Origin of the sequence: Stutzerimonas stutzeri (assembly GCF_024448715.1) — a bacterium.
Taxonomy (GTDB): domain Bacteria; phylum Pseudomonadota; class Gammaproteobacteria; order Pseudomonadales; family Pseudomonadaceae; genus Stutzerimonas; species Stutzerimonas stutzeri_AR.
Window position 1 is genome coordinate 115344 of record NZ_JAMOHZ010000008.1, and the last position, 56370, is coordinate 171713.

The 56370-nt window shown below is 60.0% G+C and carries 56 protein-coding genes (2 of these 56 running past the window's edge); 24 read left to right on the forward strand and 32 right to left on the reverse strand.

The window, feature by feature from the left end:
* From phnE to NAV33_RS17380, 6 genes are all read right to left on the reverse strand, one after another.
* Positions 1–375, reverse strand: partial view of a phosphonate ABC transporter, permease protein PhnE gene (phnE, locus tag NAV33_RS17355; RefSeq protein ID WP_255982346.1) — the start only. The gene continues 420 nt to the left of window position 1, outside the view; 375 of the gene's 795 nt are visible here — the first part of the coding sequence; the start codon lies at positions 373–375; its stop codon lies off the left edge, out of view.
* Between the two features lie 51 nt (positions 376–426).
* The gene (gene phnD / locus NAV33_RS17360) at positions 427–1434 is read right to left on the reverse strand and encodes a phosphonate ABC transporter substrate-binding protein (RefSeq protein WP_255982348.1); all 1008 of its coding nucleotides are present in this window, start codon (positions 1432–1434) and stop codon (positions 427–429) included.
* 63 nt (positions 1435–1497) lie between these two features.
* A complete protein-coding gene (phnC, locus tag NAV33_RS17365; RefSeq protein WP_255982350.1) occupies positions 1498–2343 on the reverse strand; it encodes a phosphonate ABC transporter ATP-binding protein in 846 nt (281 codons plus the stop codon).
* Positions 2344–2523: 180 nt separating this feature from the next.
* Positions 2524–2940: a DUF192 domain-containing protein gene (locus tag NAV33_RS17370; protein ID WP_255982352.1), complete on the reverse strand. Its 417-nt coding sequence runs from the start codon at positions 2938–2940 to the stop codon at positions 2524–2526.
* Between the two features lie 35 nt (positions 2941–2975).
* A complete protein-coding gene (locus NAV33_RS17375) occupies positions 2976–4247 on the reverse strand; it encodes a cation:proton antiporter (RefSeq protein ID WP_255982354.1) in 1272 nt (423 codons plus the stop codon).
* Positions 4248–4309: 62 nt separating this feature from the next.
* The gene (locus tag NAV33_RS17380) at positions 4310–5098 is read right to left on the reverse strand and encodes a DNA-formamidopyrimidine glycosylase family protein (RefSeq protein WP_255982355.1); all 789 of its coding nucleotides are present in this window, start codon (positions 5096–5098) and stop codon (positions 4310–4312) included.
* 263 nt (positions 5099–5361) lie between these two features.
* On the opposite strand from NAV33_RS17380, the gene NAV33_RS17385 reads away from it, so the two are divergent.
* Positions 5362–6543 (forward strand): PilT/PilU family type 4a pilus ATPase, encoded by a 1182-nt coding sequence (locus NAV33_RS17385; protein WP_255982357.1) that lies wholly within the window; start codon positions 5362–5364, stop codon positions 6541–6543.
* A 26-nt stretch (positions 6544–6569) separates the two neighbouring features.
* Here the strand turns inward: NAV33_RS17385 and NAV33_RS17390 are convergent, their stop codons facing one another.
* Entirely contained in the window at positions 6570–7457 is an 888-nt protein-coding gene (locus tag NAV33_RS17390) for an RluA family pseudouridine synthase (RefSeq protein WP_255982359.1), read from the reverse strand.
* 182 nt (positions 7458–7639) lie between these two features.
* On the opposite strand from NAV33_RS17390, the gene NAV33_RS17395 reads away from it, so the two are divergent.
* Together NAV33_RS17395 and NAV33_RS17400 are read left to right on the forward strand one after the other, a co-directional pair.
* On the forward strand, positions 7640–8434 hold the full coding sequence (locus NAV33_RS17395; protein ID WP_255982361.1) for a DUF899 domain-containing protein: 795 nt from the start codon (positions 7640–7642) through the stop codon (positions 8432–8434).
* A 239-nt stretch (positions 8435–8673) separates the two neighbouring features.
* Positions 8674–10473 (forward strand): thiamine pyrophosphate-requiring protein, encoded by a 1800-nt coding sequence (locus tag NAV33_RS17400; protein WP_255982363.1) that lies wholly within the window; start codon positions 8674–8676, stop codon positions 10471–10473.
* Positions 10474–10614: 141 nt separating this feature from the next.
* On the opposite strand, the gene NAV33_RS17405 is transcribed toward NAV33_RS17400, so the two are convergent.
* Both NAV33_RS17405 and NAV33_RS17410 read right to left on the reverse strand, forming a co-directional pair.
* Positions 10615–10881 carry a PepSY domain-containing protein gene (locus tag NAV33_RS17405; RefSeq protein ID WP_255982366.1) on the reverse strand — a complete coding sequence of 89 codons (267 nt, stop codon included), beginning with the start codon at positions 10879–10881 and terminating at the stop codon, positions 10615–10617.
* Between the two features lie 117 nt (positions 10882–10998).
* Complete coding sequence (locus NAV33_RS17410) at positions 10999–11358, reverse strand: copper-binding protein (protein ID WP_255982368.1); 360 nt, start codon at positions 11356–11358, stop codon at positions 10999–11001.
* Positions 11359–11521: 163 nt separating this feature from the next.
* On the opposite strand from NAV33_RS17410, the gene NAV33_RS17415 reads away from it, so the two are divergent.
* Genes NAV33_RS17415 through NAV33_RS17430 form a run of 4 tightly spaced genes read left to right on the forward strand, consistent with a single transcriptional unit; the run spans position 11522 to position 14146 of the window.
* Positions 11522–11830, forward strand: a complete 309-nt coding sequence (locus tag NAV33_RS17415) for a PepSY domain-containing protein (protein WP_255982370.1) — start codon at positions 11522–11524, stop codon at positions 11828–11830.
* Positions 11830–12135 carry a PepSY domain-containing protein gene (locus NAV33_RS17420; RefSeq protein ID WP_255982372.1) on the forward strand — a complete coding sequence of 102 codons (306 nt, stop codon included), beginning with the start codon at positions 11830–11832 and terminating at the stop codon, positions 12133–12135. The genes NAV33_RS17415 and NAV33_RS17420 overlap by 1 nt, the downstream gene beginning before the upstream one ends.
* A complete protein-coding gene (locus NAV33_RS17425) occupies positions 12135–12800 on the forward strand; it encodes a response regulator transcription factor (protein ID WP_255982374.1) in 666 nt (221 codons plus the stop codon). Before NAV33_RS17420 ends, NAV33_RS17425 begins: the two co-directional genes overlap by 1 nt.
* Positions 12797–14146, forward strand: a complete 1350-nt coding sequence (locus NAV33_RS17430) for a sensor histidine kinase (protein ID WP_255982376.1) — start codon at positions 12797–12799, stop codon at positions 14144–14146. The genes NAV33_RS17425 and NAV33_RS17430 overlap by 4 nt, the downstream gene beginning before the upstream one ends.
* Positions 14147–14164: 18 nt before the next feature.
* Here the strand turns inward: NAV33_RS17430 and NAV33_RS17435 are convergent, their stop codons facing one another.
* On the reverse strand, positions 14165–14380 hold the full coding sequence (locus NAV33_RS17435; RefSeq protein ID WP_255982378.1) for a hypothetical protein: 216 nt from the start codon (positions 14378–14380) through the stop codon (positions 14165–14167).
* Between the two features lie 334 nt (positions 14381–14714).
* Here NAV33_RS17435 and NAV33_RS17440 point away from each other — a divergent pair, with 334 nt between their 5' ends.
* From NAV33_RS17440 to NAV33_RS17450, 3 genes are all read left to right on the forward strand, one after another.
* On the forward strand, positions 14715–15584 hold the full coding sequence (locus tag NAV33_RS17440; RefSeq protein ID WP_255982380.1) for a WYL domain-containing protein: 870 nt from the start codon (positions 14715–14717) through the stop codon (positions 15582–15584).
* Between the two features lie 770 nt (positions 15585–16354).
* Positions 16355–17590 carry an exonuclease SbcCD subunit D C-terminal domain-containing protein gene (locus NAV33_RS17445; RefSeq protein WP_255982382.1) on the forward strand — a complete coding sequence of 412 codons (1236 nt, stop codon included), beginning with the start codon at positions 16355–16357 and terminating at the stop codon, positions 17588–17590.
* Complete coding sequence (locus tag NAV33_RS17450) at positions 17587–21240, forward strand: AAA family ATPase (RefSeq protein ID WP_255982384.1); 3654 nt, start codon at positions 17587–17589, stop codon at positions 21238–21240. The genes NAV33_RS17445 and NAV33_RS17450 overlap by 4 nt, the downstream gene beginning before the upstream one ends.
* A 51-nt stretch (positions 21241–21291) precedes the next feature.
* Here the strand turns inward: NAV33_RS17450 and NAV33_RS17455 are convergent, their stop codons facing one another.
* Positions 21292–21822 (reverse strand): cytochrome b, encoded by a 531-nt coding sequence (locus NAV33_RS17455; protein ID WP_255982386.1) that lies wholly within the window; start codon positions 21820–21822, stop codon positions 21292–21294.
* A 301-nt stretch (positions 21823–22123) separates the two neighbouring features.
* On the opposite strand from NAV33_RS17455, the gene NAV33_RS17460 reads away from it, so the two are divergent.
* A complete protein-coding gene (locus NAV33_RS17460) occupies positions 22124–22879 on the forward strand; it encodes a phytanoyl-CoA dioxygenase family protein (protein WP_255982388.1) in 756 nt (251 codons plus the stop codon).
* A gap of 85 nt (positions 22880–22964) precedes the next feature.
* Positions 22965–23414 (forward strand): cyanase, encoded by a 450-nt coding sequence (cynS, locus tag NAV33_RS17465; RefSeq protein ID WP_255982390.1) that lies wholly within the window; start codon positions 22965–22967, stop codon positions 23412–23414.
* Between the two features lie 5 nt (positions 23415–23419).
* Here cynS and NAV33_RS17470 read toward each other — a convergent pair whose 3' ends face one another.
* Positions 23420–23974: an ankyrin repeat domain-containing protein gene (locus tag NAV33_RS17470; RefSeq protein ID WP_255982392.1), complete on the reverse strand. Its 555-nt coding sequence runs from the start codon at positions 23972–23974 to the stop codon at positions 23420–23422.
* A 78-nt stretch (positions 23975–24052) separates the two neighbouring features.
* Positions 24053–25561, reverse strand: coding sequence for a catalase (locus NAV33_RS17475; RefSeq protein ID WP_423836672.1), 1509 nt, complete (start codon positions 25559–25561; stop codon positions 24053–24055).
* A 319-nt stretch (positions 25562–25880) separates the two neighbouring features.
* Here NAV33_RS17475 and NAV33_RS17480 point away from each other — a divergent pair, with 319 nt between their 5' ends.
* Both NAV33_RS17480 and NAV33_RS17485 read left to right on the forward strand, forming a co-directional pair.
* Positions 25881–26363, forward strand: coding sequence for an acyl-CoA thioesterase (locus tag NAV33_RS17480; protein ID WP_255982396.1), 483 nt, complete (start codon positions 25881–25883; stop codon positions 26361–26363).
* 195 nt (positions 26364–26558) lie between these two features.
* A complete protein-coding gene (locus tag NAV33_RS17485) occupies positions 26559–26900 on the forward strand; it encodes a zinc ribbon domain-containing protein YjdM (RefSeq protein WP_255982398.1) in 342 nt (113 codons plus the stop codon).
* A 256-nt stretch (positions 26901–27156) separates the two neighbouring features.
* Here NAV33_RS17485 and speA read toward each other — a convergent pair whose 3' ends face one another.
* From speA to thiO, 3 genes are all read right to left on the reverse strand, one after another.
* Positions 27157–29070 carry an arginine decarboxylase gene (speA, locus tag NAV33_RS17490; RefSeq protein WP_255982400.1) on the reverse strand — a complete coding sequence of 638 codons (1914 nt, stop codon included), beginning with the start codon at positions 29068–29070 and terminating at the stop codon, positions 27157–27159.
* Positions 29071–29190: 120 nt separating this feature from the next.
* The gene (locus NAV33_RS17495; RefSeq protein ID WP_255982402.1) at positions 29191–29562 is read right to left on the reverse strand and encodes a translation initiation factor Sui1; all 372 of its coding nucleotides are present in this window, start codon (positions 29560–29562) and stop codon (positions 29191–29193) included.
* A gap of 132 nt (positions 29563–29694) precedes the next feature.
* Positions 29695–30789 carry a glycine oxidase ThiO gene (thiO, locus tag NAV33_RS17500; protein ID WP_255982404.1) on the reverse strand — a complete coding sequence of 365 codons (1095 nt, stop codon included), beginning with the start codon at positions 30787–30789 and terminating at the stop codon, positions 29695–29697.
* 154 nt (positions 30790–30943) lie between these two features.
* Between thiO and NAV33_RS17505 the strand changes: the two genes are divergently transcribed.
* From NAV33_RS17505 to NAV33_RS17535, 7 genes are all read left to right on the forward strand, one after another.
* Entirely contained in the window at positions 30944–31462 is a 519-nt protein-coding gene (locus NAV33_RS17505; protein WP_255982406.1) for a GspH/FimT family pseudopilin, read from the forward strand.
* Positions 31463–31537: 75 nt separating this feature from the next.
* On the forward strand, positions 31538–32053 hold the full coding sequence (locus NAV33_RS17510; RefSeq protein ID WP_255982408.1) for a GspH/FimT family pseudopilin: 516 nt from the start codon (positions 31538–31540) through the stop codon (positions 32051–32053).
* Positions 32050–32517 (forward strand): type IV pilus modification protein PilV, encoded by a 468-nt coding sequence (pilV, locus tag NAV33_RS17515; RefSeq protein ID WP_255982410.1) that lies wholly within the window; start codon positions 32050–32052, stop codon positions 32515–32517. Before NAV33_RS17510 ends, pilV begins: the two co-directional genes overlap by 4 nt.
* Entirely contained in the window at positions 32514–33596 is a 1083-nt protein-coding gene (locus NAV33_RS17520) for a PilW family protein (RefSeq protein ID WP_255982413.1), read from the forward strand. The genes pilV and NAV33_RS17520 overlap by 4 nt, the downstream gene beginning before the upstream one ends.
* A complete protein-coding gene (locus NAV33_RS17525; protein WP_255982415.1) occupies positions 33593–34108 on the forward strand; it encodes a pilus assembly PilX family protein in 516 nt (171 codons plus the stop codon). Before NAV33_RS17520 ends, NAV33_RS17525 begins: the two co-directional genes overlap by 4 nt.
* Before the next feature lies 1 nt (position 34109).
* Complete coding sequence (locus tag NAV33_RS17530; RefSeq protein ID WP_255982417.1) at positions 34110–37859, forward strand: pilus assembly protein; 3750 nt, start codon at positions 34110–34112, stop codon at positions 37857–37859.
* A 38-nt stretch (positions 37860–37897) separates the two neighbouring features.
* A complete protein-coding gene (locus tag NAV33_RS17535) occupies positions 37898–38287 on the forward strand; it encodes a type IV pilin protein (protein WP_423836673.1) in 390 nt (129 codons plus the stop codon).
* A gap of 55 nt (positions 38288–38342) precedes the next feature.
* On the opposite strand, the gene ispH is transcribed toward NAV33_RS17535, so the two are convergent.
* From ispH to murJ, 6 genes are all read right to left on the reverse strand, one after another.
* Positions 38343–39287 (reverse strand): 4-hydroxy-3-methylbut-2-enyl diphosphate reductase, encoded by a 945-nt coding sequence (ispH, locus tag NAV33_RS17540; RefSeq protein ID WP_255982422.1) that lies wholly within the window; start codon positions 39285–39287, stop codon positions 38343–38345.
* A 167-nt stretch (positions 39288–39454) separates the two neighbouring features.
* A complete protein-coding gene (locus NAV33_RS17545) occupies positions 39455–39892 on the reverse strand; it encodes an FKBP-type peptidyl-prolyl cis-trans isomerase (protein WP_255982424.1) in 438 nt (145 codons plus the stop codon).
* Positions 39885–40388: a signal peptidase II gene (gene lspA, locus NAV33_RS17550; RefSeq protein ID WP_255982426.1), complete on the reverse strand. Its 504-nt coding sequence runs from the start codon at positions 40386–40388 to the stop codon at positions 39885–39887. Before lspA ends, NAV33_RS17545 begins: the two co-directional genes overlap by 8 nt.
* Positions 40389–40646: 258 nt before the next feature.
* Positions 40647–43478: an isoleucine--tRNA ligase gene (gene ileS, locus NAV33_RS17555; RefSeq protein WP_255982428.1), complete on the reverse strand. Its 2832-nt coding sequence runs from the start codon at positions 43476–43478 to the stop codon at positions 40647–40649.
* A gap of 1 nt (position 43479) precedes the next feature.
* Positions 43480–44430: a bifunctional riboflavin kinase/FAD synthetase gene (gene ribF, locus NAV33_RS17560; protein ID WP_255982430.1), complete on the reverse strand. Its 951-nt coding sequence runs from the start codon at positions 44428–44430 to the stop codon at positions 43480–43482.
* A gap of 84 nt (positions 44431–44514) precedes the next feature.
* Positions 44515–46062, reverse strand: coding sequence for a murein biosynthesis integral membrane protein MurJ (gene murJ / locus NAV33_RS17565; RefSeq protein WP_255982433.1), 1548 nt, complete (start codon positions 46060–46062; stop codon positions 44515–44517).
* A gap of 215 nt (positions 46063–46277) precedes the next feature.
* On the opposite strand from murJ, the gene rpsT reads away from it, so the two are divergent.
* Entirely contained in the window at positions 46278–46553 is a 276-nt protein-coding gene (rpsT, locus tag NAV33_RS17570) for a 30S ribosomal protein S20 (RefSeq protein WP_255982435.1), read from the forward strand.
* A 265-nt stretch (positions 46554–46818) separates the two neighbouring features.
* Here the strand turns inward: rpsT and NAV33_RS17575 are convergent, their stop codons facing one another.
* The 5 genes from NAV33_RS17575 to rplU form a co-directional block, all read right to left on the reverse strand.
* A complete protein-coding gene (locus NAV33_RS17575) occupies positions 46819–47280 on the reverse strand; it encodes a CreA family protein (RefSeq protein ID WP_255982437.1) in 462 nt (153 codons plus the stop codon).
* 8 nt (positions 47281–47288) lie between these two features.
* Positions 47289–48407, reverse strand: a complete 1119-nt coding sequence (gene proB / locus NAV33_RS17580) for a glutamate 5-kinase (RefSeq protein ID WP_255982439.1) — start codon at positions 48405–48407, stop codon at positions 47289–47291.
* A 109-nt stretch (positions 48408–48516) separates the two neighbouring features.
* A complete protein-coding gene (gene cgtA / locus NAV33_RS17585) occupies positions 48517–49734 on the reverse strand; it encodes an Obg family GTPase CgtA (RefSeq protein ID WP_255982441.1) in 1218 nt (405 codons plus the stop codon).
* Positions 49735–49899: 165 nt separating this feature from the next.
* The gene (rpmA, locus tag NAV33_RS17590; RefSeq protein ID WP_003281574.1) at positions 49900–50157 is read right to left on the reverse strand and encodes a 50S ribosomal protein L27; all 258 of its coding nucleotides are present in this window, start codon (positions 50155–50157) and stop codon (positions 49900–49902) included.
* Between the two features lie 35 nt (positions 50158–50192).
* The gene (rplU, locus tag NAV33_RS17595) at positions 50193–50504 is read right to left on the reverse strand and encodes a 50S ribosomal protein L21 (protein WP_255982444.1); all 312 of its coding nucleotides are present in this window, start codon (positions 50502–50504) and stop codon (positions 50193–50195) included.
* Between the two features lie 247 nt (positions 50505–50751).
* Here rplU and NAV33_RS17600 point away from each other — a divergent pair, with 247 nt between their 5' ends.
* Positions 50752–51720, forward strand: a complete 969-nt coding sequence (locus NAV33_RS17600; protein WP_255982446.1) for a polyprenyl synthetase family protein — start codon at positions 50752–50754, stop codon at positions 51718–51720.
* A 157-nt stretch (positions 51721–51877) separates the two neighbouring features.
* Positions 51878–52105 (forward strand): hypothetical protein, encoded by a 228-nt coding sequence (locus tag NAV33_RS17605; protein ID WP_255982448.1) that lies wholly within the window; start codon positions 51878–51880, stop codon positions 52103–52105.
* Between the two features lie 11 nt (positions 52106–52116).
* Here the strand turns inward: NAV33_RS17605 and NAV33_RS17610 are convergent, their stop codons facing one another.
* The 5 genes from NAV33_RS17610 to mscL all read right to left on the reverse strand — a co-directional run.
* A complete protein-coding gene (locus NAV33_RS17610; protein WP_255982450.1) occupies positions 52117–52734 on the reverse strand; it encodes an FKBP-type peptidyl-prolyl cis-trans isomerase in 618 nt (205 codons plus the stop codon).
* A gap of 136 nt (positions 52735–52870) precedes the next feature.
* A complete protein-coding gene (locus NAV33_RS17615) occupies positions 52871–53023 on the reverse strand; it encodes a hypothetical protein (protein WP_255982452.1) in 153 nt (50 codons plus the stop codon).
* 159 nt (positions 53024–53182) lie between these two features.
* Positions 53183–53518 carry a hypothetical protein gene (locus tag NAV33_RS17620; protein ID WP_255982454.1) on the reverse strand — a complete coding sequence of 112 codons (336 nt, stop codon included), beginning with the start codon at positions 53516–53518 and terminating at the stop codon, positions 53183–53185.
* Between the two features lie 175 nt (positions 53519–53693).
* A complete protein-coding gene (locus NAV33_RS17625; protein WP_255982456.1) occupies positions 53694–56144 on the reverse strand; it encodes a Lon protease family protein in 2451 nt (816 codons plus the stop codon).
* Between the two features lie 137 nt (positions 56145–56281).
* A protein-coding gene (gene mscL, locus NAV33_RS17630; RefSeq protein WP_272887406.1) for a large-conductance mechanosensitive channel protein MscL crosses the window boundary here: on the reverse strand, positions 56282–56370 show its end. The gene runs 322 nt beyond the window's last position; only the last 89 of its 411 coding nucleotides appear in the window; its start codon lies beyond the right edge, outside the window; the stop codon is at positions 56282–56284.

The window sequence follows — 56370 nt, forward strand, 5'->3', positions numbered from 1 at the left end:
CATTTCATTGATCGAACGGCAGGCGTCCATCACGCGCCGGACCGGCTGATAGACCCACCAGGGCACGATGTTTTCGGCGCAGAGGATGCCCAGCGGAATCGCGCAGACGATCGCCAGTACGGTGCCCCAGAGGGCGATCTGCACAGTGACGATCATTTCCGTTAGGTACAGCTCCCAGTTACTGAAGTCCGGCGGAAAGAAGTCGGCGGCGAAGGTCGCCATATTGCCGCCGTCGCGGATCAGCGCCAGCGGATTCATTTCGGCGCCTTGCCAGGACCAGCCCAGCACTGCCAGGAACAAGCCCCAGCCGATCAGCTTGAACCACGAATGTTTCTGCGATGCGGCAACGGGATTAGGTGCGATCAGAGAAGTCATGGATGCTCCGGCAAACAGAGGTCGGCCGCCGCTTACGCGGCGTCCAGCGGATCAGCCCGCCGTAGCGGCGGCGGTTTTCTGCTCGATCTCGGCCATGCGCTGCTCAAGCGCGGCGAGTTGGGCGTCCAGCTCCTCTAGCTGAGCCTGCTTGTCGCTTTCGTCAAGCTTGCTGTTGCTGGCGACTTCGCTGCGCTGCTTGAACAGCTCCAATTGGCGAATCGGCAGCAGCTGATCGTCATCGGAAGCGCGGAACTTGCCCCACTGCAGGTCTGCCAACACTTCCATTTCGCCTGGCTGGTCGCCGTAGGTCATGAAGAACTCGCGGATGCCGGCCTTGGTCGCTTCCGGCAGGTTCTTGCGCCAGACCATGGGATCGGCGGGAATCAGCGGCGAGGTCCAGATGACCTTGAGCTGAGCGGCCTTCTCCGGCGCGGTCAGCTCCAGGCGCTCCATGCCTTCGTTGTTGAAAGTGCCGACGTCGACCTGCTTGTTGGCCACCGACAGGGCATTTACTTCATGGCTGCCATTGAGCGAGCGCTTGAAGATCTTGTTGGCGTCCACCTTGTTCTTGGCGAAGACGTAATAGCCCGGCACCAGATAGCCCGAGGTGGAGTTCGGGTCGCCGTTGGCGAAGGTCAGGTTGGCGGCGTTTTTAAGCATCGCGTCGACGGAGTCGATGGGGCTGTCCTTGTGCGCAACCAGCAAGCTGTAATAGCCGTGAGCGCCACTGGCGGCGACGGTTTGAGCGAAGATCTCGCCGCCGGCCCGGTCCACTGCTTCCATGGCCGACTTGTTGCCGTACCAGGCCAGATCGACCTTGTCGAAGCGCATGCCCTGGATGATGCCGGCATAATCCGGTGCGAAGAACGCGTTGATCTTCATCCCGGTGCGCTCGCTCATGGCGGCGAGGAACGGGTCCCAGACCGACCGCAGATTTTGCGAAGACTCGGTGGAGATGATGCCGAAGTTCAGTTCCTTGTCATCGGCATGAGCGCCGCCCAGCAGCGAGCCGGTCAGCAAGGCGGAGGCGGCCAGGACACGGCCAATACGATTGAACATGGAAAAGCTCCTGTCAGAGATTGACGCTTGGGTTGGCGTGACGTGGATCAAGGGAAGTGGTGTTCAGGCCTTGGCCAGGCTCAGCGCGCGAACCGGCGCCGGCGGCGCTGCGGCGGGCGAGCGGGCCTGATCGGAAAACAGCAGGCTGGCGTCGAGATCGGCGCCGTAGAGATCGTTGAGAAAACGGCTATCGAGATCGGCACAGGCGCCGTCGTAGTGGATGCGTCCATCCTTGAGCGCCACCGCCCGGCTGCAGTAGCGCAGGGCGTAGTCGACCTGATGCAGGGTCACTACCACGGTCTTGCCGTCGCGTCGGTTGATGTCGGCAAGAATGTCCATGACCTTGCGAGCGGACTCGGGGTCCAGCGATGCGATTGGTTCGTCAGCAAGGATGACTTCGGCCTGCTGAGTCAGCGCACGGGCGATTGCGACGCGCTGCTGCTGGCCGCCGGACAATGTCGAAGCGCGCTGATCGGCACGGTGGGCCAGCCCCACCCGCTCCAGCGCCGCCAGCGCCTGCTGCTTCTGCTCGGCACTGAACATGCCCAGCGAACCGCGCCAGCGCGGCATGCGACCGAGAAAGCCCAGCAGAACGTTGTCCAGCACACTGAGGCGGCTGACCAAATTGAACTGCTGGAAGATGTAACCGATGTCTGCACGCAGCCGCCTCACGTTGCCGTTCAGGCGTCCCGCCGACTGCACTTCGCGACCGAGTACGTGAATGCTGCCGCCGCTGCGATCACAGCAGGCCAGCCCGGCAATGTGCCGCAACAGCGTCGACTTGCCGGAGCCCGAAGCGCCAATCAGCGCCACCATCTCGCCGGGCTGTATTGATAACGCCAGATCGTCCAGGGCACGCTTGCCTGCGAAGGTCTTGTTCAAACCGTCGACACGGATAACTGCACTCATGACCGCACCTCATCGAGAACGACGGCAGCCGTTGGCGGCCGTCTGATGAGGCATGACCTTAGGGTCGGCCAGTGTCGCTTCGGTGAACGTTCTATGACTGTTCGATGACTTGTCTAAACAGGCGAGACGGGCCCCTCCATGCGCCTGCCAGCGCGGGTCGTCTAGCTCGCCGGTCGAGGGTTAATCGACTATGGGGATGCCCTTCACTTGATCACCGACGCCTTGTCGATGCTGACGAAACCAGCCCTGGTTCATCTCCAGCGCATAGCGCGCCGGCTCGCGCGAGCAGCGGATCGCGGTGCTCAGCGGTTCCAGATCGATGACATCGACGATGCGCCCCTGCTCGTCCATGAAGGCTGCGGACAACGGTAGCGGCGTATTCTTCATCCACAGACAGTGGCGGCGAAAATCGTCGAAGCGAAACAGCATGCCGCGGTCTGCCGACAACTCGGTGCGCTCCATCAAACCGCGTTCGCGCTCGGCTGGAGAACGGGCGTATTCCGCCTGTAGCCGCGTGTCGCCCACGCGCAGATCAAGTAGAGGTTCGGCGCCGACAAACGAGGGCAGCAAAATCAACGACAGCAAGGCGGCGCGCATATGGATGACTCCAGACACATTCATCGATGAGCCGCTCAGTGCGGGTCCGTCGCAACAGGCTGTGTGCCATACATTGATCGCACCAGAGGCCCAACCGTCAGGCCCTGCAATAGAATCGAGACCAGCACGACGATGTAGGTCAGGCTCAGCAACAGATCCCGTTCTTCTCCCAGCGGCAAAGACAGCGCGAGCGCTACCGACACGCCACCACGCAGCCCGCCCCAGGACAGGATGCGAATGGTGCCGCGTGTGATCTGCCGGTCAGTGACGCCGTGCAGTTTGCGCAGCGTGACGATCATCGGTGCCACGGTAAGCACGCGTGACAGCAGCACCGCCCCGCCCAGCAGCATCGCCGCCACCGCGTGCAACCAGCCGAACGGCAGTATCAGCAGCTCGAGGCCGATGAGCGCGAACAGCAGCGCATTGAGAATTTCATCGATCAGCTCCCAAAAGCCGTCGACGTAACGCCGCGTGCTGTCGGTCATCGCCTTCTTGCGTCCCTGATTACCGATAATCAAACCGGCGACCGCCATCACGATCGGCGCCGAAACGTGCAGATGGGCTGCCAGTGCCGAACCACCGAACACTAGCGCCAGAGTTAGCATGACGGACGGTTGGTGTTCGTCCACCTGACGCAGCAGGTAGAACACGCCATAACCCAGCGCAACGCCCAGCAGGATGCCGCCGACCGCCTCCTTGGCGAACAGCAGCCCGAAGTCCGCCAGACTTGGCGTCTGGCCGAGGCTCAGCACCCCGAGCAGGATGCTGAACAGCACCACAGCGGTGCCGTCATTGAACAGCGATTCGCCGACAATCGTGGTCTGCAGCGGCTTGGGTGCGCCGCTGCTCTTGAGAATTCCCATTGCAGCGATCGGGTCGGTCGGCGAAATCAGCGCGCCGAACAGCAGGCAGTAGATGAAATCGATATGCCAGCCGAACAGACCGAAGATGTAAAACGCCAGCCAGGCCACCACGAAAGTAGAAATCAGCACGCCCCCGGTGGCCAATATTCCGATGGGCCATTTGTAGCTACGCAGATCGTCGAGGTTGACGTGCAGGGCGCCGGCAAACAGCAGTGCGGGCAGGAACCAGGTCATCAACACGTCAGAAAAGTCGATGCGACTGACGATTTGCTGCATTTCGGTTTCAAGCACCGGATAGCCCAATGCCGAGAAACCCAGCGCGATCAACGACAGGACCAGCGCCGTCAGCATTACCCCGATGGTCGGCGGCAACTTGATGAAGCGGTAATTGACATAAGTGAAAAAGGTCGTCAGCGCAATGAACGCCGCCGCGAGATCGAGCATTGGAAACTCCAGCCAGTTCGTTAGCGGGCCATCTTATCGGTTCGCCGGACAGGCATTGCAATTCAATCGTCTGCCTCATCCACGGCCGGCTGCTCGATCCGTTGCATATCGTCGATTACCCCGTAGCGTTTCTGGCAACGCTCGCAATAAAAACTCCGGCGTTTACTACGCCCCAGCGCTTTAACTTTTACGAACGGGATATTGCAGCGTGGACAGGTCGTTTTGGTATGTGCCAACCAGTGCTTCTTGAGCGTGCCTTCGCGCTTCCACTGAAGAAATTCGAAGCTGTAAGTCCGAACCTCTCGTGCCAACTCGCGCTGCTTGGACACCGGCAATTCACCGATCAGCGACAGCGGATGAATGCGCGTACGGAACAGCACTTCGTTCTTGATAATGTTGCCGGAGCCCGAGAACAGCGTCTGATCCAACAGCGCATCGCAGGCGAGCAGGCGTGGCCGGGCGCGGAGTTTCTTGAGCGTCGCGCGGCCATCCCAAGCATCACTCATGACGTCGGCGCTCCAGTCGTAGGCATCATCCAGCGGGCCTTCGATGGGCTGCACCGAGCAACCGTAGAAATTCAGCTCGCCGTTGGCGAAGCCAAGGCTCAGGCGCGGCGCTGATTCCTTACGCTCGTTGATCCGATAGCTGCCGAACAGCAGCAGATGGATGCGCAGGGAAACGTCGTCCAGTTCGATCAGAAAGTGCTTGCCCCAGCTGCGAAACGAACGCACCGACTGGCCTACCAGTCGAGTCTTATCGAGCTTGGAGTTGCCCTCGGCACGTTCGATGACCTGCCCGGTAAACGGCGCGACTTCTTCGCGAAGAATGACAATGGACGGACCTTCGGGCATGGCGATATCGCTTCGGCTAGGCGTTACCGATATCGACTGGCGCCGGGCGTGAAGGTGCGACGGAGACGACCAAGCGTGATGAAGACTGATCTACGCTCGTGAGCGCGAGCCGATCTCTGCCGCACCAACGGGCTATCCGTGACCGGAACCAGTTCACGCGCTCGGCGTTGTGCCGGCAGGCGCGGGCCCATACAGTGGATGCCAGCCGTGGCGCCGCGGCTTTGCCCGCGCCCCTGCCCACAAATCTCGTCTGGATGTAGCCGATGGATATCAAACCCTTATTGAAAACACTGGCCGCCCAGGATGGCTCCGACCTGTTTCTCTCCACTGGCGCGCCGCCCTGCGCCAAGTTCAACGGCGTGCTCAAGGCCTTGTCAGCCGAGCCACTGAAACCCGGCGACATCGCTACCATCGCCGACGCCATCATGGATGCGGAGCAGCGTGCCGAATTCGAACGCGAGCTGGAAATGAACCTGGCGATCTCGGTGCCGGGCGTGGGGCGCTTCCGCATCAATATCTTCAAGCAGCGCAACGAGGTTTCGATCGTCGCGCGCAATATCAAGCTGGACATCCCCGTTTTCGAGGACCTCAAGCTGCCCAAGGTGCTGCTCGACGTCATCATGGAAAAGCGCGGTCTGGTGTTGTTCGTCGGCGGTACTGGCTCGGGCAAGTCCACCTCGCTGGCGGCCCTGATCGATTACCGCAACCGCAACAGCGGTGGGCACATCATCACCATTGAGGACCCGGTGGAATATGTGCATCGGCATAAGAAATCGATCATCAACCAGCGCGAGGTCGGGGTGGATACCCGCAGCTTCCATGCCGCGCTGAAGAACACTCTGCGCCAGGCGCCGGACGTGATTCTGATCGGCGAGATTCGTGACCGCGAAACCATGGAGCACGCCCTGGCATTCGCCGATACCGGCCATCTGGCGATCTCCACCCTGCACGCCAACAACGCCAACCAGGCGCTGGATCGCATCATCAATTTTTTCCCCGAAGAGCGTCGTCCGCAGTTGCTCAACGACTTGGGCAACAACCTCAAGGCGTTCATCTCTCAGCGGCTGGTGAAAACCCGCGATGGCAAGCGTCGAGCCGCGGTGGAGGTGATGCTCGGCACGCCGACGATTCGCGATCTGATCAAGCGCAACGAGTTCAGCGAGCTCAAGGAGATCATGGAAAAGTCGAAGAACCTGGGTATGCAGACCTTCGACCAAGCGCTCATCGACTTGGTCAACGAAGGGGTACTGGACGAGGAAGAAGCGACCAAGAACGCCGACTCGGCGAACAATGTGCGGCTCAAACTAAAGCTGCACCGCGACGGCGGTGTGGCGGCGGCCCCGAGCAACGCGCCAGAGTCGCCGCAGGCGGTCGGCAACGCAAGCTGGGGTGATCTCAAGCTGGAAGAGCTCGACGATCCGCAGGATGAGAACGGCCATCCCTGAAGTCCATAAGGCTCAGGCCCGGCGGTTCACCAGCTCAGCTGCCGGGCGCTTTCGAAGTGCCGCTCGATGCCGGTCAGCGGATCGCTGAAGCTCAACGCCCGGGCCAGCAACTTTAACGGCTGCGAATAATCATCCTGATCACGCCGCCCGCGCTCGATCAGCTCCGGGTAGAAGGGATCGTTACAGATACCGGCCCCCAGCGTGGCCATCTGCAGGCGCAACTGATGCTTGCGCCCGGTGACCGGAGACAACGCGTAGCGCCAAAGCTCGCCACGGCGTTCGAGCACCTCGATACGCGTCTCGCTGTTGGGCTCGCCGGTGCCCTTTTTCATCAAAAAGAACGGCTCGCCATCGACCATGTGCAGCCGCTCCTGACGCGGGAAATCCAGATCGGGGAGCGCCGGGCAGATCGCCTCGTAACGCTTGTCGATCCTGCGCTCGCGAAACAGCGCCTGGTAACGGCCACGGCTTTCGGGGTTGGTGGAAAACAGCACCAGCCCGGCGGTCAGTCGGTCGATACGGTGAATCGGCACCAGATCAGGGTTGCCCAAACGCTTGCTCAGGCGCGCCAGCAGCGTTTCGTTGACGTATTCGCCCGCCGGCATCACCGGCAGGAAGTGCGGTTTGTCGGCCACCAGCAGATGCTCGTCGAGGTGCAGCAGCTGCTCTTCGAAAGGAATCGGTTTTTCATTCGGCACTTCGCGGAAATAGTGAATTTTCAGCGCGACTTGATAGGGATGGGTCGACGCCAACGGCTGACCATCGGCACCGAGCACGCGACCACGCTCAAAGCGATCGAGCCAGGTGGCGCGGTCGATTGAGGCGAAATGCGCGCACAGGCAATCGAGCACAGTGGCCCAGTCGCCCTGGGGCAGGTGAAGGGTGCTGCGGGCATTCGGAACGGAAGCAGACATGGCGGCAATGCGGGATGGAACGGCCGCTGATGATACCTGACTGCCGAACCCACGCCTCCCGGCGAGTGCGGACAAATAAATCGTCTTGATCTGTCGATTCCGCGCGCCGCCGCTCGACCAGGTAACAAGGGCATCGAACTCATCGATGCCCAATTAGCTCATCCCGCAAACGGAGGCTCACGATGAACAACCATCCGATCGTTTCCCGCCAGCAATGGATTGCCGCCCACACCGAACATCTGCTCAAGGAAAAACAAGTCACGCACGAGCGCGAAGCCCTCGCTGCCGCGCGCCGCGAGTTGCCCTGGACGCTCGTGGAGAAGGACTACCGGTTCCATGACGCACAGGGTCCGGTGCGTTTGGACGATCTATTCGACGGACGCAGTCAACTGATCATCAAGCACTTCATGTTCGGCCCCGACTGGCAGGAGGGCTGTGTCGGCTGCTCCTTCGAGATGGATCATCTGCAGGGCACCCTGGTGCATCTGGCCAACCATGACGTCAGCGTCGTCGCCGTGTCGCGGGCGCCTTTCGCGGCACTCGATGCCTTTCGCCAACGCATGGGCTGGCAGATTCGATGGGTGTCTTCGGCCGGCAGCGATTTCAATCGCGACTTCCACGTTTCGTTCGATCCCGAAGACATCGTCGACGGCAAGGTTTTCTACAACTTCACGTGGGAACCGTTCGTCTGTGAGGAGCTGTCGGGTTTCAGTGTGTTCTGTCGCGACGAGGATGGGCGCATCTTCCATACCTTTTCGGCTTACGGGCGCGGTGCGGAGGAGTTGCTGGGTAGCTATGTGCTACTCGACATGACGCCCAATGGCCGCAATGAAAACGGCCCGCGGCACAACCTCACCGACTGGGTGCGCCACCATGATCGCTATGGCAGCGGCGACACGGTCGATGCCACCGGGCGCGCCAGACCAGGCGATTCCACTGCCTCTGCCGGCTGTTGCCATCAGGCAGATCCTCGGTGAGCCAGCTGGAGCATCGTAGGGCGGGCCGTGAGCCCACCAGAACGGGACGCCGGAGCGATACCGGTGGGCTGAAGCCCACCCTACGGCGATGCATGACAAGCTGAAGCATCGTGGGCCGGCCCACGCTACAACGTTGGAGCGAACCCTGCCGAGATCGCCCGGTCCAGACAAGAACAACCAGCGCCGAGGCCCCGCCCCGGTTACCTGACCACTTCGAGTCCAGACCAAGCGAGATTTCCATGGCTATGACAGTTGGCGATTATGTAGTTGAGCGCCTGTATCAATGGGGTGTGCGACGTATCTACGGTTATCCCGGTGACGGCATTAACGGCGTGTTCGGCGCCCTCAACCGGGCCAACGGCAAGATCCGCTTTATCCAGGCTCGACATGAGGAGATGGCTGCGTTCATGGCCTCGGCCGATGCCAAGTTCAATGGTGGCCTCGGCGTTTGCATCGCCACGTCCGGCCCCGGTGCGGCGCATCTTCTGACCGGCCTGTACGACGCGCGCATGGACCACATGCCAGTGCTCGCGATCGCCGGTCAGCAGGCGCGTACCGCCATGGGCGCGCACTATCAGCAGGAAGTCGATCTGGCGTCGATGTTCAAGGACGTCGCAGGCGCGTTCGTGCAGCAGGCCAGCGCACCGGCTCAGGTCCGGCATCTGATCGATCGGGCGATTCGCACCGCGGTGGGCCAGCGCACGGTCACTGCGATCATACTGCCCAACGACCTGCAGGAGATGGAGTACAGCGAGCCGCCACGGGCCCACGGCGCAGTGCATTCCGGTATCGGCTATACGCGGCCCAAGGTGGTGCCCTATGAGGTTGATCTCATACATGCCGCTGAAGTGCTCAACGCAGGCGAAAAGGTAGCGATCCTGGTTGGCGCCGGTGCGCTGAATGCCACCGATGAAGTCATTGCGGTAGCGGAAAAGCTCGGGGCCGGCGTCGCCAAGGCCTTGCTCGGTAAAGCCGCAGTGCCAGACGACCTGCCCTGGGTCACGGGCTCCATCGGCCTGCTCGGCACCGAGCCAAGCTACAAGCTGATGACCGAATGCGACACCTTGCTGATGATCGGTTCCGGCTTCCCCTACTCCGAATTCCTGCCCGAGGAAGGCCAGGCGCGCGGCGTGCAGATCGACCTCAAGGCCGACATGCTGAGCATTCGCTATCCGATGGAGGTGAACCTGCACGGCGACTCGGCGGAAACCCTGCGTGCGCTGTTGCCGCTGCTGCAGCAGAAGGCCGAGCGCACATGGCGAGGCGAGATCGAGAAATGGCGTGCTGACTGGGACGAAACCCTGGAGAAACGAGCCTTGGTCTCCGCCGACCCGATCAACCCGCAGCGCGTCGCCTTCGAACTATCGCCGCGATTGCCCGACTTCGCCATCATCACCAGCGATTCGGGTTCCTGCGCCAACTGGTTCGCCCGCGACGTGAAAATTCGCCGCGGCATGATGTGTTCGCTGTCTGGTGGGCTGGCTTCGATGGGCGCAGCCGTGCCTTATGCGATTGCCGCCAAGTTCGCCAATCCGGACCGCGCAGTGGTGGCGCTGGTGGGTGACGGCGCGATGCAGATGAACAACATGGCCGAGCTGATCACCGTCGCCAAGTATTGGAAGACATGGCAGAACTCGCAGTGGATTTGCTGCGTGTTCAACAACGAGGACCTCAACCAGGTCACCTGGGAACAACGCGTGATGGAGGGCGACCCGAAGTTCGAAGCCTCGCAGAACATCCCCAACGTGCCCTACCACCGCTTCGCCGAATCGATTGGTCTCAAGGGTATCTACGTCGACCGCGAGGACCAGGTCGCCGCCGCCTGGGATGAAGCCTTCGCTGCCGACAGGCCGGTGCTGATCGAATTCAAGACCGACCCGAACGTGCCGCCGCTACCACCGCATCTCAAGTTTGAGCAGGCGAAAAAATACGCGACGGCATTGCTGCATGGAGACCCTGACCAGCGAGGCATTCTCGTTCAGTCGGCTAAGCAGGTGCTCAGCAAGGTGCTGCCAGAGCGCGGCAAGAAGAAGGAATAATTTGCGGTAGAGCGCTAGGCCCAAAGCCGAGCGCTTCGGCTCATTGATCGGTGCGATTTGCTACAGCGAGCCGCAGGCGGGAACAGTACCAAGCTGTCCCGCCATGGCGCACCCATGATTCCGAGCGGTAGGTAACAGCTCTCAGTCCTGCTCGTCGCGGGTCATTTTCCCGGTCTTGCCGTCCATCTTAAATTCCCAGACCTTGCCGTCGGCCTTTACGCCTTCGCCTTCCCACGAATCATTGTCCGCGTCGATGGAGTGAAGCTCTGTATAACCAGCGGCCTTGGCTTTTTCTACGGCCTGCTCAAGAGTGATCCAGTCGGCGCCTGGCTTGTCTGCCAGTGCAACACCACTGGCACTTCCGAGAACGGCGACGGCAAGAGCGGCGGTCAATTTCTTGTGGTACATGGGCGCGATCCTTTTGGTGATTTCTCGATGCGGGCCGCAACGCAGACCCTGTTGAATACGAGGCCAGTGGCCAAGCAGGGTTCCTTTCGACGGGTCTGGCATAGCGTCGAGACTGTGTCAGTGCTTGTCGATGGAGACGATTGCCGCCTCGTCGCCTTCACTCTGAAAACCGATCTGCACCGCATCACCTACGGCCAACCCTTCAAGCTGTTCTCGCCGAGCCTGGAATTCCATGGTCGATGCCGGCCATTTCAATGCGGGCACCGGACCATGGGCTATGGTCACCACGCCTCGTTCGCGATCCAGGGCCTCGATGGTGCCGGTGGCCCGCATGACCGGCTCCGAAACCATTTCAGTGGCGGGCCCCGCGTCGATATCCGGCGATTCCGCCGGCGAAGCAGGCTTAAGCAGATCCTGCGCCAATGCAGGCTGATTGAGCAGAAATACGCTTAACGCGACGCTGTAGAAGAGATTCATGACAGCCTCCCGAAACAGGTGGACGTACGCCGTATTGGACAATGCAGCCGCCGCTATTGCTGGGCGCCGAGCACTTTTTTGCTGCGGCGGGCGCCGTTCAGGTTCGCGTAAGCCGGGGCTCGTAACCTGTGAATCGTCGAAACCCACACAGGAAAACGAAACCATGAAAACACTGACTACGCTGATCACCGCCGCCACCCTCGCCCTGGGCGCTAACCTGGCCATGGCCCGCGACCTGGGTCCGGACGAAGCACTGAAACTGCGCGACGCCGGCACCATTCAATCGTTCGAGAAGCTCAACGAAGCGGCACTGGCCAAACACCCGGGCGCCAAGGTCGAGGAAACCGAGTTGGAAGAGGAATACGGCCGCCACATCTATCAGCTTGAATTGCGCGACGACAAAGGTGTGCAATGGGACATGGAACTCGACGCCAAGACCGGCGAAGTGCTCAAGGACCATCAGGACGACTAATGCCACGCGCCACTCTTCTCACCGTTCCACTGGCCCTGCTGCTCGCTGCCACCCCGGCGGCGAGCCGTGACCTGGATCAGGACGAAGCCCTGCGGCTGCGCCGCGAGGGACTGATCCAGCCGCTGGAAAGCCTTCTGCAGCGCGCCATGCAGCGTCATCCCGGGGCGCGGCTGCTGGAGGCGGAGCTGGAAGAAGATGATGGCCTCTACATTTATGAGATCGAATTGCTGACCGCCGGCGGCATTGCTCGTGAACTCGAACTCGATGCCAGCGATGGTCGTTTGCTCAAGGATGAAGAAGACTGATGCGCTTGCTCCTGGTCGAAGACAACGTGCCGCTGGCCGATGAACTGCTCGCAAGCCTCAGCCGCCAAGGCTATGCCACCGATTGGCTGGCCGACGGCCGCGATGCCGACTATCAGGGCAGCAGCGAACCCTATGACCTCATCGTTCTCGACCTCGGCCTGCCTGGCAAACCGGGGCTGGAGGTCTTGCGCGCCTGGCGTGCACGAAACCTGGCGACGCCGGTGCTGATTCTCACCGCCCGTGATTCCTGGGCCGAACGCATCGAAGGACTCAAAGCCGGCGCCGACGATTACCTGACCAAACCCTTCCATCCCGAAGAATTGCTGTTGCGCATCCAGGCGCTGCTGCGCCGCGCCCACGGCGTTGCTAACCAGCCACTGTTGCAAGCCGGCGGCCTCGCCCTCGACGAAGCACGCCAGCACTGCAGCAAGAATGGCCAGCACATCGAACTGACCGCCGGCGAATTTCGCCTGTTGCGCTATTTCATGCTGCACCCCGGCCAGCTGCTATCGAAAACGCAGCTGGCCGAACACCTCTACGACGGCGAAACCGAACGCGACTCCAACGTCATCGAAGTGCATGTCAATCGCCTGCGCGGCAAGCTCGGGCGCGAACTGATCGAGACCCGCCGCGGTCAAGGCTATCGCTTCGGCGGCGCACCTTGAAGTCGATCCAGCGCAGCCTCAGTCTGGGGCTGATCGCCGTTCTGCTTATCGTCAGTCTGCTATTGCTGCAGACCAGTCTTTGGCTATTCGAGACGGGTCTCAAACGCAGCCTGGAAACCGACCTGCGCGAAGAAACCGAAGGCCTGCTGATCGCCGTGGTGCAAGGTCCGGACGGCTTCAAGCTGGATTCGAGCCGGCTTAATCCGCGATACCAGCGGGCGTTTTCCGGCCACTATTTTCGCATCGACCTGCCCGAACGCAGCTGGCGCTCACGCTCGCTGTGGGATGCCGAGCCGGCCTGGCCCAGAACCGACGGGCTCGCCGACGAGCTGCTCGACGGTCCTCAAGACCAACGCCTGCTCAGCTATCACGCCGACTACCGCCGCGATGGTCAGACCATCGGCATCAGCGTCGCTCGCGACTACACGCCGATCCTCACGAGTTTCGCCCAGGTTCGTCTCGCTGGACTGGGTCTGGTCGGTGTCGTCCTGTTGGTATTCCTGCTACTGCAGCGCTACGCGGTGAAGCTCGCAATGCGCCCGTTGGAACGAGCCCGCCAGCAAATTGCGCAGCTGCAGCAGGGTCAGCGTCAGCAGCTCGACATCCAGGTACCGCAGGAGCTGCAACCGCTGGTGGAACAGATCAATCATCTGTTAGCGCACACCGATGACACGCTCAAGCGTTCACGGCATGCACTGGGCAACCTCGGCCATGCGCTGAAAACCCCACTGGCGGTGCTCGGTAGCCTCACCCAGCGCGATGAACTGGCCGCACAGCCGGAATTGCAGGCCAATCTGCGCGACCAACTGGATCAGATCCAGCAACGTGTATCCCGCGAACTGGGCCGTGCAAGGCTGGCCGGCGAGGTGCTGCCTGGGGCCTATTTCGACTGCGCCGAAGAGCTGCCGGGGCTGTTCGAAACGCTGCAGATGATTCACCGTCGCGACCTTGATCTGCGCTGGCATACCCATGCCGATTGCCGCCTGCCCTGGGATCGTGAAGACATGCTCGAGCTGCTTGGCAACCTGCTCGACAACGCCTGCAAATGGGCGCGCTCGCAGGTACTACTGAACATCGAAAAGCTGCCTGACGGTTATCTGATCCGGGTTGAGGATGATGGGCCGGGAATTCCTGACCACCGTCGCGAAGCCGTTCTGGAGCGCGGTACACGTCTCGACGAACGGGCAGAGGGTCATGGCCTGGGGCTCGGGATCGTTCGGGATATCACCGCCGCCTGGAACGGTGATCTGACATTGGAGCAGAGCGCACTCGGCGGGCTGCAGGTAGGCATTCGCCTGCCAACAGCAAAAGGCCGGACAGCTCAGCAAGGCAATAGCGGACAGTAACGCAGAGAAGCAGAGTGCTTACTGCGGGCGGGACAACTCGTTGCGCATATCTTCCAGAATGGTTTCCACCAGCAGGCCGTTCTGCACCTGACGGCCCGAGACCATGCGAGTGGCTTCGGTGCCGTTGATCCGGTAGCCGACGCGGACCACCAAATAGCCGTCGTCTTGCGGCTCCACGCGGGTTTGATATTCAGCCGGAAAATTGTCGGCAAGGTGACGGGACAGGGTTTTCATTGAACGCCTCATGCGCTAGGTCTGACACAAAGACCTGGCAAATCAGCCGGAGATTCCAACCACTCATCGGATGACCGTTCATCGACAACAAACTGTAACGTTGCGCGCCCCGGCCCGCCTCACTTCTTCTCGCTTCTGCCGTACGCCAGCCAGGCCAGAAAACCCATACCGGCAAAAACGGTTGCGGAGAACAGCAGCGCATTCAATAACAGGCTCATGGTGTCGTCTTCCTCGTTCAGCTCGCTTGATGTACGCCCTGAATATATGTAGCGTTACACGACACGTCTAGCCACCCGATAGTAGCGTGTAAAGTTTTCCAGCAGATGAGGCGAGCATGAAAAGGACGCAATCGATCAATCAGATCCGCTGGGATCTGGCGCTGCGTTATCGCTTGATCGAGACGATTGTCTGGTGGGAAGGCCGCCTGACCACGGGCCATCTGATGCAGAGCTTCGGCATCAGTCGGCAGCAGGCATCGAAAGACATCAATACCTATCTCAACGAGCACGCGCCGAAAAACCTTACATATGACCGTCATCTGAAGGGCTACAAACCAAGCAAGCAATTTCAGCCATTGTTCATTGACGGTAGCGCCAGCGCCTACCTTCATTTGCTCGACCAGAACCGTGATCGCGCACCGCACATCGAGGGCCTGGCCCTGGCCTATGCGCATACCGAAGTGCTGAACATGCCTGATCGCAGCATCCGTCCCGAGGTGCTGCGGCCGATCTTGCGCGCCTGCCGCGAAGGGCTGCGGCTGGAAACCGAGTACGTGTCCCTCGCTCACCCCGACGTCGAGATCCGTGTGATGGCGCCGCATACGCTGGTCTTCACCGGCACCCGCTGGCATGTGCGCGCCTATTGCGAGAAGAATCGAGGCTACCGTGATTTCGTGTTAAGCCGCTTTCGCAGCGAGCCGGATCTGATGGATGAAAGCGAGAATACCCGTGACGCAGATGAGGCCTGGAATACCGCGGTCGAAGTGATCATCGAACCCGATGCACGACTGAAGCCGGAGCAGAAGGCGATCATCGAAACCGATTACGGGATGGAGAACGGCGAATTGCTTATCCAGACGCGCGGCGCGCTGGTGCAGTACGTGCTGCAGCGTTATCAGATCGATCCCAACACCGTGCAAGCAAATGCAGCGGCGCAGCAGATTCAGGTGCGGAATCTGCAGGGGTTGAAGGGGTGGTTGTATTGATGGTCTTGGCGACTCGTGCTGCTTTTCGTAGGAGCGAGCTTGCTCGCGAAGGATTGCCGGCGCGGGGGTTTGTGTATGGCGCCGCGCTTTCCTCGGCCCGACCGACAGGTTGCGCCTTGCACGGCGCGTCACTTTTTCTTGTGTGGCCAAGAAAAAGTAACCAAAAAGAAGGCCACCCCAACATCCGGGTTTTGCTTCGCAAAACTTCCCTCACTCCGGCGCTGCTCCGGGGGTCGTCGCGAAGGGACATCCATGTCCCATCACTCCTCGCTCGGCATCCATGCCTCGCGCCCCCCTACGCAACGCCTCCGCTCGGCCTCCTGAAGGGGATTCGGGACCGAGTTGTCTGGAAGTTTTGGAACAGCGACAGTAACAAAGCACCTTCCTCGTTTGATGACGAACAGACCATCAAACGACGCCGAACGCCCCGTTCAGCAGCCCGAATGGAATCCTCGCGGAGGGGAGCGAGCGGCATGGATGCCGCGAGAGGCGTAAAGGGCCATGGAGCGTGGATGGAATGAGGGAAGTCGAGCGAAGCGAGACCCGGATGCAGGGGCAAGCCTTTTTGGTTACTTTTTCGGCGTTTGGAAAAAGTGACTCGCCCAGCAGGGCGAAACCAATGTCTCAGCCAGCCCGGCCAATAGGCTCTCCCGCACGAACCCAAACCCCAAAAGCTTCGCGAGCAAGAGCTAGGCGCCCCCCTCGCTCCTACAGACAGGCCTCACAACCCGAGCGCGCCGGCAGGCCCGCCATCAAAAAAGACCCAGCGTATGCGCCTAATCCATACCTCCGATTGGCACCTCGGCCAGACCCTCCACGGCCAGGACCGCGACTACGAGCACGCGCAATTCCTCGCGTGGCTGCTCGACCAGCTGACCCAGCACCAGCCGGATGCCCTGCTCATCGCCGGCGACATCTTCGACACGGTCAATCCGCCGCTCAAGGCCCAGGAGCGCCTCTACGATTTCATCGTCCGAGCCCACGAAAAACTGCCGCAGCTGGACATCGTGATGATCGCCGGCAATCACGACTCCGGCGGGCGCATCGAACTGCCCGGGCCGTTGATGAGGCGCCTCAACGCCCATGCCATCGGCCGCATCAGTTGGGTCGCGGAGAATCAGCTCGACCATGGCCGTCTGCTGGTGCCGCTGCATGACGCCACGGGTCAGGTCGCGGGATGGTGCCTGGCGCTGCCCTTCCTGCGCCCGGCGGAAGTTACCGGTGGCGATGCAGGCGACGACTACATGCTCGGTATCCGCCACGTTCACCAACACCTGATCGCCGCGGCGGAAACACTGCGTCAGCCCGGCCAGGCGCTGGTCGCCATGAGCCACGCGCACATGGCGGGCGGTGCGGTGTCGGAGGACTCCGAGCGCAACATCGTCATCGGCAATGCCGAGGCGCTGCCGGCCAGCCTGTTCCCCGAACCCATCGCCTATGTCGCTCTCGGCCATCTGCACAAGCCGCAGCGCGTTGCCGGCCAGGAGCGCATCCGTTACAGCGGCTCGCCGCTACCGCTGTCGTTCGGTGAGATCAACTATCCGCATCAAGTACTGCTGGTGAGCTTCGATGGCCATCAACTCGCCAATGTCGAACCGCTGCCCGTACCCCGCGCCGTGGAGATGATCCGCATCGGCCGCGCGCCATTGGTGGACGTCATCGCCGCTCTCGAAGCGCTGCCAGCCATTGGTCTATTCAGTGAAAACCTGCCTTGGCTGGAAGTGCGGGTGCAGCTCGATGAGCCACTGCCGGACCTGCGCCAGCGCATCGAAACGGCGCTCACCAACAAAGCCTGCCGACTGGTGCGCATCGCCAGCGAGTACGTCGGCAAACGCGGCGAAGCGGAATCTGAAGTGTTGCTCGGCCTCGATCAGATCACGCCGCAGGAACTCTTCACCCGCGCCTGGGAAGAGCAGTTCGGCAACCCGCCGGACGAGCAAGCATTGGATGATTTCGCCAGCCTGCTGCAGCGCGTCGAGTTCGCCGGCGAAGGAGACGACAAATGAAGATCCTCGCCATCCGCCTGAAAAACCTCGCCTCGCTGGCAGGCGAGCAGGTCATCGACTTTACCGCCGAACCCTTGGCCAGCGCCGGGCTGTTCGCGATCACAGGGCCGACGGGTGCTGGCAAGAGCACCATTCTCGACGCGCTGTGCTTGGCGCTATTTGGCAGCACGCCGCGGTTGGAAGACGTAGGCACCCAAGGCAAGGTTCCGGACGGCAGCGACGAGATAGGCAACACCGACGAGCGCAATCTGCTACGTCGCGGTTGCAGCAGCAGCTATGCAGAGGTGGATTTCGTCGGCGTCGATGGCCACCGCTACCGTGCCAGATGGGAAGTCAAGCGCGCCCGTGAGAAGGTCGACGGCCGCCTGCAGGCTAGCAACCAGAGCCTGCTGGACCTGGACCGCGACCAGCTGCTGGCCAGCGGCAAGAAACGCGAATTCAAGGAGCTGCTCGAAGCCAGACTCGGCATGAACCTGGCGCAGTTCACCCGCGCCGTGCTGCTGGCGCAGAGTGAGTTCTCCGCCTTTCTCAAGGCCGATGACAACGATCGCGGCACCTTGCTGGAAAAACTCACCGATACCGGTCTCTATAGCCGCCTCGGCCAGGCCGCTTTCGAAGCAGCCAAGCGCGCCCGCGAAGCGCTGGCCGCCTTGCAACAACAGGCCGGAGGCGTGCAGCCGCTAGAGCCGGAAGCGCGCCAGACACTGGAGGCGCTGCACCAGACGCAGCTGGCCGACCTTAAAACCATCCAGCGTAAACTCGAGACCCTCAAGCAACAGCGCCAATGGCTGCAAGACCTTGCCCGCCTGCAAGGCGAACGCGACAACGCCCGGCAGCAACTCGCCGAGGCCGAAGAAGAGCAAGAAAACCTCGCCGACGCCCGGCGCATCCTCGGGCTGTTCGAGCAGCTGGCGCCGCAACGCCATCGCTTCATCCGCGAGCGCGAGCTAGCCCCGCTGTTGGCAAAGGTCGACGAAACCCTGGCGCGACACGCGCGCGAGCACACCGCCGTACAGCGACGCCTCGATGAGCTGGAACAGGCTTGCAAGACTTCCACCGAGGCGCTGAAGGCTGCCGAGCAGACGCTGAAAGCTGCCGAACCTGGGCTGGCACAGGCGCGCCGTGACGAAGAACGCTTGGGCCACCTCAGCAACGATTTACGTGAGGCAGGCGGCCAAGCCGAACAGGCCGAAGCGGCGAGCAAGGGCGGCGAGCTGAAACTGACCCAATTGCGCCAGCAGCAAAATCAGACCGCTCAGCAGCTCGCCAGCCTCACCGACCAGCTTGTCACCAGCGCGGAGCTGCAACCGCTATGCGCGGCCTGGAATGGCTACCGCCCGCGCTTACAACAAGCGGTGCAGATTGCCTCCCGTCTCCAACAAGGCCGACATGAACTGCCGGCCCTGGAAGCCGCCGCCAAGGCCGCCGAAATGGCGCAGACCAAAGCACGAAAAGCGCTTGATGATTTGCAAGCGCAAATCGGTGGCGAAACCAGTCTCGGCGATCAACTGACGCAACTGACAGCGAGACGCGAAGCTTCCGACGAGGCTGAGCGTGGCATCGAAAAGCTGCACAACTTCTGGTCACGTCAACAGCAGCTGGCCACTCAGCAGCGCACCTTGCAAAGCGAACAGAGCCGCCAGCAGAACGAACTCGACGCCCTCACTCAGGCCGGCAAGTTCGCCCGCACCGAGCGCGACGACGCGGAAAAGACGCTCAAGGTGGTCCAGGCCGTGCTGGATCGCCAACGCCTGGCACGCAGCGCCAATGTCGAAGCCCTGCGCGCGGCGTTGGTGCCGGGCGAGCCGTGCAGCGTATGCGGCAGTGCCGAGCACCCCTGGCACGACGGCGATGCCCTGCTCGCCGCGTTCGATCAGCAGGACGAGCGCGAAGCCGAGCAGGCTCAATTGCAACTCAAGGCCCAGAACGACAAGCTGCAAACCCTGCGCGATCAGCACATCGCCCTTACAACCGGCATCAAGCAGAACGGGCAACGGCAGGCGGAAATCACCGACGAACTGGCGAAGCTCGAACCGCAACTGGCCGCGCTGCCTGCGTATACCGAACTCTTGAGCCAGGCGGAAGCGGTCCGCGAATCCTGGCTCGATAGTCGCTTAGCGACACTCAAGGCCGACATCGCCGACGCCAATACCCGGCAGCGCGAACTGCTCAAGCTGCAACAGCAGAATGAAGAACTGCTAAAAGCTTCCCAGAGCGCGCGGGACGCTTGCGTACAGGCCACCCAGGCGTTAGCCGGCCAGCGCGACGCCATCACCCGAGACGACGCGCGGCTCGAGGAGGAGCTGGCTGAGTTCGCCAGTCTGCTGCCAGCAGCCTTGCTCGCTCGTTGGCGCGACAAGCCTGCCGAGACCTTTATGCAGCTGGACGGCCAGGTCGAGACGCGGCGTCAGCAGGTCGACCAGCAGATGGCACTGGCAGAAGAACAGCAGCAGCGTCAGACAGCGCTAGAGCACGAGCAGTTGCAGCAACGACATCGCCTCGACCAGTACAAAACGTGCGCAGACCGCCTCGCCGAACTTCAAACCCGCGAACAGGCCTGCCGCCGGAGCCTTCGTGAGAGTCTTGGCGAGCAACCCAGCGCGCAAGCCTGGCAACGGCAGCTGGAAAGCGCGATCCAGGCCGCCCGCCAGCAGCAAGCAGAGGTCGACCGGCAACTGAACGAGGCGCGCGTCGAATTGACCCGGCTCGCGGGCGAGCAGCAGAACTGCAGCCAGCGCCGCGAAGAGCTGCTGGCCGAACGCAGCGCACTGAGCGAAGAGCTCGCCAGCTGGCGCGCAGTGCATCCAGATCTGGATGATGCGACGCTGGAACAACTTCTGCTGCTAGACGACACGCTCCTCGCCGAAGCGCGCGAGCGTTTGCGCAGCAACACCGAACAGCTTGCCCGTGGCCGCGAGCGCCTGGATGGCTGCGGGCAACGGCTGAAGGCGCATCAGATTGGGCAGCCAAGCCCACCGGACGCCGATAATCTGGAGGCGCAATTCAGCGCTCAGCAAGCCAGCTGTGATGATGCCGAACAGCGCAGTACCGAAACCCGCGCCGCGCTGCTCGACGACGATCGCCGCCGCAACCAGAGCCAGGCTTTACTCACGCAAATCGCCGATGCCACCACCGAAAGCCAGCGCTGGGGGCGCATCGCCGCGCTGATCGGATCAAGCGACGGCGGTGCCTTCCGCAAGATCGCGCAAGCCTACAATCTGGACCTGCTGGTGCAGCACGCCAACGTACAACTGCGTCAGCTGGCGCGACGTTATCGGCTCAAGCGCGGTGGTAGCCCGTTGGGATTGTTGGTGATGGATACCGAGATGGGCGACGAACTGCGCTCGGTGCATTCGCTGTCCGGTGGCGAGACCTTTCTCGTCTCGCTGGCCCTGGCGCTCGGCCTGGCCTCGATGGCGTCGAGCAAGCTGAAGATCGAGTCATTGTTCATCGACGAAGGTTTCGGCAGCCTCGACCCCGAATCGCTGCAGATCGCCATGGACGCGCTGGATTCGTTGCAAGCCCAGGGGCGCAAGGTCGCGGTGATTTCACACGTGGCGGAAATGCACGAGCGCATCCCTGTGCAGATTCAGGTGCAGCGGCAGGGCAACGGTCAGAGCGGACTGCGGATCACAGGAGGGGCAGGCTGAGCGGCCCGCTATTGCGAAGCAGCTCAGCCTGAGGCAGCCGTGCGGGTGGCCTCAGCGCACCAGCGGCAACATGCCCTTGAGCACGTCGTCGCGACGCACGTAGTGATGCCAGAGAGCAACGGCGGCGTGACCCAGGATCATCGCGAAGAGTACGTACTGGCCGGCGATGTGGACGTCCTTCGCCGCGCCACGAATGTCGGATGAGATCGGCAGCGGCCCGATCTCCACCAGCCAGAACAGATTGATCGGCTTGCTGCCGAACAGCAGACCGGAGATCGGAATTATCAGCAGTAATAAATAGAGCAGCCCATGTCCGCCAGCGGCAGCAATTTGCTGCGTGCGCGATTGCTGGGGCTCGAGCTGCTGCGGCGGGATCTTGCGGCCACGGTAGGCCAGGCGCAGCAGGGTCAGCACCAGCACGGCGATACCCAACGACTTGTGCAAGGTGAATACGTTGCCCTTGCCGCCGAGTAGCGATGCGAAGAAATCTGCGCCGTAGGGCAACGCGATGATTGTCAGCACCAGCAACGCGCTGAGCCAGTGGAACAGGATCTGTACGGGAGTAAAACGTGCGGTAGTCATCCAGGCCTCGTGACAAGCGCACCAAGGTGCGACGGAAAAAAGCGCGACGATTTTCGCTCAAACGACGCCAGAACCCAAGCCAGGGCGGTTTCTCCATGTGGCTGGGATCTTTGGGTGAAAAGCGAACCGGCAGACGCCGCTTGTGGCCGCGCGGCCGAAGTTCGCACGAGAAGAGAGAAACCAACGCACCGCTTGTGGCCGAGCGCCTGCCGCGACGACAGATCATCGCGAGCGGTGACAGCATACGAACCCAAGCTTTCAACAAACTGTCGACAACCTAAGCACTGCAGAGCCTGTCGCCATGCCAAAAACCACCGCTGCTCAGCTGCGTGCCATGCACGAACAAGGTTTCGTCCTGCTGCCGCAGGCCCTGCGGCAGCAACAGATCGAAGACGTGCACACCGCCATCGATCGCCTCGAGCCAATCCATTGGGATTATCAGGGGCTGGTGGATGACCACTATAAATGCGTGTTCAACCGCGATCCGCTCTGGCTGCCCTATCTCGATCTACCGGGCGTCATCGATCTGGCCGAAGCCTGCCTCGGTGCGGACTGCCATGTGATCGGACAGACCGCCTGGCGCAGCCGTCCGGGTTTCATCGGTGGCGAGCTGCATGCGGACTATCTGGCGATGGAGCTGCCGGAAGCGCTGTTGGCCGAACCCGCTTTCGAGCTGCCGATGCAGGTCTGCACGGCACATATTTATCTCGACCGGATCGATGCGGATCTGTGCCCCACGCTTGTGATTCCGGGTAGCCACCGCGCGGGCCGTAAACCACGCCCAGATGAAACCAGCTGGCATGGCCACGAACCAGAACCGGTGATCTGCGACGCCGGCGACGTACTGCTGTTTCGCAGCGATCTCTGGCACGCCGGCAGTCGCAACCGCACCGCCGACCGCAGCCGCTACCTGCTGCAAGTGCATTACGGCCGGCGCATGGTCGCGCAGAAGTTTTCGCCCTATCTGCAGTGGCGTTTCAACCCCGACGTGATCGCGGCAGCCACGCCGAGGCAGCGGCGCTTGTTGGGTGAGCATGAAGCGGCGGAGTACGACTGAGCGATTTCTCTGGCATAGCTTCTGCAAGACGGGACAGACCGGCCGCCGCATGCGGCCCACCTAGTCCGACTCGAGAGGTAACGCCATGATTTCCTGCCGCAGCCAAGTCACCCAGATGATCGTTTCCGCCAAGGTGCGCAAAAACCTTCGTTGGTGCGATATCGCCGAGTCCATCGGCATGTCGAAGGAGTGGACTACGGCGGGATGCCTGGGCCAGATGGCGTTCGACAAAACTCAGGCGGAAACCCTCGGCAAGCTGTTCGAGCTGTCCGACGAAGCTGTGGCCTGGCTGCAAATCGTGCCCTATAAAGGGTCACTACCGACCACCGTGCCCACCGATCCGCTGATCTACCGCTGGTACGAACTCGTCAACGTCTACGGCAGCACCATCAAGGAGCTGATCCATGAAGAATTCGGCGACGGCATCATGAGCGCCATCGATTTCTCTATGAACATCCAGCGTCAACCGGACCCGAAAGGCGATCGCGTGAACGTGGTGCTTTCCGGCAAGTTTCTGCCTTATAAGAGTTACTGAGCCGATCAGCGCGTGCGAATCTCACCGCGCGCCAGGCTTTCAACGTTGTTGCCCACCGAGTCGCTGGCGTCGAGGTCCGCGCCGCGCTCACGTAATGCTTCAAGCAAAGCGTCGCGTTGAAACAGCGCTGCATACATCGCAGGCGTCTGGCCGGCATTGTTGCGCTGATCCGGATCGCAATCGGTGGCCAGTAGCCGTTTGGCAATGCGCAGCTCACCTTTGAAGATCGCACCCATCAGAGCGGTGTTGCCGCGCTTGTCCTCGGCGCAGGCATCGGCGCCGGCCGTCAGCAGCTGTTCGACCGTGTCGGGATGGCCGTTGTAAGCCGCCAGGATCAACGCTGTGTAGCCTTTCTCGTCTGTTGTATTGAGGTCGTAACCGGCCTGAATGAATTCTGTGAGAACTTCGCTATCGCCGAATCGTGCGGCGTTGAAGAAGTAAACGCGCAGCTGGCTCTGGACTTGCTCGGCGTCGCTGCTCAATACGGTGGCTGGCTCCGAAGCGCCGAAGGCGTGGCCGCCACCGAGCAGCAAGACAGCCGATAGCAAAAGGCTTTTCATGTTCTGTTCCTGAAAATAGATGACCCGAGCAGGGCTCGGGTCGGTGGGCCGGCGTGCGTGGCGACGGCCTGCTGTGCGTCAATCCTGCAGTTCGGCAGCCAGCGTCTTGACTCGCTTGAGGTCAGACTTGGCGACCTTGGTCAGTCCTTCGCCGTACTCGGCATCAGCCTTGTAGAAGAACGACAGCAGGTGATAGCGAGCCTCCTCGTCGGTTTTGGCCAGCTCGCCACCCAGGGTGTTGATCAGATCCTTCTGCTCTTTACGAGTGAAGGAGCGATACAGTTCGCCGGTCTGCTTGAAGTTCTGCTCGCGATAGATCGGCGCCTGCTGCGTTGTCCCGGAAAGCGGCAATTGGCTATACAGACCGCGTGCAATTTCCTCTCGGTTCATGCGGCGGCTCGGCTGGTAGTTGACGCTGGTGGTGGTGTGGCCGGCATTCAGTTGACCATCCTGGTTGCCGTTGCTGACCTCGGCGCGCGGCTTGTTGATCGGCAGGCTCAGGGCGTTAGCACCGATGCGATACATCTGCGTATCGGCGTAGGCGAACAGGCGGCCTTGCAGCAGACGGTCCTCGGACGGTTCGATACCTGGCACCAGATTCGACGGCGCCATGGCGACCTGTTCGGTTTCCTGGAAGACGTTATCGGGATTCTTGTTCAGCACCATGGTGCCGATCTTCTTCGACGGGACCAGGTCCTCCGGCCAGATTTTGGTGGCGTCCAGCGGATCGAACTCGAACTTGGCCAGCGCTTCGGGCTCAAGTACCTGAAGGTACAGGTCCCACTTCGGATAGTCGCCGCTATCGATGGCGCTGATCAGATCGCGAGTCATGTGGCTGTAGTCGCGCCCCTGGGTCTCTTGGACCTGCTTGGGATCGAGGTTCTTGACGCCCTGCTGGCTCTTCCAACCGAATTTCACGTAGCGGTATTCGCCCTCATCGTTGACGAATTTGTAGGCATGCACGCTGCTGCCATCCATGAAGCGATAGCCCACCGGTGTGCCGTAGTTGGAGTACAGCATGGTCAGGGTGCGCGTGGACTCCGGATGGTGAGAGAGGAAATCCATCCGGCGGGTATCGTCGTCGAGGTTGGTGCGCGGGTCAGTCTTGAAGGCGTGCACCATGTCGGGGAACTTGATGGCGTCGCGGATGAAGAAAGTCGGGAAGTTGTTACCGACCAGATCCCAGTTGCCTTCATCGGTATAGAACTTGGTGGCGAAGCCGCGGGGATCGCGCAGGGTCTCCGGCGAGTGGCTGTTGTTGGTCACGGCGGAGAAGCGCACGAATACCGGCGTGGTGGTGCCTTTTTCGAAGACCTTGGCGAGGGTCAGGTCAGAAATGTCGGCAGTGGCAGTGAATTCGCCATGGGCACCAGTGCCGCGGGCATGCACCACGCGCTCCGGTACACGCTCGCGGTCGAAACGCTGCAGTTTTTGTAGCAGCTGCACGTCCTGCAGCACGATCGGGCCGTTGGCGCCTGCGGTCTGGGAATTCTGGTTGTTGCCGACCGGAGCACCGTTGTCGCGGGTCAGCGGTGCGGCGTGGGCGGAAAGCGACAGCAAGCTCGCGCAAAGCACACCAAGCAGCATGCGTGCAGGCAAGGCGCCTGACAGGTAACGGTTCATTCACTCATCCTCTTCTAGTTTTTTATTGCGTCTGGAACGCAGCGGGAAGACTAGGAGCGGGCGCCTCGCCGCCCCAATTGAATAAGCGAAGCGGCGCGATAGGCAGATTCTGTTTGTTAGAACATCGCAAGCAGTACACGCGTAAACACGCGATGCGTGAGCTGCGCGCTATTGCCACATTGACCGACGAAAATAAAACTGAAGACAGCGCGCTCTGGTCACACACAGCCGCTTCGTATTCGACTAAAGTAGCGGCCCTTTTTGCCCGCACGAGCCGCGCACCATGTTTGATGGAAACGCCGAACTGACCATGACCGTACTGATGACTCCGGACAAGGCCAACTTCTCAGGCAATGTACATGGCGGCACGCTGCTGAAATATCTCGACGAAGTCGCTTACGCCTGCGCCAGCCGTTACGCCGGGCAGTATGTGGTCACGCTGTCGGTCGATCAGGTGAATTTTCGTCAGCCGATCCATGTGGGCGAGCTGGTGACCTTCCTGGCATCGGTCAATTACACCGGCAATACCTCGATGGAGATCGGCATCAAGGTCATTACCGAAGACATTCGGCACAAGACGGTTCGTCACACAAACAGCTGCTTTTTCACAATGGTCGCGGTCGGCGAGGATGGTCGCCCAACAACCGTGCCCACGCTACAACCGCAAACGCTTGATCAGAAGCGCCGTTTCGCCCAGGCCCAGCAGCGCCGGCAGATCCGCCGCGAGCTGGAAGAGCGCTATCAGGCAATCAAGGACGAGGCCTGAGTTAAGCTGCCTCCAGCCATGGCCAACGCGGTAGACAGCCAATCCAGCCGGTCCGGCGTTCAGACCGGAACACGCAGCAACACTATATGACACTGCATTGCGGTTCCCGTCGCGCTTGACACGACGGGAACCGCAATGCAGGCAAAACCTTATACAATCCGCGGCTTTTTGCATCATCCCAACCGAGGATCTGCCGTGAGCTCTTTGCCGCCCTGCCCCATCTGCAATTCCGAATACACCTACGAGGACGGCCCGATGCTGGTCTGCCCCGAGTGCGCCCACGAGTGGTCCGGCGCGACGCCCGAGGCGTCTGCCGATGATGAAAAGATCATCAGGGATTCGGTCGGGAATGCCCTGCAGGACGGAGATACCGTCACTGTGATCAAGGACCTCAAGGTCAAGGGCTCGTCGCTGGTGGTGAAAGTCGGTACCAAGGTCAAGAACATCCGCCTGTGTGATGGCGACCATGACATCGACTGCAAAATCGACGGCATCGGCGCGATGAAGCTGAAGTCCGAATTCGTGCGTAAGGTCTGAACACTATTGCGCGCTCGATGAATCGCCTCCGTCGGTCCGCCGAGCGGAAAGCGACGCCGTAGGGTGGGCTTCAGCCCACAACCGGGTGCGAGGTTCGTGGTGGGCTAAAGCGGAACGCCGCCCGGCCCACCCTACGGGCTGGTGCTATTGAGTCGCAGGCTGAATCACATGCGACACCCAACACCCTGACTCTGTAGGAGCTAGCTTGCTAGCGATCAGGTGCCAACGACTGGCACCTGATCGCCGGTCGACCCAATCAAGGCGTCAGGTAAGAAGATCGCGTCAGCCCCAACCGCAACGCATCGATGTACTGGGTGCGCTCTTTGGCGCTGAGACGAGCACTGGAAACCTTGTCGCGGTAGTAGGTCATCAGCTCCTCGGGCGACAGGTGCACGTAGCGCAGCATGTCCTCGATGGTGTCGTGGGTCTCGATGCCGGCGTGGTAGAAGCTGCCGTCCTCGCGCTGATAGACGTTCACCGAATCGGTGTCGCCGAACAGGTTGTGCATGTCACCGAGAATTTCCTGGTAGGCGCCGACCAGGAAGACCCCGAGGAAATACTCCTCTCCCGCCTGGATTTCATGCACCGGCATGCTGTTTTCGATGCTCTGCTCGTCAACGTAATGTTTGATCTTGCCGTCGGAGTCGCAGGTCAAATCCTGCAGCACGGCGCGACGCACCGGTTCTTCGGTTAAACGCTGTAGCGGCACGATTGGCAGAATCTGGTCGATCGCCCAGGTGTCCGGCAGGCTCTGGAATACCGAGAAATTGCAGATGTACTTGTCAGCCAGCTTGTCGTTGAGCTCGTCAAGTACCGCGCGATGCGAGCGCTGGCGCGCCTTGAGCTGGTTATAGAGACGACGACAGATGGCGAAGTAGCTTTGCTCAGCCAGCGCCTTCTGCGCCAGGGACAACTTGCCGGAAGCGTATTGCGCGGCGGCCTCGCTCATGTAATGGGTGGCGCGCCAGTAGGTTTCGGTGACCATCTCCGGATCGGACGGGCCAAGCAGATCGGCGAGCGCCTGGACGATCTCGGGGAGCTCGTCGTAATTCTCGATGGTCGGCGCCTCGTCGTTGTGGCGCTCGAAGTCGGTCACTTGCATCACCAACACCGCGTGGTGCGCGGTCATGGCTCGGCCGCTTTCAGAGAAGATATGCGGGTGCGGCAACTCTTGGCGATCGCAGAACTCCTTGAGCATCCCGACCACGGTACCGGCGTATTCGTCGATGTCGTAGTTGATCGAACTGGCGTTGCGCGAATGCGTGCCGTCGTAGTCGACGCCCAGCCCACCTCCCACGTCGATATGGTCGACCGGCAAGCCCAGCGCGCGCAGCTCGGCGTAGTACCGAATCGCTTCACGGAAGCCTTCGCGGTAATCGGCGAGGTTGGCAATTTGCGAGCCCATGTGGAAATGCAGCAGTCGCACGCCCTGCTCGACCCCCGCCGCACGGAAGCGCTCGATGACGGTAAGTAATTGGGCCGCCGACAGGCCGAACTTGGATTTTTCGCCCCCCGTATCAGCCCACTTACTCGACGCTAACGATGACAGCCGCACTCGCAGACCGACCTGTGGAAGGATCTTCAGCTCGGCGGCTTCCTCGATGACCATGCCCACTTCAGACATCTTTTCGATGACGATGAACACGTTGTGTCCGAGCTTCTGCCCCATCAGCGCCAGGCGAATGAATTCTCGATCCTTGTAGCCGTTGCAAACGATGGTGCCGCCCTTCGGCGCCAGCGCCAACACGGCCATCAGCTCTGGTTTGGAGCCCGCTTCAAGGCCGATCGCGACGTTCTGCGTGGCGATGATGTTTTCCACCACCGCCTCTTGCTGGTTTACCTTGATCGGATACAAGGCGGTGTACTTGCTCTGGTATTCCAGCCGTTCGATGTTGGAATCGAACGCGCCGGTCAGCCGGCGAACACGGTCCTGCAGGATGTCCGGGAAGCGCACCAGCAACGGCAAAGTCAACCCCGCATCACGCAGCTGCTCGATCAGCCCGGTGAATTCGATCGGCTCGCCAACCGGCCCTTGCGGGCGCACTTCGACCTGACCGTCATCGCTGATCGAGAAATAACCCGCGCCCCAATGACGAATGCCGTAAACGCTACGGCTGTCCGCTGCGGTCCATTGGCTGCCGTCGTCTTTACGTGTGCGTCGTACGGGCATCTAAGCCTCCTGAGAAATTGGTGGTCTGTCGGGCGGTAGGGCACGACAGAAAAGCTATCCCGGTTGGACAGCCGATGCGCAAGGAAATAAGCGCAAACGCGTGATCAGATCGTAACGAGTTCAACCGCCGGATTTTTTTGCCTTGAATCCACGCTTGGTCAGTTCATCCAGAAGAAGCTGAACATGATCGCCCTGGATTTCGATAATCCCGTCCTTGAGCGCGCCACCGGTGCCGCAGCGACGCTTGAGTGCGCTGGCGAGCTCCTTAAGTTCGGCCTCGGCAAGCGGTACGCCAGCGACGGTCGTCACGGTTTTTCCGCCCCGCCCTTTGCTCTCCCGACGAACACGGGCGATGCCATCACCTTCGGGGATTACCGACTGCTTGCAAACACAGGCATCCAACGGCTGGCTGCAATCCGGGCAGTGCCGCCCCGCATCGGTGGAAAAGACCAGGCCGCCAAGGCCTGAGAAAGAGGTGGTTTTCTTGGCCACACTAACCTCTTGAGCGAAGAAATCGGCGCGGCGACACCCAGCGCCACACAGCCGCACAATTTAACAGCAAAACCGGCCTACACGTAGGCCTGAGGCTCACAGGAAGTCCATCCGTCGGCCGGAGGTTCGATCTCAGAGCCGGCCAACCGGCGCATATGGCGCTGGGTTCAGAGCAGCCTCATGCCCCAGCATCAGATCCGCCAGCAATTGGCAGGACGCCGGAGCCAGTACCAGACCGTTACGAAAGTGTCCGCAGTTGAGCCAGAGGCCGTCGTGACCGGGTACTGGCCCGATATAAGGGATGCCCTCGGGTGAAGCCGGACGCAACCCGGCCCAGTGCTTGACTACAGTCGCACCGGCCAGCGCCGGTAACAGTTCGATAGCGCTGGCTCTGAGGCTCTCGAGCGCGTCTTCGGTTGGCGTTTTGTCAAAGCCGACGTCTTCCAACGTACTGCCTACCAGGATATGACCGTCTCGCCGCGGAATTGCATAGCGTCGCTTGGCGAGCACCATACTCGGCAGAAAGTCCTCGGCGCACTTGAACAGAATCATCTGCCCCTTCATCGGTTTGACTGGCAACTCCAGCCCCAGCGTGGCCAACAAATTACCGCTCCACGCCCCGGCGGCAACCACAACCCGTTCGGCTCGCACTTCGCCCTGCGCCGTGTGGACTCCAAGAATCCGCTCGCCGTCACGAATGAAAGCGGTAACCGGGCAACGTTCGATCACCTGCACATTCGGCATCTTGGCGAGCGCTTCCCGTAGGGCCCGCAAAAGCTGTGGATTGCGCACGTTGGCGACACCCGGCATGAATATCGCCCGGGAGAAGCCTTCGCCAAGCTCGGGTACCGCCGTGTGCACTTGCTCCATTGGCACTCGCCCCAGAGCACGCCCCTGGCGTTCGGCCCAGGCTAACGCCTCGTCCTCATCTTCCAGATCCAGCCAGTAGAGTCCGGTCTCGTACACCTCGGGATTGATCCCGGTTTGCTCAAACAGACGTTCCCCCAGCTGCGGATAGAACGCCTGCGACCAATGCGCCAGCGCCGTCACCGCCGGGCTGTAGCGCCACGGGTACAGCGGAGACACGATACCTCCACCAGCCCAGGAGGCTTCGGCGCCCGTCTCGCCCGATTCGAGCAGGACGACTGTCTGGCCTGCTCTCGCCAGTAGGTAGGTGGAAAGCAGTCCAATGACTCCTCCTCCGACGACGATCATTCTTTGCTCCAAGCTACCCTCCGGCACGCTGGTTCACATTTTTGGCTTTCAATCCTTGGACTGGCTGCCATGTTGCTCTAAAAGCGTTCTTCGCCGACGTGGGTCGGTAGCAACAAGACAGCACCGCCAGGAAGGCGGCACATGATACGTGCAAAGGAACCGCACTATGCCGAACAAGGATCAGGGCTTCACGCTTATCGAACTGTTGATAACCCTCACCGTACTCGCGATCGTATTGGCGTTAGCGATACCGACCTTCACTTCTATTATTGACTCGCTTCGACAGCGTACGCAGGTCAACCAGCTACTAGCAGACCTCAACTTCGCAAGAAGCAGGGCGATAACCAGTAGGCGCCCAGTGAGTATCTGCGCTGGAGAGTCGGGCTGTGACGGGCTTGCGAGATGGAGCGGCCAAATCCTTGTATTCGACGACTTGGACGCTAACGGAGTCCTTGACGAGCAAGACACTCCGTTACGTATCTCGACGGTAGCGACCAGCCACTCGTGGAGGTGGCGAAATTTTAGAAAGCAACGTCACATGACCTTCAAACCTGACGGCACGACTCACAGCCTCAACGGCACCTTTATCTTGTGCCGCCAGGACGCGAAGCTGAGAAAGATTGTGATCAACATCACAGGCCGCGCGAGACTTGATACACCCACTACCGACGACCATTGCACCTAAGATGCCGCACAACCTTCCAAACCGACCGGACGTCCGGGCAGGATGGGAAGCGCAACGGTTAATCGGGATGATCTGATGACTCTAAAATCGAGAAAAACCATGCGGCATTCCCGAGGTTTCACCCTTATCGAGTTGCTTATCACATTGGCTGTTCTGGCTATTGTATTGGCAATTGCAGCGCCCTCATTCACGAACCTCATTCAGAGCAATCGGACCCAGACGATCTCAAACGATCTTATGGGTGCGTTGCAGTACGCCCGCTCCGAAGCTGTGAAGAGAGGTGTGAGGGTCGATGTCTGCAGACGCAACGGCAACGTCTGTGCGAATGCGGTGACTTGGGGTAACGGGTGGCTGGTCAAGGTTAATGGTGGCGACGTACTCCGCGTATGGGACGCGGTTGGCGGCCAGGACACCGTCACCGGGCCTAACGAAACCCTGACCTATCGCCCGAACGGCCTGCTGAACAAAGCGTCCGGTGCGGCTGATGTGCAATTTGTGGTTGCTCACACAAATTGCGCCGGCAAGGCCCAGTACACCATCGCACTGACGGCGACAGGACGAGCCACGAGCGCAAAAGGAACCTGCCCATGAGACGAAATCTGAAGATTCCAGCTATTCAGCGCGGCGCGACGCTTATTGAAGTGCTCGTGGCGATGCTGATTCTTTCGGTTGGGCTGCTGGGCCTGGCCGGCATGCAGATGACGGCATTGCAAAGCAACCAGAGCGCTTATTACCGATCCCAAGCCACGGTACTCGCCTACGACGTCATCGACCGCATGCGCGCCAACCGCTCCGACGCGCTAAACGGCGTTTATGACATTGCGCTGAAGAACGAAGCCTGCGACCCCGATCTCGACCCCAGTGGAACTCTCGCCCAGAGGGATGTGGCGGAATGGTTGAACTCCCTGTCTTGCTTACTTTCGGCCGATGCCCGCGGCAGCGTTGTGCGTAACGGGCGTTTGTTCACGATTTCCATCGAGTGGAACGACAACCGCGGCCGCATCGACGCCGAGAATGACGATCCCGAAAAATTTGTCTACCGGACTCAGCTATGAAACCAGTCTCTTTCAACCGGCAAATGGGCCTCTCGCTCATCGAGCTGATGGTCGCCATGCTGATTAGCCTGATCTTGCTCGGCGGCGTCCTGCAGGTCTTCTTGTCCAGCAAAGACATGTACCGCACCAATACGGCGGTTGCCCGTGTACAGGAAGCGGGACGCTTTGCGACGGAGTTTATTGCGTTCGACGTGCGCCAGGCGGGTTATAAAGGGGAGTGTTTAAGCGAGCCACTCAATCAGCTTGACCTCTCGAAAGCTTCCTATTCAGTCGATGATAAAAACTCTTACAGCACAAATCCGGCGGTCCAGGGCTGGGATAACAGTAAGCCAGTAGTTTTCGAAGCTGCAGATGCGATACGCGCCAACACCGATGCGTTTATTGTGAAATACGCGGGCGCCGGCACGGAATTCGAATCCAATGGAAATAATAAGGTCGGCGCTGGCAATCTCGGTGTGAAAGGTGAGACTGGGGCCTATAGCGGTCAAATTGTCTTAGTAGCGAACTCAACTGGTTGTGACATATTTCAGAACACGAATAGTGGTAATGCGAGCACATTTCAAACGAACGGTAACAACGAAATTCCGGGCAATACAAAGGCCGGCATGAGCCAAGCCTATAACGGCAGGTTTACGGCGCACATTTTACGCAGCCACACCTACTTCATTCGCGACAATGCTGACGAAGGTCGGCTTCCTTCGCTAGTCCGCAAGGTACTCAGTCCGAGCAGAGCAGATGAAGAGCTCGTCGAAGGCATCATCGACATGCAAGTCACCTACGGAATCGACAAGGATGGTGACCGCCTTGCAGACGAGTACGTGAAAGCGGGAACCAACAACCTCACCGCTACCGGCGCAGGTGACTGGGACAAGGTGGTTTCGGCGCGGATTTCCATGCTCGCCATCAGCCCCGAAACGAACGTGCTAGACGAGCCACAGCAGTTCGTCTATCCGCCAGTGGTTGGCATCGACAGAGATGATGAGTACGCCCTCTACGACGACGGCACGGTGACCATTAAGGACAACCGCGTCGCCCAGGTGTACACCACAACCGTCGCCATACGGAATCGTTTGCCATGAAACAGGGATCTTTCGGCTATTCGAAGCAACAGGGTGCTGTCCTACTCGTTGCGCTCATTATGTTGCTATTGCTCACCATCCTCGGCGCAGCGGCGATGCGCGATACCAATCTACAGGAACGAATGGCAGGCAATATGCGCGATCACAACCTCGCGTTCCAGGCCGCCGAGGCCGCCTTGCGCTTTGCCGAGCAGGAAGTCAAAACAGACTACGCCAACCTGATCGATGATGTGCAATACCCGATCAATGATGAAGATCCGGAAGTCGTGACCTTCACCAAATTCACCGGGGAAGTAGACAGCAAGCCCACCTACACCATCACCCGGCTCCCCCACCCTGGACAGCTCGATATGCAGAACATGGTCAACCCGGAAACTGCCGGAGGGGACTCGCTCGCCGCCGGCGAGTCGCTGATTCTTGATTTCGTTCTAGTACGCATCGAAGCCACCGGCACCGGCGCCAGCCCGGACTCGAAGGTCACCCTTCGTTCCCTGTATTTCGTAGAGGAGTGACATGATGCCGCTCAATCATAGCAGCATGCCTAGGAACGGCCTTACCGCCATCTGGCGCCCATTGTTGCTAGCCGGAACCGCGCTGTGCTGGACACTCGGCGCCAGCCAAGCCGTGGCCGATGTGTCGCAAACGCCATTGCTACTCGGCGGCGGCAATGTACCAGGCAACTTGGCACTGGTACCTTCGGTTGAATTCCCAACAGTCATTAGCTTGGCTAACCTCGGTGATTACAACAACGCTACTACTTACACCGGATATTTCGATGCTGATAAGTGCTATTCATTTATTGAACAGCAATTCAATGATCCTTATTTCGGCAACGTCACGGTTGACAGCGGTGGCGGGTACTTCACCCCGGTCAGCTACACAACAAGCGCTAACCGCAACTGTGCCGGGGAGTGGAGCGGTAACTACCTGAATTGGGCGACCACACAGACTATCGACCCATTCCGTAAGGCATTGACCGGCGGCTACCGTGTAGTAGATAGCACTTCACAAACAATTCTAGAAAAGGCGACACGATCAGGAAGAAATAGTTACTTTCCTGACCGCGAAATCACGTCCGCAAATGCGAGCAAGACCACGCCCTTCGGAAGCGTTTCGGTGACCAGTTCGCTGTACCAAGGCACCAACTATCAAAAAAACAAAACCGTACGCTTCAGCTATAAGTCTGGCGGAAAATCTAGGACTGCATTTTTCACGGTTCGCGTCGAAGTCTGCAAACCAAATTTTCTAGAGAGCGGCTGTACCAAGTATGGCGAAAACCTCTGGAAACCAGAGGGCTTGATTCAGCAGTATGCCAAGGACATCCGTTACAGCGTTTTCAGCTACCTGAACGAAGATGGCAACACCCGTAACGGTGGCGTGCTGCGTGCTGCGCAGGGCTATGTCGGTCAGACCAAGCGTGAGCCCGGCACGCCCAATGAACTCGAAAATGAATTGAAGGAATGGTCTCCAGACACCGGGATTCTCTATGCTAACCCCCATGACGACAGCACTGGCAACAGTGGAGTTATCAACTACATCAACAAGTTCGGCGAGCTGACAAACAGCCATAAGTCGAACGACCCGGTCAGCGAGCTCTACTACACCGCGCTCCGCTACTTCCGCAACCTTGGTAATGTCGCCGCCTACTCCAAAATTACTAACGAGGCACAGCGGGACAAATTCCCGGTCGTCACCAACTGGACTGACCCTATCCAATACTCTTGCCAGAAGAACGTGATTCTTGGCATTGGCGACGTCTATACCCACGAAGATCGGAACGTCCCGGTGGCTGATGACGACCTAAATGTCCAAAAATGGACCCAGAAAGTATTCGATCTGGAAGGGATTTCGAAAAACGCAGCGAACGTATTCACTGGGCGTGGCAACTCCGCCCATATTGCCGGGCTGGCCTACTACGCTAACACCACCGACCTACGCGAAGACCGGGGCGGGAAACAGACGATCTCCACTCACTGGGTCGACGTTCGAGAGAATCAGACGCTAGAGTCAAAGGCATCCAACCAGTACTGGCTAGCCGCGAAATATGGTGGCTTCAAGGCTCCAGATGATTATGAGTTCGGCGACGCGCTCAATCAGTCTTGGTGGTGGACCAACAACGAAACCTTTTCCAATGGCGACAAGCGCCCAGACAACTTCTATGTGGCGAGCGATGCCACCAAGATGGTCGAAAGCCTAAAAACCGCATTTGCCAACATTGCAGACGAAGTACGCAGCACGACTGCCGCGCTTTCTACGAACTCAACGAAGCTTGAAACCGACACGGTGGTCTTCCAGTCGATGCTAGACAGCGCGGCCTGGAGCGGTGACTTGTTAGCTAAGGCAGTCGCAACCGACGGTACGGTTAGCGAAACACCGACTTGGAAAGCCGCAACCAAACTCGATGCACTGACCAACGCGCAGATGTCTGATCGCAGCATTCTGACCTCGGCCCCTCCATCCACCGATGCGACCTCTGGCGCGTTGATATCCACAACAGGGCGCACCTTCACCTGGACGCAGCTGAGCACAGCGCAGCAGGAAGCGCTTAGACAGACGACCGGCGGGGCGCTAGCGACGGAACAGGTAGGTCAGAACCGACTCGCCTTCATTCGCGGCGATCGCAGCATGGAGCGTACCGACGCCACACCTAACAACCCGTTCCGGCAACGTACTAGCCGGCTGGGCGATATCGCCAACTCGGATCCGCAGTATATTTACAAACCGAACTTCGGCTATTCACAACTGCCAGAAAGCGCAGGATTCACCAGTGCAGTCAAGAGCGCCTATACCACTTTCCGTGCATCGAGCACCTATCAGAGCCGACCTCCTCTGGTGGTCGTTGGCGCCAACGATGGGATGTTGCATGGTTTCAATGCGAGCCTGGAAAGCTCGGGTGGCAACGAGCTGTTCGCCTACGTGCCGAACGATCTGATCGATGATCTCTCTCAGCTAACCGAGCCTACCTATTCCCATCGCTATTACGTCGACGGCACGCCGCGTATCGGTGACGCCTGGGTCGGGAGCGCCTGGAAGACCCTCGTTATCGGCTCTTCCGGTGCAGGAGGCCGCAGCATCTTCGCGCTGGACGTCACCAACCCTACAGCCATGAGCAGCAGCAACGTGCTATGGGAGTTTACGCACCCGGAGATGGGATACAGCCTTGGGCGCCCAAGCCTCGTGCCGCTTTCTAACGGAAAGTTTGGCGTGATCGTGACCAGTGGCTATGACCGCCCCACGAACACAACCAGCGGCTACGTCTGGATCCTCGATGCGGCTGACGGCAGTGTGTTGAAGCGCTTTGACCTGCCTGACAGCGGGGATCTGGGCGCACCTTTGGCCGTCGACCTGGACAACGACCGTGTCGGCGACCGAATCTACGTAGCCGATACAAAAGGCAATGTATGGCGCCTGGATACTAGCGGTACGACGGTCAGTGATTGGGATGCGCCTGCCAGCTTGCGGGTAGACGGCGAGATTGAACCCCTTTTCATCGCGAAAGACAGCAGCGGAGCCCGCCAGGCTATCACCGCGCCGTTGGACGCGGCTTATACCAAGGATCGGCAAATCATGTTGGTCTTCGGTACGGGCAGCTTCTACCAAACCACCGATAACGAGATTCCTAGGTCACCGCAGGTTCAGTCGTTCTATGGCATCGTCGATAGTGGCGAGCAAATCGACGGCCGGCAGAATCTACTAGAGCAAGAGATTCTTAGGGAAGTAACCGGCACCGGCCTCAACGGACGAGGCATCAGCCAGAATGTGATGGAGGAAGAAGATCAGGGTTGGTATCTCGACCTGCTCTGGAAAACCTCAAGAGGCGGCCCTGGACCCAAGGGAGAACGAGTCATTTCTCAAGCCCAACTTGGCGGCAACAGGGTCACGTTCAGCTCCTTGATCCCGTCGGCGGACCCATGTGATGCCGGCGGAACGAGCTGGATCATAAGCCTCGACCTTGCCACGGGAAGCCGTCTCGCCTATTCGTATTTCGATTACAACGGAGACGGAAAGATTGATGGGGATGATTACATCGAGCTTGAGGACGGCACCAAGATCCCGGTGAGCGGTGTGGCGGACCCCGACGAAGGCGCGGTCAAAGGTACGATTGGCCTGAGCGACCAGAAAACCGGCAAACGGTACCTGTGCTATGCCAGTTCGGCCTCAAGTACCGATTCGGATGGCGTGACACCGGTCTGCATTGAGGTTATGGGAGACAACAACGATTCCAACCGCCTTTCCTGGCATGAAGTGAGGAATAACCTTTGAGAAGCTCCTTAAATCGAGGCTTTACGCTGATCGAACTGATGATCGTGGTCGCGATCATCGGCATCATCGCCGCCATTGCTTACCCCAGCTATCAGGAGTATGTCCGTAGTGCCAAGCGCGCCGATGCGCAGACCGCCATGATGGAGTTAGCCCATTTCATGGAGCGCTATCACACAGGAAATGGCCGCTACGTCGACGGCGATGGCGAAGCGCCTGACCTGCCTTTCACACAAGCGCCCAAAGATGGATCCACCAAGGCCTACGACCTCGATTTCGCTGAAGGAAGCCCTACAGCGTCCACTTACGTTTTCCAGGCGGTTCCAACAGGCAGTATGGCCAATGACAAGTGCGGGACGTTGACGCTATCCAATACTGGCGCAAAGGGGCAAAAGGACGGGATGACTTCGGCCCAGTGCTGGAAACGCTAAACGAAAGTTAAAAAAGAAGCCCGGCATCGCCGGGCTTCTTTTATTTCGCAAATCGTTAAACCGCTTTGAGCCGCAACTCCTTCGGCATCGAGAACGTCACGTTCTCGGGCCGCCCCTCCAGCTCATCCATCCCCGTAGCGCCCCACTCGCGCAGCTGGTCGATCACGCCGCGCACCAACACCTCTGGGGCTGAAGCGCCAGCGGTGATGCCGATTCGGTCAATGTTTTCGAACCACTCTTGCTTGAGATCTTCCGCGCCATCGATCAAATACGCCGGCGTATCCATGCGTTCGGCCAGCTCACGCAGGCGGTTGGAGTTGGAGCTGTTGGGGCTGCCGACAACCAATACCACATCGCACTCACCTGCCAGCTGCTTGACCGCATCCTGACGATTCTGGGTGGCGTAGCAGATGTCGTCCTTGCGCGGCCCGCCAATGCTGGGGAAGCGTGCGCGCAAGGCATCGATCACGCGACTGGTGTCGTCCATGGATAGCGTGGTTTGCGTCACGAATGCCAGCGCGTCAGGGTTGCGAACCCGCAGACTGGCAACATCCTCCTCGTCTTCTACCAAGTAGATCGAGCCGCCGTTGGCAGTGTCGTATTGGCCCATGGTGCCTTCGACTTCAGGATGTCCCTCATGGCCAATGAGGATGCACTCGCGCCCCTCGCGGCTGTATTTGGTCACTTCCAGGTGCACCTTGGTCACCAGCGGGCAGGTCGCGTCGAACACTTTCAGGCCGCGCTTGTCAGCTTCCATTTTCACCGCCTGGGAGACCCCGTGGGCGCTGAAGATAACGATGAAGCCATCCGGCACCTGATCCAGTTCATCGACGAAAATCGCCCCGCGCTCGCGCAGATCTTCCACCACGAATTTGTTATGCACGACTTCATGACGCACGTAGATCGGCGGGCCGAATACCTCAAGCGCACGATTTACAATCTCGATAGCGCGGTCGACGCCTGCGCAGAAGCCACGCGGATTGGCGAGTTTGATTTGCATATGAACTCTCGGCACTCGGGGCGGATGAGTTGTTGAGTGTAACGCTTGGTCAGCGGTATGAAGCGAAGCTGGAATCAGCATAACGCCCATGCTCGCATGAGCACACGTGCTTGATCGCCAGCAAGCTGGCTCCTACAAAAAGCAGCTTACTTACGGGAGCCGATCACTCAGACCGGCTTGACCTCGAATATTTCAACTTCGAAAGTCAGGGCCTTGCCGGCCAGCGGATGGTTGAAGTCCACGGTGACCTGGCGATCATCGTAGCTTTTGACGATACCTGGCAGCTCAGTCTTAGCCGCATCGTTGAAAATAACAAGCAGTCCTTCCGATAGCTCCATGCCTTCGAACTGGCTACGCGGCATGACCTGCACGTTCTGCTGGTTGTGCTGGCCGAAGCCTTGCTCCGGCGCGATCTGGATGGTGCGCTTGTCGCCAGCCTTAAGTCCGAAGAGTTGCTGCTCGAAACCAGGTAGCAGATTGCCATCGCCCACCTTGAACGTGGCCGGCTGCTTGTCGAAGGTGCTATCGACTTGCTCACCATTATCCAGGCTAAGGGCGAAATGCAGAGTGACCTGCATGTCCCGCCCGATGCGCTGTTCAGTCATTTACCGTTTCTCCCGTTTTACTACTACGGAACATATCCAGCGCCAGCATCACGGCGCCTATAGTGATGGCGCTGTCGGCTATGTTGAACGCCGGGAAATACCAGCGGTTCTGCCAATGCACCAGAATGAAATCGACCACATGGCCAAGTACCACACGGTCGTAGAGATTGCCGAGGGCGCCACCCAGGACCAACGCCAAGGCAACCGCCAGCCAGGTTTCACTCGGCTTCAGGCGCTTCATCCACACCAACAGCACAACGCTGACGCCAATGGCAATCAGGGCGAATAGCCAGCGCTGCCAACCGGAGTGATCGGCCAGAAAGCTAAAGGCTGCGCCTGTGTTGTAGGCCAAGGTCCAGGCGAAATAATCCGGAATGACCTCAACCTTCTGGTACAGGCTGAAGTTGGCTTCGAAGTAGTGCTTGGTTGCCTGGTCCAGTGCGATGACCAAGACGCTGAGCCAAAGCCACGTGAGTTTGCCGAGACGGGTAGTCATGCCGCCGCCCTCGGAAGAGTGCAGCGAGTTGTGTCCGCTCTATGACTGAGGTGTCGTAGGGTGGGCTTCAGCCCACCAAGAATGCGACCGTGCCAACGGTGGGCTGAAGCCCACCCTACGAGGCTGAGCCAGAGCCAGCGGTGGGCTGAAGCGGAGCGCCGCCCAGCCCACCATACGGGGCTCGATCCTGCACTGACACTTCCAGCAGATTGCAAAAGTCCGCGGCGGATTGCACTAGCCCTACGATCAGCTGCTCCGTCACGCATAGCGACGCACCTCGCCGTCGCCTTCGATGTTCTCGACGCAGCGACCACAGATTTCCGGATGGGCCGCATGGGTTCCCACATCAGGCAGGTGATGCCAGCAACGACCGCATTTCGGATACCCAGTTTTGCTGATCTGCAGCTTGAGGCCGGACAGCTCGCTTTGCACCGCATCGGCCGGTGCATCGGCCAGCGGTGCAACGTTCACTGCCGAGGTAATCAGCACGAAGCGCAACTCATTGCCCAACCTGGCCAACTCAGCAACCAGCGCGTCCTCCGCATATAGAACTACTTCGGCCTGCAGGTTACCGCCGATGGTCTTGGCGGCACGCTGGGTTTCCAGTTCTTTGTTCACGGCAGCCTTGACCGCCATGACCTTGTTCCAGAACTCGCGTCCTAGTTCGACATTGCCTGGCAGTTCGGCGAGGCCCTCGTACCAAGTGTTGAGCATGACCGATTCGTTGCGCTCGCCCGGCAGGTACTGCCAGATCTCATCAGCCGTGAACGACAGGATTGGCGCAATCCAGCGCACCAGCGCTTCGGCAATGTGGTACAGCGCGGTTTGGCAGGAGCGGCGCGGCAGGCTGTCAGCACCGGTGGTGTATTGACGGTCCTTGATGATGTCGAGGTAGAAGCCGCCCAATTCCTGCACGCAGAAGTTGTGCACCTTCTGGTAGACGTTCCAAAACTTGTAAGTACCGTAGGCTTCCTCGATTTCCCGCTGCAGCAACAGGGCACGATCAACGGCCCAGCGGTCGAGCGCGATCATCTGATCGGCCGGAACCTGATGCTGCGCCGGGTCGAAACCGTCGAGGTTGCTCAGCAGGAAACGCGCGGTATTACGAATCCGCCGATAGGAGTCGGCACTGCGCTGCAGGATGACCTTGGAAACCGCCATCTCACCGGAATAGTCGGTGGACGCGACCCATAAGCGTAGGATGTCGGCACCCAGGCTGTCAGTGACTTCCTGCGGCGCAACGACATTGCCCAGCGACTTGGACATCTTGCGGCCGTTTTCGTCGACCACAAAGCCATGCGTCAGCAGCCCCTTGTACGGCGCATGCCCGTCGATGGCCGAGCCGGTCAGCAGCGACGAATGGAACCAACCACGATGCTGGTCGGAGCCTTCCAGATACAGGTCGGCGCGCGGACCGTGCTCGTGTCCCATCGGGTGCGAGCCGCGCATCACGTGCCAGTGCGTGGTGCCGGAGTCGAACCAGACGTCCAGGGTGTCGCTGATTTTTTCGTATTGCGCCGCTTCATCACCCAGCAGCTCGGCTGCATCCAGCTTCGACCAGGCTTCGATGCCGCCCTGATCCACTCGCTGCGCCACCGCTTCCATCAACTCGACCGTACGAGGATGCAGTTCGCCGCTTTCCTTGTTCAGGAAGAACGGGATCGGCACACCCCAGGTACGTTGACGTGAGATACACCAGTCCGGACGCCCGGCGATCATGCCGTGCAGCCGCGCCTGGCCCCAGGCGGGGACAAACTCGGTCTGCTCGATGGCATCCAGTGCACGACGACGCAAGGAGCTGCCGTCATGAGCGACCTTGTCCATACCGACGAACCACTGCGCGGTGGCGCGGTAGATCAGCGGCGTCTTGTGGCGCCAGCAGTGCATGTAGCTGTGCTGGATAGATTCATGTTTGAGCAGCGCTCCGACTTCGCGCAACTTCTCGACAATGGCCGGATTAGCCTTCCAGATGAACTGACCGCCAAAGAACGGCAGGTCCGACACGTAGACACCATGGCTCTGCACTGGGCTCAGAATGTCGTCATTCTCCATGCCGTAATGCTTGCAGGAGCGGAAGTCGTCTTCACCGTACGCGGGCGCAGAATGGACAACACCGGTACCAGCACCGGTTTCTACATAGTCGGCCAGGTAGACCGGCGCGAAGCGCTCGTAGAACGGGTGACGGAAACGGATTAGCTCCAGCGCCTTGCCCTCGCAACGGGCGATGATCTCGCCCTGCAGGCCATAGCGCTGTAGGCTGGACTCAACCAGCTCCTCGGCGAGCACCAGCAGCTTGTCGCCGGTGTCGACTAAAGCGTAGACAAAGTCAGGATGCACATTGAGCGCCTGGTTGGCCGGAATGGTCCAGGGCGTGGTGGTCCAGATGACGATACTGGCCGGTTTGGCCAATGCAGCGACGCCGAAGGCCGCCGCCAGCTTTTCCGCATCCTCGACTTGGAAGGCGACGTCGATTGCATCGGACTTCTTGTCCTGATACTCGACTTCCGCCTCGGCCAATGCCGAACCGCAATCGAAACACCAGTTCACTGGCTTCAGGCCCTTGAAGACGAAACCACCTTCGACCATCTTCGCCAGCGCGCGGATTTCACCGGCTTCGTTGGCAAAATCCATCGTGCGATAAGGGTTGTCCCACTCGCCCAGCACACCAAGGCGGATGAAGTCGGCCTTCTGCCCTTCGATCTGCTCGGCGGCATAGGCGCGGCAGCGCTCGCGGGTCAGGTCGGCCGGCTGGTTCTTGCCATAGGTGATTTCGACCTTGTGTTCGATCGGCAGACCATGACAGTCCCAGCCAGGGACGTAAGGTGCGTCGAACCCAGCGAGGGTCTTGGAACGGACGATAAAATCCTTGATGACCTTGTTCACCGCATGGCCGATGTGAATGCTGCCGTTGGCATACGGCGGGCCATCATGCAGGACGAACTTCGGGCGACCTTCGCCGATCTGCCGCAGCTTCCGGTAGAGGTCAATGCTGTCCCAGCGCTGCAGAATCTCCGGCTCGCGCTGTGGCAGACCGGCCTTCATCGGAAATGCCGTGGACGGCAGATTGAGGGTCGCTTTGTAATCGGTCATTTCAGTCCTGACTCGTGGTAATAGGTGAAGCCCGCCAGTATTCGCGAGCCGCGGCGATATCTGCTTCGATCGCCGTCTTTAGTGCCTCCAGCGAGGCAAAGCGCTGCTCGTCACGCAGCTTGCGGTGAAAAGTCACCCGCAGCAGTCGACCATAAAGGTCGCCTTGATAATTGAGCAAATGCACTTCCAGATGCGGCTGGCCGTCGCTCTTGACCGACGGACGCATGCCGATATTGGCCACCGCCGGCTGTACTACGCCGTCGACTTCCGTGCTCACCATGAACACTCCGCTAAGCGGCGTGCTCTTGCGCTTGAGCTGGATGTTAGCGGTCGGCGCACCAAGCTGACGCCCCAGCGCCTGCCCATGCATGACCCGCCCGGTAATACTGAATGGTCGACCGAGCTGTTTCTCCGCCTGTACCAGATCGCCGTCGGCAAGCACCTGACGCAGCCGCGTGCTGCTGACGCGTTCACCGTCCACCTCGATGGTGGTCGCGGCCTCCACCGTGAATCCTTCCGCCGCTCCAGCTTTCAATAGAAAATTGAAGTCGCCGGCACGGTCGCAACCGAAACGGAAGTCATCACCGACCTCCAGATGCCGGACGCCAAGGCCTTCGACCAGCGTCGCGTGGACGAACTCAGCGGCACTCAACTCGCGCAAACGGCGATTGAAAGCCAGGCAAAGCACCAGATCGACGCCCTGCTCATCCAGCAATTGGAGTTTTTCACGCAGCCGGGTCAGACGCGCAGGCGCCTTGACCGGAGCAAAATATTCGCGCGGCTGTGGCTCGAAGATCACCACACAGCTGGGCAGCCCGAGTTCGGCGGCACGCTCGCGCAGACGCGCCAGGATGGCTTGATGCCCCCGGTGAACTCCGTCGAAATTGCCGATGGTGGCGACGCAACCCCGATGTCGGGGCCGCAGGTTGTGAAGACCTCGAACCAGCTGCATACCGCACTTCTTGCTTGAAAAGTCGTCAATTATACGCATGAGGCACCGGTCCCGGACAGGTTTGCCGCGAGCCGCCCGTATAGATCAGTGACGCAAGTGGCGCGGACGCAGACCGAGCAATAGCAGCCCAGCCGCGAAGGCGCCCAGGCCAGCAGCAACCAAGAGTCCAAGCTGAAGCGCACGCTGCTGCCAATCCCAGGCGAACCACTCGACAGACGGGGCGTTCAGCCACCAGACCACGCCTACCATCGCTGCACAACCACCACCTAGACGCAGGAGAAATAGCCCCCACCCTGGCGCCACCTGGAAAACACCAACTCTGTACAACCCCCAGAACAGCAGCCCAGCGTTGAGCATCGACGAAAGCGAGGTCGCCAGCGCCAATCCAACATGCTTGAGCGGCCAGATCAGGATCAGATTCATCACCATATTGGCGATCATGCAGATAATTGCGACCCGCACCGGCGTCTTCAGGTCCTGACGAGCGAAGAAACCCGGCGCCAGAACCTTGATCAGCATGAACGCCAACACGCCTAGCGAGTAGGCCTCAAGCGCATTGGCGGACTGCACCACGGCTTCCTCGCTCATCGCGCCGTAAAAGAACAGGCTGGCAATCAGCGGCTCGGCCAGAATGCCCAGCGCGAGCGCCGCGGGAATTCCTACCAGCAGCACCATTCGCAGCGCCCAATTGAGTGTATTGGAAAAGGCTTTCGGGTCCTCTCCGGCATGCTGACGCGACAGACTCGGAAGAATGACCGTACCGATCGCGATCCCAAATGCGCCGAGAGGTAACTCCGAAAGCCGATCCGCGTAGTACAGCCACGACACGCTACCGGTCTGCAGAAACGAGGCGAGCACCGTATCGAGCAAGAGATTGATCTGACTGACCGATACCCCGAACAACGCTGGGATCATCAGCAGCATGATCCGCCGCACCCCCTCGTCACCGAATCTCACCCGCGGGCGCGGCAACAGCCCCAGCTTGGCGACATAAGGCAGCTGGAAAGCCAACTGGGCGAAGCCGGCAATGAACACGCCCCAGGCCAGCGCCATGATCGGCTGATCGAAATAGGGCGTGAGAAATATCGCCGAGGTGATCATGCAGACATTGAGCAGCACTGGGGTAAAGCCCGGCACCGCGAAGTGCCCATAGGTATTGAGCACGCCGGAGGTGAATGCCGTCAGGGAAATCAACAATAGATAGGGAAAGGTGATACGCAGCAGCTCGCCAGCCAACTGCATTTTCGCCGGCTCGTCATGAAAGCCCGGCGCAAACAACATCACCACATAGGGCGAGGCCAGCACCCCAATGGCGGTAATACCCGTCAGGATCAGCCCGAGCATGCCGGCCGTGCGATCGACCAGCAGCTTGACCTCGATCAGCGTCCGCTTGGTTCGGTACTCCGATAGCACAGGCACAAACGCTTGTGCGAAGGCACCCTCGGCAAACAACCGGCGCAGGAAATTGGGAATCTTGAAGGCAATGAAGAAGGCGTCTGCCGCAGCCCCTGATCCGAAGTAGCTGGCTACTACCATATCGCGTACCATGCCCAGCACGCGGGACAGCAGCGTCATCACGCTGACCACCGCACTGGAACGCAGCAATCCGCCTTTGCCGGATGTATCGGACATTTATCTTCCTAGAATTGCAGCAGGATGGTTCCGGCCAGGCAAAGCCACCGGTTGATGGCCCGTTACGACATTTAAAGAGGCCGCGAGTTTAGCGGCACCCCATCTGTCCGACCAGTATCCGCGATATTTCAGACGGGCTTGACAAGCGCCCGGTGCATCGGCATGATTCGCGGCCTTATTTGCTTTGTAATCCCACGTTTTCGAGGAGTTCGACGGTGGCCAACAGCCCTTCCGCCAAAAAACGCGCAATTCAGGCTGAGAAGCGTCGCAGCCACAACGCCAGCTTGCGCTCCATGGTTCGTACCTACATCAAGAATGTGGTCAAAGCCATCGACGCAAAAGATCTGGATAAAGCTCGTACTGCTTACACTGCAGCTGTGCCCGTCATCGACCGCATGGCCGATAAAGGCATCATCCACAAGAACAAAGCCGCTCGTCACAAGAGCCGCCTGAACGGCCACATCAAGGCCCTCGGCGCTGCCGCTGCCTAAGCTGTACGTTCTTGAAAAAACCGGCCTTGAGCCGGTTTTTTTATGCATACAAATCCTCATGCCCTGGCCCGAAACAGACATCCGCAGAAGCACATTACGAGCCAGCCTCCTCGCTAAAGCCAAAGGCATTCGCACAAGGCAAGCCCCCCCCCCGAAGACAGACCAGCACACCGAACCCCTGATTGCACTTTGCGGCACTACAGCATTGCAGGCCGCGGCCAACACAACGCCGATAGCACGCCATAGCTAGTCCGTCGCTAGAGCTTTACCGAGCCTGCACCCACGGCAAGATCGGAATAGCCGTTACCGCATTCTGCGGACTGCCTTCAATCACGCGATCGCTGTAGACCAGGTATATCAGCGTATTGCGCGCCTCATCGAAAAAGCGCACTACTTGCATAGTCTTGAACACCAGCGAAGTACGCTCCCTGAATACCACCTCGCCATCCTCAAGCTTGTCGCTCATACGGATCGGGCCGACCTGGCGACAGGCGATCGATGCCTCTGCCCGATCTTCAGCGAGACCGAGCCCGCCTTTTATGCCGCCGGTCTTGGCCCTGGATAGATAACAGGTCACGCCTTCGACCTTGGGATCATCGAAGGCCTCGACCACAATCTTGTGGTTCGGCCCGAGCCACTTGAACACCGTGTCGACTTCGCCCACTTCGCGCGCCATTCCGACCATCGGCCAGGCAAGCAGCAAGACCAACACCTTTGCCAATCGCATCGAATACCTCACAGCAGAATCAGGTTGTCGCGATGGATAAGCTCAGGCTCATCGACATAGCCGAGCAGCTTTTCAATTTCGTCAGACGAATGCCCCAAAATCCGTTGAGTTTCAGCAACGCTGTAGTTGACCAGGCCACGCGCAACCTCCTGACCTTCGGGGCCCACGCAGACGACCATCTCACCGCGGCGGAAGCCGCCTTGCGCTGCCCTGACACCGACCGGGAGCAAACTCCGACTACCCTGCTTGAGCGCCACCACCGCACCGGCGTCGAGCGTCACCGAGCCGCGCGTCTGCAAGTGGCCAGCGAGCCATTGTTTACGTGCAGCATGACGGCTGCGCTCCGGCGCCAGCAGCGTGCCCAACTGCTCCCCCGCCCTCAGCCGCGCCAAGACCTGCTCGATGCGGCCGCCAACGATTACGGTATGCGCCCCTGATCGCGCAGCGAGCCGCGCAGCGCGCAGCTTGGTCTGCATACCACCACGCCCCAACGCACCCCCTACAGCACCGGCAACCAGATCCAGCGCCGGATCGTCGGCACGGGCCTCGCTGATTAGCTTGGCATCGGGGTTGTTTCGCGGATCGGCATCGAACATACCGTCGCGATCAGTAAGGATCACCAGCAGATCCGCCTCAACCAGGTTCGCCACCAGCGCAGCCAGGGTGTCGTTGTCACCGAAGCGGATTTCGTCGGTAACAACCGTATCGTTCTCGTTTATGACCGGAACCACGCCAAGATCGATCAGGGTCCGCAGAGTACTGCGCGCATTGAGGTAGCGCTTGCGATCGGAGAGATCATCATGCGTGACGAGAATCTGGGCAGTCTGCTGATCGCAGCGCGCAAAGCTGGTTTCCCAGGCCCGAATCAACCCCATCTGACCGACCGCGGCAGCTGCCTGCAGCTCGTGAACAGCCTTGGGACGCGTCGTCCAGCCGAGGCGACTCATGCCAGCCGCAACGGCACCAGACGATACCAGCACCAGCTCGACCCCGGCTTCACGCAGCGCCACCATCTGGTCGACCCAGACCGCCATCGCAGCCTGATCGAGACCACGCCCATCGGCTGTCAGCAGCGCGCTGCCGATTTTTATCACCCAGCGCCGCGCGCCGCTCACCTTGTCCCGCATCGATCCCGCCTTCTATCCGGTAACCGGCCAAACCATTCGATGAGCAGCAGACGAGCCAGCCAGCCCGTCGACCACTCGCTAAATCCTGCACCTATACAAAAAACAGCGCTTAACGCACGTAGAAAACTTCCGCGCCGCCTTCATCGTCATCGTCATCGTCGAAGTCGTCATCATCGACATCCATCGCCGCCTTGACGCCGGCACGACGCAACGCACGCTGATCGTCAAGCTCCTGCAGACGGGCCCGCGCCTCGTCTTCGATTTGCTGATCCAGCTCGGCAAGCGCCTCGGCATAACCCGGCTCCTCGGCGAGACGCAGCGTGCGCTCGTCCAGATAGCGCATGATCGCCTGACTGAGCTCTTCGGTACCTTCGCGCTCGAGAGCGGAGATGACAAATACAGGCCCCGTCCACTCGAGGCGCTCGACCACCTGGCGGACCCGCTCTTCGCGATCCTCCTCAAGCAACTGATCGGCCTTGTTCAGCACCAGCCAGCGATCGCGCTGCGCCAGCGCGGGACTGAACTTCTCCAACTCGTTGAGGATGACTTCGGCAGCGTCCGCCGGATCGCTTTCGTCCAGCGGCGCCATGTCAACTAGGTGCAACAACAAGCGGGTGCGTGCCAAGTGTTTAAGAAACCGGATGCCGAGACCCGCACCTTCCGACGCGCCTTCGATCAGCCCAGGAATATCGGCAATCACGAAACTCTTGTAACGGCCAACACTGACGACCCCGAGGTTCGGCACCAGCGTGGTGAATGGGTAATCGGCAACCTTCGGCTTTGCCGCCGAAACCGAGCGGATAAAAGTGCTCTTACCCGCGTTCGGCAGGCCCAGAAGACCAACGTCAGCCAGCACCTTCAATTCCAGCTTCAGGTCGCGCACATCACCAGGCTTGCCCGGCGTGGTCTGCCGCGGCGCACGATTGGTGCTCGACTTGAAGCGCGTATTACCCAGGCCATGCCAACCGCCCTGAGCGACCAACAGACGTTGACCTGGCTTGGTCAGGTCGCCAATAACATCCTGGGTAGCGGCATCAATTACGGTGGTGCCGACCGGCACCGGCAGAACCAGATCATCACCCTTCGCACCAGTGCATTCCGTGCTGCCGCCCTTCTGCCCGTTCGGCGCATTGAAGCGGCGGGTATAGCGGTAGTCGACCAGCGTGTTGAGATTCTCGTCGGCCTCCATGTAAACGGAACCGCCGTCACCACCGTCGCCGCCGTTGGGGCCGCCCTTTTCGATGAACTTCTCACGACGGAAGCTCATCATGCCGTTGCCACCATCACCGGCCTTTACAAAAATCGACACTTCATCGACAAATTTCATGGGAACGCCTCCCGTCGCAGGGACGGGCTAGAAAAACGGAAACATAAGGGTCTTGCAAAACCCAGCGAAAATTTAGAGCAAAGCAGTGTTTTGCAAGAGCCCTATAGAGGATACAGAAACAAAAAAGCCCCGTCGCATGACAGGGCTTTTCCAGCAACGCCGCAGTTAGGCTGCGACGACGCTCACGTAGCGACGACCGAAAGCGCCCTTCACTTCGAATTTGATCACGCCTTCCACTTTCGCGAACAGAGTGTGATCCTTGCCCATGCCAACGCCGTAACCGGCGTGGAACTGGGTGCCGCGCTGACGCACGATGATATTACCGGCCTTGATGGCCTGGCCGCCGTACATCTTCACGCCAAGTCGTTTGGCTTCTGAGTCGCGACCGTTGCGGGTAGAACCGCCAGCTTTTTTGTGTGCCATGAGTTCAATACTCCTATAAGGGGATTCAGGCCCTATTAGCCCTGAATACCGGTGATTTTGACCTCAGTGAACCACTGACGGTGGCCCTGACGCTTCATGTGGTGCTTACGACGGCGGAATTTGATGATGGTGACCTTGTCATGACGACCTTGGGCGATCACTTCAGCAGTGACCTTGGCACCATCGACCACCGGAGCGCCGATCTTTACATCGTCGCCGTTGCCGACCAGCAGAACGCGGTCAAAAGTGACTGCTTCGCCAGTTGCAACTTCGAGTTTTTCAATCTTGAGGAATTCGCCTTCGGCGACCTTGTATTGCTTGCCGCCGGTAACGATAACTGCGTACATCTGTGTATCTCCGTTGATCCTGCTCACCCAGCGCTTAAGTGAAATAGTTGGAGGCTGGCATGGCTGCTCGGGGCCGGAAGGGACGCCCTTGCAATTGCGTAAGGCAGGGAAATGCCCAGGGGGAAGTTCAGGGTCCGCGATTGTACGCATGCGCCAAGGCTCACGCAATAGCCGGCGGGCCTTGCCTTGACAGTGTCTGACCCGCCCCATAGCATGCCGCGCAATCTCCGAGGAGTACTCGTCCCCGATGCAACCCCAGGCCTTTTACCAAGTAGTGGCTGAAGATTTTGCCGCTGTTGACGGCATTATCCGCAACCAACTGACTTCCCGCGTGCCGTTGGTGGAAAAAATCGGGGACTACATCACCTCGGCCGGTGGCAAGCGCCTGCGCCCCTTGTTGGTCCTGCTCAGCGGCAATGCACTAGGCCTCAAAGGTGAACAACTGCGTCTTCTCGCGGCCATCATTGAATTTCTGCACACATCGACGCTACTGCACGACGACGTGGTCGACATGTCCGGCATGCGCCGTGGCCGCTCCACGGCCAATGCGCTGTGGGGCAACGCGCCCAGCGTACTGGTAGGCGACTTTTTGTATGCGCGCTCGTTCGAAATGATGGTCGACCTGGGCTCGATGCCGGTCATGCGGATCATTTCCCAGGCCACCCGCGTGATCGCCGAAGGCGAAGTGCTGCAGCTGTCCAAGGTTCGCGACGCCAGCACCACCGAAGAAATCTACATGGAAGTCATCCGCGGCAAGACGGCCATGCTCTTCGAGGCATCGACCCACAGCGCCGCGACCCTGGCCGGCGCCAGCGGGGAGCAGTGCGAAGCATTGCGTACCTTCGGCGACCATCTGGGTGTTGCCTTTCAACTGGTGGACGACCTGCTCGACTACCAGGGCGATGCCGAAACGCTCGGCAAGAATGTCGGCGACGATCTGGCTGAAGGCAAGCCAACCCTGCCACTGATTTACACCATGCGAGAAGGCAGTGCAGAGCAGGCCGCGCTGGTGCGCAAGGCTATCCAGAAAGGCGGCATTGAAGACCTCGAAAGTATCCGTACGGCCGTGGAGGCGTGCGGCGCACTGGACTACACCGCACGCATGGCGCGTGACTATGCCGATCGCGCTATCGCCTGCCTTGAGCTGATACCCGCCAACAGCTATCGCGATGCCTTGGTGGAGCTTAGCCGCTTCGCCGTCGCCCGCACGCACTGACATCAACGCCGAAGCAAACTCCACCCCGCTCACCCCAGCACTTCATTAGCCACATCGACCAGACCGACTCGCCGCCATCAATCGAGCTGAGATTTTTTGTGCTTGCATGTTTGCAAATAACAATTATTCTCATTAAGGAAACTAACTGGAGGCGAACATGACTTATCTGATTGATGCCTGGCTGGATCGCCCGCAGCCCTATCTGCGGATACTCGACCGCAACACCGGTGTGGTGTGCATTTCACTGGAAGGAGAGGCCCTGGATGAGTTGCGCGACCAGGGCGATCTGGATCTGCAGGAGCTGAGCACCAGCGAGCCCGGCGTGCTCAAGGAACAGGTACGCAACCTGTTCCTGTTCTCCTATGCACGGGCACTGCGCCCGTAGCGCAGAACGGCTTACAGAACGGCGAGCAGCTCGACGTCAAAGACCAGCACACTGTGCGGGGGAATGCTACCGACACCCTGGGCGCCGTACGCCAGCTCGCTCGGCACATAGAGACGCCACTTGCTGCCAACGCCCATCAACTGCAGAGCTTCGGTCCAACCAGCAATCACGCCACCGACCGGGAATTCGGCCGGCTGGCCACGCTGATAGGAGCTGTCGAAGACGGTGCCATCAATCAGCGTGCCGTGATAGTGCGTGCGAACCTGGTCTTCGCGGCTCGGCTTGGCGCCATCGCCAGCGGTTAGTACTTCATACTGCAGACCCGATGCAAGCGTGGTAACCCCTTCTCGCTTGGCATTTTCAGCCAAGAACGATTTGCCCTCGCCTGCGGCGGCTTCGGCCTTCTTTTGTGCTTCGGCCTGCATGCGCTCGCGAATGACCGCGAAGCTGGCGTTCAGATCTTCCGGGCTGACCTGGCTCGCAGCACCTGCGAAGGCATCACGGATGCCTGCGATCACCGCATCCAGGCTGATGCCCGGCGGAGGATTGTCACGCAACTGATCTCCCAGCTGGCGACCGATGCCGTAGCTCACGCGAGTTTCGTCGGTTGAAAGGTTTAGATCAGTCATGCCTGGGCTCCGCTGGAAAAAAGGGCCGACAGCCTAGCACAGCTCGCGGCTTGCCTAGGCCGTAAGCAAGCCATGCGTTCGGGCTTGAAGCTTAAAAGCATCGTCCCCTTCAGCAGCACTTCAGGTGCCGACAGCATCAATACTTGGTGAGCTTGTCCAGGCCGCCCAGGATGGGCCAGATTTCCTGAAAGAGCATGATCGCCGAGGCCAAAAGAGCGAACACCAGGCCAAAGCAGGTAGGTGCAGCAACCAGCGCGGCATACATGGTGTTCTCGATGAAGCGTTCCATCTGTTCTCTGAGGCGGATACAGGCAGGCGAATATACGCAGCGCTACGGAGCCTTCAATAAACGCCCTGGCAGCATATTTAGCTTGTGGATAAGAACTTTACAAAGCCGCCGGCTTAGCAAAAAAAAGCCAGCGTGCAGACGCGACGCGCTCATCAAGAATCAGGTCCTGGACTCCCAGCCACCGAGGTAACGAGCCTGGTTGGCGTTGACCTTGCGCAACTCAGCTTGCATATGCAGCTGCCAGATCGACGGCGAGCTGGACTCGCAATAGCCTTGCCCATAAAGATTACTGGCAATCGCCTCCAGCACCGACTCGGCCTCCCGAGGCCCGTGGAATGGGCCCTGTGCCTTGATTGCAGTAGGTTGGCCGGCATCGATACCTGCCGCGCAGAGCAACGTCCAAAGGCCATTGCCACCGGCCAGAGGGCGGACGATGCACTCGATACGGGTCACCAGACCCAGGCACTGGCGATTCAAGCAAAGCGTGTGAGACATGACGGCGATCCTCGCGCTCGGTTGCGCACCGTCATTCTGGATGGATTGGCGGGCCAACCTGTTTATCCTCAGAAGCTGTGGATAACCATGTGGATAGGGAGTGGGAATTCCCTTCCATTGCAGACCCGCCATCGGTCGTATCGTTCCGTTCAATAACCGCTCAATGTAGAACCGACTAGTTCTGCTCCGCACCGTTTCTTGGCGCTGTGGCTAGGACCTCCGACGGTGACGCCGCGTCGCTCTTGGTTTCGTCCTCGAGTTCAATCTCGGCGATATCGCGCAAGCGCTCCACCACCCGAGCGTTGACGCTGCCCTTGGGGAACTGTCCGTCCTTGTCCGCCGCCCCCACCTGTTCACCCACCAACAACGAGAGGGCTTCATCCACATGACGTACAGCGTAGATGTGGAATCGCTCCTGGCGAACGGCTTCAAGTACTCGCTCGTCGAGCATCAGCGTGGTGACGTTGGCGAATGGAATGATGGCGCCCTGCTCACCCGTCAGCCCGCGCGCTTCGCAAAGCCGGAAGAAGCCTTCGATCTTCTCGTTGACGCCACCGACGGCCTGCACCTCACCGAACTGGTTGATCGAGCCGGTGATGGCGAAGCATTGTTTGAGGGGTGTCCGCGAGATGGCCGAAATCAGCGCGCAGCACTCGCCAAGCGATGCGCTGTCGCCGTCGACATAACCGTAGGATTGCTCCAGCGCGATGCTGGCAGAAATTTCCAGCGGAAACTCCTGCGCATAGCGGCTGCCAAGGAAGCCGGTCAGGATCATCACACCCTTGGAGTGAATCGGCTGGCCGAGATTGACCTCACGCTCGATGTCGACAATGCCCGAGCCGCCCGGATAAACGGTGGCCGAGATGCGCGCTGGCATCCCGAACGCGGAATCACCGACCTCCAGCACCGTCAGACCGTTGCACTTGCCAATAGCGGCGCCTTCACTGTCAATGAGGATGATGCCGGCGAGGATGTCCTCGAGAATTCGTGCCGAGACGCGCCCGGTCCGGGTGGCTTTGGCTTTCAGTGCCCGTTCGATGTGGCCGACATCGGTGACTTCGTCCTTGGCCAGCTGGCGAATGAAGTCCGCCTCGCTGACCAGCTGGAACAAATCACCGATACGAGCCGACAGACGCCCCTGATGCTCGGCCAGTCGCGCACTGTAGGTGGCCAGACGCGCAACAGCCGCCGCGGTCAGCGGCGCCATGCCCTCTTCCGACGTGCGCGTTTTCATCAGTTGGGCGAACTGTTCGAGGCTATCCTCGGCCAGCGGAATTTCCTCATCGAAATCCACCAGCACGCGAAACATCTCTTGAAAGTCTGGATCCAGATCCTGCAGCGTGTAGTACAGCTGCCGCGAGCCAATGATCACGACCTTGACGTTGAGCGGAATGACCGCCGGGTTCAGCGTCACGGTGGCCAGCCGACCGAGCTCGGCCAACGGCGACTCCATCTTCAGCTTGCGCGATTGCAACGCACGCTTGAGCGCGTCCCAGACGAAGGGTTCGCTGAGCATCTTTTCCGCTTCGAGCATCAGGAAGCCGCCATTGGCGCGGTGTAGGGCGCCCGGCCGCAGCTGGCGGTAGCTGGTGTAGAGCGCGCCCTGATCGGTGCTGTATTCGATGCGGCCGAACAGGTTGTCATACGTCGGGTGCGGCTCGAACACCACCGGCGCACCGCCGTCCAGCGGGTGCCCAACCACGAGGCTCGGGCTGTATTGTTCTTCGAGCAACTGGCGGGTCTGGGCGTCGGGACGATTTTCATCGACCAGTTGCTCGACTACGGTTTTCAGCAGATTGACCTGCACTGCCTGCAGGTAGGCCTCGATGCCGGCGTTCTCGCCATACTTCTCCGACAACGGCGCGAGCAGCGGCTGTAAGGCTTGGCTGATGGTCTCGTCGTTGAGCTGACGCAGCTGATTGCTCGACTCGCGCTTCCACTGCGGCAGACTGGCGAGACCTTCATTCAAATGGACTTCCAGCGCGGAGATGTCTTCGTGGTAGCGCTCGCGCTCCGCTTCTGGCAGCTGGGCGAACTCCGCCTCGTCCATCGACTTGCCATCCTTCATCGGCGTGAAGGCGATGTTGCTGCTGTCGCGGTAGAGCGCAATCTCCTTTTCCAACGCAAGCTTCTCGATGACATCCAACGCCTTGTCGTAGCGCTGATTGAAGGCGCGATCGATGGCGCTCTTCTTCTGTTGGAAGCTTGGGTGCTCGAACACCGCAGGAAAAGTCGCCATCAGGTTATCGATCAGCTGACCGATGTCGGAGATGAACTCACCGGCTCCGCCTTGGGGCAACTCCACCACGCGTGGCTCACGCGGCTCGTCGAAATTGTTGACGTATACCCAATCCGAGGGCGTATCCAGCCGCTTACCTTCGGCTTTGAGGTAGCGGCGCACGAACGAGAAGCGCCCCGTTCCCGGCTCGCCCATCACGTAGACGTTGTAGCCGGGACGCGGCATCGCCACGCCGAACTGTAGGGCTTCGACCGCGCGCTCCTGCCCGAGCACGCCGAGGAAGGGCTCGAGTTCATCGGTGGTCTTGAAATCGAACTGGGCAGGTTCGAAAGGGCGGGTCAGCGCCTCGGGCGCCAGGCGCAGGCCGGCAGCGACAGTTTCGGGCATCGGAAATCCTTGCTGGAGTGGCCTGACGGCCACGATTGATGCCGCCATTCTGGCGATGCCTCTGCCTGGCTGCAAGGTGTAGAAAGCCGTGCCGCAAGCGGTGGTGCCCCAAATCCATGGAGGTAATCAGGCCCGTCTCATGGCCGATTCTGTGCACGCAGCGCATCGCGGATTTCGGTCAGCAGCACCTCCTCCTTGCTGGGTGCCGGCGGAGCGGATGGCGCCT

Coding starts and splice junctions, on each gene's coding strand:
- phnC (WP_255982350.1), bottom strand. CDS start 2,343: ATGAGTGCAGTTATCCGTGTCGACGGTTTGAACAAGACCTTCGCAGGC.
- NAV33_RS17455 (WP_255982386.1), bottom strand. CDS start 21,822: ATGACTACCGCACGTTTTACTCCCGTACAGATCCTGTTCCACTGGCTC.
- pilV (WP_255982410.1), top strand. CDS start 32,050: ATGAGACGAAATCTGAAGATTCCAGCTATTCAGCGCGGCGCGACGCTT.
- ileS (WP_255982428.1), bottom strand. CDS start 43,478: ATGACCGATTACAAAGCGACCCTCAATCTGCCGTCCACGGCATTTCCG.
- NAV33_RS17420 (WP_255982372.1), top strand. CDS start 11,830: ATGCCACGCGCCACTCTTCTCACCGTTCCACTGGCCCTGCTGCTCGCT.
- NAV33_RS17440 (WP_255982380.1), top strand. CDS start 14,715: ATGAAAAGGACGCAATCGATCAATCAGATCCGCTGGGATCTGGCGCTG.
- ispH (WP_255982422.1), bottom strand. CDS start 39,287: ATGCAAATCAAACTCGCCAATCCGCGTGGCTTCTGCGCAGGCGTCGAC.
- NAV33_RS17615 (WP_255982452.1), bottom strand. CDS start 53,023: ATGGAACGCTTCATCGAGAACACCATGTATGCCGCGCTGGTTGCTGCA.
- NAV33_RS17535 (WP_423836673.1), top strand. CDS start 37,898: ATGATCGTGGTCGCGATCATCGGCATCATCGCCGCCATTGCTTACCCC.
- NAV33_RS17525 (WP_255982415.1), top strand. CDS start 33,593: ATGAAACAGGGATCTTTCGGCTATTCGAAGCAACAGGGTGCTGTCCTA.
- NAV33_RS17425 (WP_255982374.1), top strand. CDS start 12,135: ATGCGCTTGCTCCTGGTCGAAGACAACGTGCCGCTGGCCGATGAACTG.
- rplU (WP_255982444.1), bottom strand. CDS start 50,504: ATGTACGCAGTTATCGTTACCGGCGGCAAGCAATACAAGGTCGCCGAA.
- NAV33_RS17390 (WP_255982359.1), bottom strand. CDS start 7,457: ATGTCTGCTTCCGTTCCGAATGCCCGCAGCACCCTTCACCTGCCCCAG.
- NAV33_RS17480 (WP_255982396.1), top strand. CDS start 25,881: ATGTTTGATGGAAACGCCGAACTGACCATGACCGTACTGATGACTCCG.
- NAV33_RS17415 (WP_255982370.1), top strand. CDS start 11,522: ATGAAAACACTGACTACGCTGATCACCGCCGCCACCCTCGCCCTGGGC.
- cgtA (WP_255982441.1), bottom strand. CDS start 49,734: ATGAAATTTGTCGATGAAGTGTCGATTTTTGTAAAGGCCGGTGATGGT.
- NAV33_RS17405 (WP_255982366.1), bottom strand. CDS start 10,881: ATGTACCACAAGAAATTGACCGCCGCTCTTGCCGTCGCCGTTCTCGGA.
- NAV33_RS17400 (WP_255982363.1), top strand. CDS start 8,674: ATGGCTATGACAGTTGGCGATTATGTAGTTGAGCGCCTGTATCAATGG.
- speA (WP_255982400.1), bottom strand. CDS start 29,070: ATGCCCGTACGACGCACACGTAAAGACGACGGCAGCCAATGGACCGCA.
- NAV33_RS17600 (WP_255982446.1), top strand. CDS start 50,752: ATGCAACCCCAGGCCTTTTACCAAGTAGTGGCTGAAGATTTTGCCGCT.
- cynS (WP_255982390.1), top strand. CDS start 22,965: ATGATTTCCTGCCGCAGCCAAGTCACCCAGATGATCGTTTCCGCCAAG.
- NAV33_RS17620 (WP_255982454.1), bottom strand. CDS start 53,518: ATGTCTCACACGCTTTGCTTGAATCGCCAGTGCCTGGGTCTGGTGACC.
- NAV33_RS17375 (WP_255982354.1), bottom strand. CDS start 4,247: ATGCTCGATCTCGCGGCGGCGTTCATTGCGCTGACGACCTTTTTCACT.
- NAV33_RS17450 (WP_255982384.1), top strand. CDS start 17,587: ATGAAGATCCTCGCCATCCGCCTGAAAAACCTCGCCTCGCTGGCAGGC.
- NAV33_RS17545 (WP_255982424.1), bottom strand. CDS start 39,892: ATGACTGAACAGCGCATCGGGCGGGACATGCAGGTCACTCTGCATTTC.
- NAV33_RS17520 (WP_255982413.1), top strand. CDS start 32,514: ATGAAACCAGTCTCTTTCAACCGGCAAATGGGCCTCTCGCTCATCGAG.
- NAV33_RS17530 (WP_255982417.1), top strand. CDS start 34,110: ATGATGCCGCTCAATCATAGCAGCATGCCTAGGAACGGCCTTACCGCC.
- NAV33_RS17410 (WP_255982368.1), bottom strand. CDS start 11,358: ATGAATCTCTTCTACAGCGTCGCGTTAAGCGTATTTCTGCTCAATCAG.
- NAV33_RS17505 (WP_255982406.1), top strand. CDS start 30,944: ATGCCGAACAAGGATCAGGGCTTCACGCTTATCGAACTGTTGATAACC.
- NAV33_RS17475 (WP_423836672.1), bottom strand. CDS start 25,561: ATGCTGCTTGGTGTGCTTTGCGCGAGCTTGCTGTCGCTTTCCGCCCAC.
- NAV33_RS17510 (WP_255982408.1), top strand. CDS start 31,538: ATGACTCTAAAATCGAGAAAAACCATGCGGCATTCCCGAGGTTTCACC.
- NAV33_RS17605 (WP_255982448.1), top strand. CDS start 51,878: ATGACTTATCTGATTGATGCCTGGCTGGATCGCCCGCAGCCCTATCTG.
- NAV33_RS17610 (WP_255982450.1), bottom strand. CDS start 52,734: ATGACTGATCTAAACCTTTCAACCGACGAAACTCGCGTGAGCTACGGC.
- NAV33_RS17380 (WP_255982355.1), bottom strand. CDS start 5,098: ATGCCCGAAGGTCCGTCCATTGTCATTCTTCGCGAAGAAGTCGCGCCG.
- rpmA (WP_003281574.1), bottom strand. CDS start 50,157: ATGGCACACAAAAAAGCTGGCGGTTCTACCCGCAACGGTCGCGACTCA.
- phnD (WP_255982348.1), bottom strand. CDS start 1,434: ATGTTCAATCGTATTGGCCGTGTCCTGGCCGCCTCCGCCTTGCTGACC.
- NAV33_RS17445 (WP_255982382.1), top strand. CDS start 16,355: ATGCGCCTAATCCATACCTCCGATTGGCACCTCGGCCAGACCCTCCAC.
- NAV33_RS17575 (WP_255982437.1), bottom strand. CDS start 47,280: ATGCGATTGGCAAAGGTGTTGGTCTTGCTGCTTGCCTGGCCGATGGTC.
- NAV33_RS17625 (WP_255982456.1), bottom strand. CDS start 56,144: ATGCCCGAAACTGTCGCTGCCGGCCTGCGCCTGGCGCCCGAGGCGCTG.
- proB (WP_255982439.1), bottom strand. CDS start 48,407: ATGCGGGACAAGGTGAGCGGCGCGCGGCGCTGGGTGATAAAAATCGGC.
- NAV33_RS17370 (WP_255982352.1), bottom strand. CDS start 2,940: ATGCGCGCCGCCTTGCTGTCGTTGATTTTGCTGCCCTCGTTTGTCGGC.
- NAV33_RS17460 (WP_255982388.1), top strand. CDS start 22,124: ATGCCAAAAACCACCGCTGCTCAGCTGCGTGCCATGCACGAACAAGGT.
- ribF (WP_255982430.1), bottom strand. CDS start 44,430: ATGCAGCTGGTTCGAGGTCTTCACAACCTGCGGCCCCGACATCGGGGT.
- NAV33_RS17395 (WP_255982361.1), top strand. CDS start 7,640: ATGAACAACCATCCGATCGTTTCCCGCCAGCAATGGATTGCCGCCCAC.
- NAV33_RS17435 (WP_255982378.1), bottom strand. CDS start 14,380: ATGAAAACCCTGTCCCGTCACCTTGCCGACAATTTTCCGGCTGAATAT.
- NAV33_RS17385 (WP_255982357.1), top strand. CDS start 5,362: ATGGATATCAAACCCTTATTGAAAACACTGGCCGCCCAGGATGGCTCC.
- NAV33_RS17470 (WP_255982392.1), bottom strand. CDS start 23,974: ATGAAAAGCCTTTTGCTATCGGCTGTCTTGCTGCTCGGTGGCGGCCAC.
- lspA (WP_255982426.1), bottom strand. CDS start 40,388: ATGACTACCCGTCTCGGCAAACTCACGTGGCTTTGGCTCAGCGTCTTG.
- murJ (WP_255982433.1), bottom strand. CDS start 46,062: ATGTCCGATACATCCGGCAAAGGCGGATTGCTGCGTTCCAGTGCGGTG.